Origin of the sequence: Micromonospora sp. AMSO1212t (genome assembly GCF_008868145.1) — a bacterium.
In the GTDB taxonomy this organism is placed as follows: domain Bacteria; phylum Actinomycetota; class Actinomycetes; order Mycobacteriales; family Micromonosporaceae; genus Micromonospora; species Micromonospora tulbaghiae.
This window is the reverse complement of the sequence record NZ_WBKS01000015.1, coordinates 1-57,326: the sequence shown is the minus strand read 5'-3', so window position 1 is coordinate 57,326 and position 57,326 is coordinate 1. Positions and strand designations below refer to the sequence as shown.

Sequence of the window (57,326 nt, the reverse complement as noted above, 5' to 3'; positions counted from 1 at the left end):
TGGGTGCCCCGCTGGAAGGTGTTGATGTACGCGGGCCGGGTGGTGCCGTCGCCGCAGCGGCCGAAGCCGTAGGTGTTGTCCACGTCGAGCAGCCAGTGCATGCCGTAGATGTCACCGGTGCCGTAGGTGGACTGCAGCTCCGAGCGCAGCGGGTCCTGGCCGACCGGGACGCTGGCCTCCAGCGCCGACGGGTACTGGCTGGGCAGGTTGTGCTCGGCGGCGTACTGCGGGGTGCCGGGCGAGCCGGCCGTCGCCTGGTCTGAATGATTCGGAATAATATATTTTTCCATCACCGTCCAGGCGTTGTTGAACGGGGCCCAGTTCTGGGTGACCCGGCCGTACTGCGCCTCCAGCCAGAGCCAGAAGCTGAACGCCTCCGAGGTGGTCTCGTGGCCGTGGTCGGGCGCCTCGACGATGAGCGTCTCGATCGAGTGGTACGGCACGCCCTCGGGGCTGAAGTAGCCCGAGTTCTTGATCTTGCCGTACTGGTCGAGGAACTTCTTGATGTAGGCGTTGTCGCCGCCGGGGGTGTCGTTGTCCGCCTCGGTGGCGACGACGGAGATCGGGGCGTAGCCGGTGGCCGACGCGGTGATCGTGGCGGTGCCGCCGACCGTGTCGGAGTCCTCCGCGGCGGAGACCGTGGCGGTGACGCCGGTGCTCCAGTTGCTCGAGGTGAGCGTCAGCGTGGACGGCGAGACCGTGATGTCGCTGTCACCGGTGACGGCGAGGGTCACCGGCACGTTGGCGGTGGGGGCCGCGCTGAGCGTGTACCGGACCGTGGCGCTGCCGCCCTCGGCGACGGTGACCGCCGACGGGTTGGCGACCAGCCTCGGCCCGCTCGCCGCGGTCACCGTGAACGACTTCTCCGAGACGGCGGTGCCGCCGGCGTTGTCGTACGCCTTGGCCTGCACTGTGTAGCTGCCGGCCGGCAGGTCCAGCAGGTCGTAGCCGTACGGCGCGGTGGTGTCGGTGTTGACCAGCAGGCCGTTGCGGTAGAACTCGACCTTGCTGATGGTGCCGTCGGCGTCGCTGGCGGTCGCGGTCAGCGGGACGTCCGCCGGCGCCTCGAACGGGCCGGACGGCACGCTCAGGGAGACCGTCGGCGGCTGGTTGGTCTGCGCGCCGTTGCAGGCGACCCCGTTGAGGGTGAACGCGGTGGGCTTCGGGTTGCTGCCGCTGAAGCTGCCGTTGAAGCCGATGCTGGTGGACGCGCCGGCGGGCAGGCTGCCGTTCCACGACTCGTTCGTCGCGGTGACCTCGCTGCCGGACTGGCTCCACCGGGCCGACCAGCCCTGAACCACGCGCTGGCTGCTGTTCGGGAAGGCGAACTTCAGCGACCAGTTGTTCAGCGCGTCGCCCAGGTTCTTGATGGTGACGTTGGCGGTGAACCCGTTGTTCCAGTCGGTCGTCGCATAGGTCACGTCGCAGGCGGGTGCGGCCTGCGCGGCGCCCGCGGGCAGGGCCACCCCGCCTATGACGAGGGCGGTGGCGGCGACCATCGCCGTGCGGCGACGTCTGGCCAGAAGTCTCATGTGGGCGGTGTCTCCTCGGACCGGGCCGGGACCGTGGGCCCCGGCGGGGCGCCTCCACGCGCCGACATGGCGTACGCGGGGGGACGGAGGCGTCCGGAAAGGTGGTCGTCCCGGCCGTGCCGGGGATCGGGGCGCCGCACCGGTTCGTCACCGGGTGCCCTCGGCGGCCCGCGCTCGCGTTCACTGGCTCCGCGTGGCGTGACGAGAGTGTGACATGGAAGCGCTCCCACCACAACGGCCAGCGCAGATACGCGCTTCCATGTTTCGATCTCGTTTAGGGGCTTTTCCAAACCCGTGACGAGCGTTACAGTCGCAGCATCGCCGATGGGAGCGCTTCCATCGACGGAGATGCAAGTACTGGATCGCCGGGTACACCCGTGCCCGGCGCGTCGGCCAGAGGCCGACGGCGGACCAGCCCGGACGCCGCCGTCGGCCGCCACCCGCCAGACGGAGGGAGGTGGAACCAGAGCCACTCGCGTGGCCCGGCTCCCGCGCGACGCGCACGACGGACGCCAATTCCACTTCGTGCGTGTGTGCACCATCGGTGGGGACGGGGGTTGCCCTCCCCCGTCCCCACACTAAACCCCCGTTGTCGACGGCAAAAGAGGCCGACGGGACAGGCGTGTCACGCCACCCGGACGGCCTTTCTCGCTATCCACCCCACCCCTCGCCGCTCACGCCGCCGCGAGCGACGTTCCCGAGCGACGCCCCCGCCACCCACTTCCGGCCGCCCGCCGGCCGCGCCGCACCTCGCCGCGACCGCCGGATCGGGGCCGGCCGCTCCCTGGCTATGATGGGAGCGCTCCCGGCCCAGGCGGCCCGTCACTCCGAGGAGAAACCTCATGTCGTTACTCACCCGACGGCGCCTGCTCCGCCGCGCCGCCCTGTCCGCGACCGCGGCCGGCGCGGCCCGGACCGGGCTCGCCGGCGCCACCGCGGCCGGGATCGCCACGTCGACCGTCGCGCTCGGCGGCTGCGACAGCCCGCCCGAGCGCACCACCGACCCGGAGCCGGACCGCGGGCTGCGTTTCCCGGACGGCTTCGCCTGGGGGGCGGCGACCTCGGCGTACCAGATCGAGGGGGCCGCGAAGGAGGACGGGCGGGGTGAGTCCGTCTGGGACACCTTCAGCCACACGCCGGGCCGGATCCGCAACGGTGACACCGGCGACGTCGCGGCCGACCACTACCACCGGTACGCGCAGGATCTGGACCTGATGCGCGAGCTGGGGCTGCGCAGCTACCGGTTCTCCATCTCCTGGCCCCGCATCCAGGCCGACGGCGCCGGCCGCCCGAACCAGCGCGGCCTCGACTTCTACCGCCGCCTGCTGGACGGGCTGCACGAGCGCGGCATCGCGCCGATGGCCACGCTGTTCCACTGGGATCTCCCCCAGGCCCTCCAGGACGCCGGCGGCTGGGAGAACCGGGACACCGCCGAGCGCTTCGCCGAGTACGCCGACGTGGTGTTCCGCGCCCTCGGCGACCGGGTGCCGGTCTGGCTGACCGTCAACGAGCCGAAGACGGTGGTGCAGAACGGCTACATCTGGGGCCACCACGCGCCGGGCTTCCAGGACGAGGAGGCGGCGTACCTGGTCGCCCACCACCTCCAGCTCGCCCACGGCCTCGCCGTGCGGGCGCTGCGCGCCTCCGGCGTCACCGGCCGGATCGGCCCGGCGCTCAACCTGCACCCCTGCTACCCGGCCGACGACTCCGCCGAGTCGGCCACCGCGACCCGCCTCTACGACGGGTACGAGAACCGCCTCTACCTCGACTCGATCTTCAAGGGCGCGTACCCGCAGGATGTGCTGGACGACCTCGGCCCGGACAGCCGGATGGTCCGCGGCGTCCGCGACGGCGATCTGAAGATCATTTCCAGCCCGGTCGACCTCCTCGCCGTGCAGTACTACACGCCGATCTACGTCACCGCCGACGGCGGCACGGTCCGCAAGTGGCCCACCTCCGAGGCGGAGTGGCAGCAGATCTACCCGGAGGGCATGTACGACATCCTGACCCGGGTCACCCGCGACTACGGCCGGGTGCCGATCACCATCACCGAGAACGGCCTGCCCTGCCCGGACGTGCCCGGCGCGGACGGCAACGTCGACGACACCGGGCGGGTCACCTTCCTGCGCGACCACTTCGCCGCCGCCCACCGGGCCATCGGCGACGGGGTGCCGCTGGAGAGCTACCACGTCTGGTCGCTGCTGGACAACTTCGAGTGGGCCGAGGGATACGAGCAGCGCTGGGGCCTGGTCTACGTCGACTACGCCAGCCAGCGGCGGGTGCTCAAGCGCAGCGCCCACTGGTACCGCGACGTGATCCGCCGCAACGGCCTGTAGGCGACGGTGCCCGGCCGGCGCGATGCCGGCCGGGCACCGGCCCGCCTCAGCGCGGCAGCGCCTGCTGGAGTTCGGCGCGCAACGCCGGCGTGAGCATCTCGCCCGCCTGCTTGGCCAGCCGCGCCATCTCGTAGCCGACCACGCCGATGTCGGCGTCCGCCCCGGCCAGCGTGGCCAGGATCGAGCCGTCCCGGATCTGCATCACCAGGAAGTAGCCGCGCCCCATCTCCACCACGGTCTGCTTGACGACGTCACCGTCGAACATCTGGGCCGCGCCCGCGGTGATGCTCATCAGGCCGGAGGTCACCGCGGCGAGCTTGTCCGCGTGGTCCCGGGGCAGATGCGCCGAGATCGCCACCAGGAGCCCGTCGGAGGACACCACCACCGCGTGCGCCACCCCCGGAACCCGCTCGGCGAACGCGGTCACCAGCCAGCTCAGGTCGCGTGCCTCCTGGCTCAACGTCGTCACTGTCGTCGTCCTCCTTCATCGCGCGGCAGGTACATCTCGGTGGTCTCCTCGGCCTCGGCCCGCCGCACCCCGCTGTAGAGGCGCGACAGCATGCCGCCGACCGCCTCCGGGTCCGGCTCGTGCCGCACCACCGGACGGTCGGCCGGGGCAGCCGAGGTGAGCTGGGCCATCGGCACGCGTACCGGCAGGCCCCGCTCGTTCGTCCCTCCGGTCACCGGCGTCGCCGCCGGCGCCGGCGTCACACCCAGCGCCGACGCGGCCGGACCCTGCCGGCTGAACCACCCGCCGCCCGCCGCGCCGGCGTCCGGCGTGAGCACGTCCTCGGCCCGTCCCGGGCGGGGACGCGGCGCGGTCACCGGCGCGGCGGGCGGCGCCGGCGCACCGGCATCCGTCCCGTCACCCAGCGGCCGCCCGGTCAGCGGGGACATCGGCAGCGCCGCGGGCCGGCCCGGCGCCGGCCGCCATCCGGCCACCGGCAGTTCGGCGGTCGCCGCGGCGAGCGCACCGGAGGCGGTGACCGGACCGGTCAGCATCGGCTGCTCCGTCCCGCGCCCGAGCCGGGCCGGCACCGGCTGGCCCGCCTCCGGCGCGGGTGCCTCGGCCAGCAGCTCGACCGGGATCCGCACCCGGGCCACCAGGCCCTCCCGGCCGGAGCTCAACCACACCCGTACGCCGTGCCGGGCGCCGAGGTGGCTCACCACGAACAGGCCCATCCGTTCCGAGGCCGACACGTCGGCGGCCGGCGGCTCGGCGAGCACCGCGTTCGCCTCGGCCAGCGCCGACGGGCTCATGCCCAGCCCCTCGTCGACGATCTGCACGAGCGCGCCCCGGCCGTCCGGCTCGACGAGCACCCGCACCGCGGTGTCCGGGCGGGAGAAGGCGGTGGCGTTCTCCAGCAACTCCGCGAACAGGTGCACCAGGTCGCCCACCGCGTGCCCGACGACGTGCAGGTCGGTCCGGTTCTCGTGGCGCACCCGCTGGTACTGCTCGATCTCCGCGCTCGCGGCGAGCAGCACCGCGCCCAGACCCACCGGGCGGTTCCACCGACGGGTCGACTCGGTGCCGGCCAGCACCAGCAGGCTCTCGTCGTTGCGTCGCATACGGGCGGCCAGGTGGTCGAGCTTGAACAGGTTCTCCAGCTGGTCCGGGTCGCTCTCCTCGCGTTCGAGGTCGTCGAGCAGCTCCAGCTGCCGCTCGACGAGCACCTGGCTGCGCCGGGCGAGGTTGACGAACATGGCGTTGACGTTGCGCCGCATCATCGCCTGCTCGACCGCCACGTCGACGGCGCTGCGGTGCACCGCCACGAACGCCTCTGCCAGCTCGCCGATCTCGTCCTGCGAGTCGATCACCGAGGGCGGCACGTCGATCGCGCCGACCGGGCGGTCCACGGTGCGCAGCCGTTCCAGCGTCAGCGGCAGGTCCACCTGCGCGATCCGCAGCGCCTGACCGCGCAGCTGCCGCATGGCGCGGGCCACCGACCGGCCGACCAGCAGTGAGATCAGCACCGCCACCAGGAGCACCGTGGCGATCGCGCCGGCCACCAGCAGCGTGTCGCGCAGCTGACGGGCGCTGGCGTCGTCGGCCTGGCGTACCGCGTCGGCGACGATCTCGCTCTCCAGCTGGCGGAACAGCTCCTGCCGCTGCTCGCTGGCCGCCCACCACTGGGTCGCGTCGAGCAGGGCCGGCTTCGCGTCGCCGCCGCCGGGCAGCGTCCGCTCCTCCATCCGGGTGGCGGCGACGAAGGCCGGGTCGACAGACGTGCGGTCGTAGCGGCGGATCTGGTCGGCGGTCGCCGCGACCCGGAACGCGCCGAGCGCGGTGAGCTGCTGGGCCCGCAGGTCGCTGAGTGTCACCTGGTCGTCCGGCTCGTACCGGCCGGACCGGGCGGCGGCGTAGAGCTCCGCGCGGATCCGCGAGGACAGCTCCTTGACCCGGGACAGCTGCGCGTACCGCAGCACCGCCTCGGTCAGCTCCTGCCGGCCGCCGCCGGGGGACGGCTCGGCCAGCAGGCTCAGCAGCGCCGCGATCGACCGGTGGTAGTTGCCCAGCACGGTGTCGCTGGAGAGCACCGCCGGCGCCACCGCCGCCCGGATGTTCACCACCTGGTCGTACGCCTCGAGCGCCTCGGAGTAGGAGACCCGCCAGGCGGCGTCGGCGTCGGCCAGCGGCGCGGCCGCGGCGCGCAGCTCGCCCATCGCCCGGTCGGTGGCCTCCTGAAGCGGTTTGAGCGCGGCGACCGCGGCGTCGCGGTCGGCGCCGGTGCCGGCGCGGCGCAGCGCGGCCAGTTCGCCCGCCGTGCGGTCCCGCTCGTGCTGGAGCCGGTCGACGGCGGTGGAGATCTGCCGGCCGATGCCGACCTGCTCGGCGAAGGCGCTCAGCGTGGTGGTCTGCCCGACCAGACCCCGGGTCTGGATGCCGGCCAGGACGAGGAACGCCAGTGAGGGGATCACCAGCACCGTGGCGAGCTTGGTGCCCATCCGCCAGTCCCGCAGCCGGAACCCGGAGCGCCGCCGGTGCGGCTGAGGGGCCGCGCCGCGAACCGGGTCGGGACCTGCGCCCACGGTTGCCTCCTCGTCCCGCCCCACCACGTCGGGGAGCGGAGTCCATCCAATCAGGCCGTCGGTCGGTGTCAACGGCCGCCCGGACGGCATGACCAGGACGGTCAGCACCGCGGGTGGACGGTCACGCGTGCGAGGCGGCCTCGCCCGTCCGGCCGATCCCGGCGATCTCGTCCGCCTCCGCGACCCGGCCGAGCGCGACGAGCGCGGCGCCGGTCGCACCGATCTCCGGGTTGCGTTGCCAGCACACCCGGCGGGGAGCGAGCACGTCGAGGAACGCCCCGCGCCACCACGGCGAGGCGGTCAGCGCCCCACCGCCGAGGACCACCTCCATCGGCTCGCCGATACCGGCCTCCAGCAGCGTCAGGTCGTCGGCGACGAGCCGGCACAGTCCGCCCATCAGCCCGGCCAGGATGTCCACGGCCGTGGTGCCGAAGCTGAGTCCGCGCAGCTCCCCGGAGCCCGCCGGGGCGACACCCGGCGGCCGGTCGCCGCCGAAGCGGGGATTCGCACGCACCGAACCGGCGACGCGGTCCAGCGCCGCCTCCAGCTCCGATCCCTCCGGCAGCCGCAGCTCCCGCGCCGCCCAGGCGAACAGGTTGCCGCCGCTGGAGTACGCCGCGCCGGTCACCACGTGGTTGTGGTCGACCCGGTACCGCCAGAGCTGCTCGGGCAGCGGCGGCGGCTCCGCGCCGGCCGGCACGGCCTGGATCATGCGGACCGCCGCGGAGGTGCCGACGGTCACCGCCGCGCGGGTCGGGTCGACGCAGCCCGAGCCGACGTTGGCGGCCGCGCCGTCGCCCACCGGCGCCGCCCACCGCGCGCCCGCCAGCTGCGGCCAGCGCCGCGCGTACGCCGCGTTCAGCCGGCCGTGCCAGCCGTCCGGGGCCAGCGGCAGCAACTGATCCGGGCGTACGCCGGCCAGCTCGCACGCCTCCGGATCCCAGTCCATGCGCCGCAGGTCGAGCAGCCCGGTGCCGGAGGCCAGCGAGATCGACATCGGCGCCTCGTCGAGCAGCGTGCCGAGCGCGTAGTCGGCGAGCCCGGTGAAGCGTGCGCACCGGTCGACGCGCTCGCGCAGCCAGGGCAGCCGCACCGACCAGTAGCAGCGGTGCCACCAGGTGCCGGTACGCCTGTGGAAGTCCGCCGGGTCGGCCGGGCCGGTCGCTCCGGCCGGCGGCTCCGGCCGGGTGTCCAGCCAGGTCAGCACCGGCCCCGACGGTGTGCCGTCGGGCGCCAACGGCAGCACCGAGTGCCACTGCGCGGAGGTGGCCACGAGGTCCACGTCCCGCAGGTGCCCACCGGCGGCCAGCTCGTCCAGGCACTCCACCAGGCACGCCAGATAGGCCTGGCCGTCGAGCGTCCCGCTGCCGTCGTCCCCGGTGACCAGGTGCACCCGGCGCCGGGCCAGCGCGCCCGGGCGCGGCACGGCGTCCGCGTCGAGCACCAGGCCGCGCACCGAGGAGGTGCCCAGATCCAGAGCGAGAATGTCCATCGCCGGTCAACCTACCCGGCGCGACCGGCGGCCACGCCAAGATCCGTACCCGGTGCCGCGCGATCGGGTTCCACGGTGCCGGTCGATCGCGTACAGTGACCGTCATGCCCGCGCACCTGTCCTGCTGGTGGCCCGCCGACCCGGCGGCCCACCCCCGCGCGTAGCTTCCCCACGCGGCCGCCCGACGAGGCGGCCGCCGGTCTCCCCCGGCATCCCGGGTCGCCTTCACCGGCGGCCACCCGGCCCACCGAGGAGACCCGATGACCCGCCTGTCCGACCCGCTCGCCGCCGTCGCGGCCGGCCGCGACCCCGGCCCGTTCGCGCTCGTCCGCCGCGAGGGCGCCGACCACGTCGACCTGTTCACCGGCCCGGTACGCACCGCCGACGAGCTGGCCGACCTGCCGCTGCCCGAGGGCGCCGGTCCGCACACGCTGGCCCTGGTGCCGTTCCGGCAGGTCACCGAACGCGGTTTCGAGTGCGTCGACGACGGCCTGCCGCTGGAGTTCCTGGCGGTCAAGGCGCATCGGCGGATACCCCTGGCCGAACTGCTCGACGACCTGCCCGACGCCGAGGTGCGCACCCGCGACGCCGGCTTCGACATCGCCGACGACGAGTACGCGGCGATCGTGGAACGGGTGCTGGCCGACGAGATCGGCCGGGGCGAGGGGGCGAACTTCGTCATCCACCGCACCATGCTCGCCACCGTGCAGGGCGACCCGCTGGCCGCGGCCCTGGCCGCGCTGCGCCGGCTGCTGCTGCGCGAGCGGGGCGCGTACTGGACGTTCCTGGTGCACACCGGCACCCGGATCCTGGTCGGCGCCAGCCCGGAGCGGCACGTCAGCGTCGCCGACGGGCTGGTCGAGATGAACCCGATCAGCGGCACGTTCCGGCACCGGGGCGAGACCGTCGACCGCTCCGCGCTGCTGCGCTTCCTGCAGGACCCGAAGGAGGTGGAGGAGCTGTACATGGTGCTGGACGAGGAGCTGAAGATGATGGCCGTGGTCGCCGAGCACGGCGGCCAGGTGGTCGGGCCGTACCTGAAGGAGATGGCGCACCTGGCGCACACCGAGTACCTGCTGGCCGGGCGCTGCTCCCGGGACGTGCGCGACGTGCTGCGGGAGACCATGTTCGCGCCCACGGTCACCGGCAGCCCGATGGAGAACGCCTGCCGGGTGATCGCCCGGCACGAGCGCACCGGCCGGCGCTACTACGCCGGGGTGCTCGCCCTGCTGGGCCGCGACGAGCAGGGCCGGCAGACGCTCGACGCGCCGATCCTGATCCGTACCGCCGAGATCTCCCCCGAGGGCGCGCTACGGGTGCCGGTCGGCGCCACGCTGGTCCGGCACTCCACCACCGCCGGGGAGGTGGCCGAGACGCACGCGAAGGCGGCCGGTGTGCTGGCCGCGCTGGGTCTCGGCCCGGACGCGCCGCGCTCCGCGACCGAGCCGGTCGTCCGGTACGCCGACGACCCCGAGGTACGCGCCGCGCTGGCCGCCCGCAACGCCCCGCTGGCCCGGTTCTGGCTGGAGCAGCGGGAGCCGGGCGCGATCGCGCTGCGCGGGCTGGCCGGGCGCCGGGCGCTGATCGTCGACGGCGAGGACACGTTCACCGGCATGCTGGCCCACCAGCTCGGCGCGCTGGGCCTGGCGGTGACCCGGCGGGACTGGCCGGACCCGGGCCCGCTGGACGGCTACGACCTGGTGGTGGTCGGCCCCGGCCCGGGTGACCCGCGGGACACGGCCGCGCCGAAGATGGCGGCGCTGCGGGCACTGCTGACCGAGTTGCTCGCGTCCGGCCGGCCGACGCTCGCCGTGTGCCTGGGCCACCAGTTGCTCGCCGGGCTGCTGGGCCTGCCGCTGCACCGCCGCGACGCGCCGTACCAGGGGTTGCCGCGGGACGTGCCGGTGTTCGGGACGACCCGCCGGGTCGGGTTCTACGCCAGCTTCACCGCGCTCGCCGGCGCCGACCGGGTGGCCGGTCCGTACGGCCCGGTCGAGGTGTCCCGCGACCCGGCCGACGGCGCGGTGCACGCGCTGCGCGGCGCGGGCTTCGCCGGGGTGCAGTTCCACCCCGAGTCGGTGCTGAGCCAGGACGGCACGAGGGTCCTGGCGGACCTGCTCGGGCACCTGCTGGACCGGCCGGCGCTGAGCGCGCATGGAGCGGCCGATCGCGGGTAGGGCACTGGCGACCGGTGGTCCGGACGGGTTCGAGAGCCCTCGTCCGGCCACCGGTCGCCAGTCGGGTCAGCCGGCCATGCCCCGCTTCAGCGCGGCGCCCATCAGCACGGCCCGCTTGGCGGTCAGCGCGGTGGCGGACAGTGCCACCTGGTCCGGGGCGACCTCCCCGTTGTTGCTGGTGTGCGACGCGCCGTACGGGTTGCCGGCGACGAACTGGCTCGGGTCGGTGTAGCCGGGGGTCACCACGATGCCACCCCAGTGGTAGAAGACCGTGTACAGCGACAGCAGAGTCGCCTCCTGTCCGCCGTGCGACGTGGCGGTCGAGGTGAACCCGCTGTAGACCTTGTCCGCGAGCGCGCCAGCGGCCCAGAGCGGGCCGGTGGTGTCGATGAACTGCTTGAGCTGGGCGGCGATCATGCCGTACCGGGTCGGCGAACCCATGATGATCACGTCGGCCCACGACAGGTCGTCCGGCTGCGCCTCCATCACGTCCTGGGTCTCCAGCCGGTGCGCCTGCCAGCCGGAGTTGGAGCGGATCGCCTCGTCGGGCGCCAGCTCACGTACCTTGCGCAGACGCACCTCGGCGCCGGCCTCCCCCGCCGCCTCGACCGCCGCCTGCGCCATCTGGTAGGTGATGCCGGTCGCGCTGTAATAGATCACCGCGACCTTGACCTGGCCATCCATCAGACGTTCCCTCCTCGTCTCGGGTCAGCTCCGGCGACTACCCGTTACTTGTTCCGTCAAACTCAGGGCGTGGCATGCTCTCCGGGTGGAGATCCGCACCGCCACGCCCGCCGACTGGCCGCTGATCTGGCCGTTCCTGCGCGAGATCGTGGCGGCCGGCGAGACGTACACCTGGCCCCGCGACGTGACGGAGGAGCAGGCCAGCAGGCTCTGGATGCCGCCGGCGCCGGCGCGGACGGTGGTCGCGGTGGCGCCGGACGGCGCGGTGCTCGGCTCGGCCAAGCTGGCGCCCAACCAGAGCGGCCCCGGCGACCACGTGGCGAACGCCTCGTTCATGGTCGCCCCGGCCGCCGCCGGGCGCGGCGTCGGCCGGGCGCTGGCCGCGCACCTGCTCGACGCGGCCCGGGCCGACGGCTACCGGGCCATGCAGTTCAACGCCGTGGTGGCCACCAACACCCGGGCGGTCGAGCTGTGGCGGTCGCTGGGCTTCGAGGTGATCGGCCGGGTGCCGGAGGGCTTCCGGCACCCCACCCGGGGGTACGTCGATCTGCTCGTCATGCACCGGCGCCTCGACTGAGTGAGGCTCAAGATTTGCGCAAGTTCCGCGCGAAAACGCTTTCTCGGCCCAGCTCAACGGGGATCCTGGTCGAATCGGCGCCGGCCATGTCGGCCGCCCCGCGCCGGGAACCTGAACGGGGGATCGCGCTCCGTCGGCAGCGCGGCCGGCGCAGCGCGATCAGGGGCGATGTCGTACCCCGGGCTTAGGCTGACGCCCGTGACCGTACGCCTCAGCCGCGCCGAGGCGCTCGCGCTGCGCATGACCGGGCTGTTGCTGCGCCCGCACCCCACCGCCCGCCCCGAGGGCGTCGCCGACGTGGTCGAGTGGTTCGGCGCCATGCAGGCACAGGACGCCGCGAGCGGGCTGTGGTCGCTCGGCGTACGCCTGCCCGGCGCCACCCAGGACGACGTGCGCGCGGCGCTGGAGCGACGCGAGGCGCTGCGCACCTGGCCGATGCGCGGCACCGTGCACCTGGTCCCGGCGCGCGACGCGCGGTGGATGCTGGAGCTGACCGGCGTGCGGACGCTCGCCGGGATCGCCGGCCGGTGGCGGCAGCTCGGGCTGACCGTCGACGACGGTGAACGGGCCTGCGACGTGCTGGGTGCGGCGCTGACCGGCGGCGGCCGGCTCACCCGCGCCGAGTGCCTGGCCGCGCTGCGCGCCGCCGGGCTGGACACGGACGGCCAGCGCGGCTACCACCTGCTCTGGTACGCCAGCCAGCGCGGCGTCGCCTGCATCGCCCCGCACGTCGGCACGGAGCAGACGTTCGCCCTGCTCGACGAGTGGGCGCCCGACCCGCACCGCCCGGAGCGCGACGAGGCGCTGGCGTTGCTGGCGCACCGCTACGTGCGCGGCCACGGGCCGGTGACCCGGCACGAGCTGGCCCGGTGGACGGGCCTGACCGTCACCGACGCGACGCGGGCGATCACACTGGCCGGTGACCTGCTCGCCCCGGTCGAGGTCGACGGCGAGCCCGCGGTGGTCGACGCCGCGCTGCTCGACGCGCCCCGCGCCCCGGTCGACGACCTGCACACGCTGCCCGGCTTCGACGAATACCTGCTCGGCTTCAAGGACCGGTCGCTGATGCTCGACCCGGCGCACGCCGCCGCGGTGGTCCCCGGCAACAACGGGATGTTCCGGTCGACCGTGGTGCGCGGCGGGCGCGTGGTCGGCACCTGGACGCGGACGCTGGGCGCGAGGGCGGTGACCGTGAAGGTGCAGCAGCTCGTGCCGTTCGACGCCGCGTTGCGTGAGCGGGTGGAGGCGGCCCTGACCGGGTACGCCCGCTTCCTCGGGCTGGAGCTGCGCCACTCCTGGTGACAGCGCGGGCACCCGGGCGCGAGCAGACCGAAGGGCCGGCGGCGCGCACCGCCACCGGCCCTTCGCCCGCATCCCGGGGTCAGTCGGCGAGCGCTCCGGCGGAGCGGCCCTCGTGCAGCGTCAGGTTGCGGCCGCTGCCCGGGTCGAACAGGTGGATCTTCTCCAGGTTGAACCACACCCGGCGCGACTCGCCCTCGCGTACCGGCGACTCCGCCGACAGCCGGGTGACCAGGTTCGACCCGGCACCGGCGAAGTCCGCCGCACCGGTGTCCGCGGCCAGCTCCTCCAGCTCGGCGGCGGTGGCCCGCTCCCCCTCGACGGTGAAGTAGACGTACTTGTCCGAGCCCATCGACTCGACGATGTCGACCGGCGCCTCGAACTCCATGCCCCGGCGGCGGGTCTCGTCGTCGATCAGCGCAGCGTCCTCGAAGTGCTCCGGGCGGATGCCCAGGATCAGCTCCCGGGGCGCGTCGCCGCCTTCCAGCTCGCGGCGGATCCGGTCGCCGACCGGCACGTCACCGAGCGCCGTCCGCAGCCGGCCGTCCTCCACGACGGCGTGCACGAAGTTCATCGAGGGCGAGCCGATGAACCCGGCGACGAAGAGGTTGCGCGGGTGGTCGTACAGCTCCTGCGGCGGCCCGACCTGCTGCACCGCGCCGCCCCGCATGATGACCACCCGGTCGCCGAGCGTCATCGCCTCGGTCTGGTCGTGGGTGACGTAGACGGTGGTGGTGCCGAGCTGCTTCTGCAGCCGGGACACCACTGTGCGCATCTGCACCCGCAGCTTCGCGTCCAGGTTCGACAGCGGCTCGTCCATCAGGAACGCCTTGGGCTGGCGGACGATGGCCCGTCCCATCGCCACCCGCTGCCGCTGGCCGCCGGAGAGGTTGGCCGGTCTGCGGTCCAGCAGCGCGGTCAGCTCCAGCACCTTCGCCGCCTCGTCGACCTTCTGGTTGATGGTCTCCTTGTCCATCTTCGCCAGCCGCAGCGGGAACGCCATGTTCTCCCGGACGGTCATGTTCGGGTAGAGCGCGTACGACTGGAAGACCATCGCGATGTCGCGGTCCCGGGGCGCCTTGTCGTTGACCCGCTCGCCGCCGATGCGCAGCTCACCGGAGCTGATGTCCTCCAGCCCGGCGATCATGTTGAGCGTGGTGGACTTCCCGCAGCCGGACGGGCCGACCAGGATCACGAACTCGCCGTCGGCGATCTCCAGGTCGACGTCCTGTACGGCGGTGGTCCCGTCCGGGAACCGCTTGCTCACCTTGTCCAGCACGATGTCGGCCATTGCTACCACCTATCCCTTGACTGCGCCGGAGGTCAGACCGGAGACGATGCGGCGCTGGAAGAAGAGCACGAACAGGATGATCGGCACGGTGATCACCACGGCGGCGGCGCAGATCGCTCCGGTGGGGTCCTCGAACTGCGACTCACCGGTGAAGAACTGCAGGGCCACCGGGACCGTGCGGGACCGCTCGGTCGAGGTGAGCGTGATCGCGAACAGGAAGTCGTTCCAGCAGAAGATGAAGACCAGGATGGCCGTGGTGAACACGCCGGGCGCGGCCAGCGGCGCGATCACCCGCCGGAACGCCTGTCCCTGGGTGGCGCCGTCCATCTTCGCCGCCTTCTCCAGGTCCCACGGGATCTGCTTGAAGAACGCCGACAGCGTGTAGATCGCCAGCGGCAGCGCGAACGTGATGTACGGCAGGATCAGCCCGGGCCAGGTGTCGAACAACCCGAGCTGCCGTTCGATCTCGAACAGCGGCGACACCAGCGACACCTGCGGGAACATCGCGATCAGCAGTGAGACGCCGACCAGCAGCTTCTTGCCCGGGAAGTCGAGCCGGGAGATCGCGTACGCGGCCATCGTCCCGAGCACCACCGCGATCGCGGTGGCGATCAGCGCGATGCCGATGGAGTTGACCAGGGCGCGGACGAACTGGTCGGTGTCGAAAATGGTCCGGTAGTTGTCCAGCGTCCACTCCCGCGGCCAGAACTTGCCGTCGGTGAGCGTGGCCGGCGTCTTGAACGACAGCGAGGCGATCCAGAGGACGGGGACCAGCGCGAAGACGACGACCACGACGTCCAGCAGGCCCCAGCGCAGCTTCGCCCGCGTGGTGGTTTCCACTGCCATGTCAGCGCCTCTCCCCATCGTCGCTGCCGGGGGCAGCGGTGCCGAACAGCTTCACGAACACGAAGGCGATGATCGCCACGGTGATGAAGATCAGCACCGACATCGTGGAGCCGATGCCGAGGTTCAGGCCCCGGATCAGGTTGTTGTAGGCGAGCATCGACACCGACGACGTCTCGTTGCCGCCGTTGGTGAGCACGAAGATGTTGTCGAAGACCCGGAACGCGTCGAGCGTGCGGAACAGCAGCGCGACCAGGATGGCCGGCTTCATCACCGGCAGCATCACCTTGGTGAACCGCTGCCACGCCGTCGCGCCGTCGGTGGAGGCCGCCTTGAGCAGGTCCTCCGGCACCAGGGCCAGCCCGGCCATCAGCAGCAGCGCCATGAACGGGGTGGTCTTCCAGATCTCGGCCAGCATGATGATCGCCAGCGAGCTGGCCCGCTCGGTGAGCGGGGCGCTGCCGTCGAACAGGTTCGCCAGGTAGCCGGTGCCCGGCGTCCAGGCGTACCGCCAGGAGAACGCCGCGACCACGGTGACGATGCCGTACGGGATCAGCGCGGCGGTGCGGACGATGCCCCGGCCGACGAGCGTCCGGTGCATGATCAGCGCCAGGCCCATGCCGAGCACCAGTTCGACCGCGACGGTCACCACGGTGATCAGCGCGGTGACCCCGAACGCGGTCCACCAGAAGTCGTTCGTCAGCACGGTGACGTAGTTCTCCAGCCCGACGAACTCCCGCTCGTCGGGGAAGCGCAGGTCGAAGCGCTGCAGCGACAGCCAGACCGAGTACAGGATCGGGTACGCGGTGACCAGCACCATGACCAGCGCGGCCGGCGCGCACAGCAGCCAGCCGAGGCGCCGCTCGGCGCGCTTGTTGTCGCTCAGCGGGGCACGGGAGCCGCGCCGGGACCGCTGTTCCGGTACGGCGGCGTGCCGGCCGCCGGGTTGTTCGGCCTCGGCCTCGGCGGCGGCCTGCGCGCCGGCCGGGGTGGCGTTCACGCTCATGGCAGAACTCCCTTGGACTCCAGCGCGTCCGAGATCGCCTTGCGCAGCTCGTCAGCGGTCTGCTCGGGCCGGATCGCCGACGGCGGCGACAGGATCGCCGACATCACCGTGGAGATGCTCTGGTACGCCGGGGTCAGCGGACGCACCGCGGGCTCCTTGAGCTCCTCCAGGATGGTCTCCTTCATCGGGTACGCCTCGGTCATCTCCGGGTCGTCGTAGACGGCCTCGATGGTGGGCGGCACGCCGTCGTTGACGGCGGAGAACTTCTGGTTCTCGGCGTTGCGCAGGCAGCGGGCCACCTCGAACGCCTCCTCCGGGTGCTTCGAGTAGCTGCTGACCGCCAGGTTGACCCCGCCGATGGTGACCTTGCTGGGGGTGCCCGGCTCGACGCCCGGCACCCGGGCCCACTTCACGTTCTTCGCCAGTTCGGGGTTTGCCTCCTGGAGCGCCGGATAGACGAACGGCCAGTTCACCTGGAACGCGCCCTTGCCGGACTGGAACTCCAGCCGCACCGGGTCCTCCAGCGCGTTGCTGAACGACGGCGAGGTCACGCCCGACGTGGCGAACTTCTTGAGCTGGTCGAGCGCGCGCACCGCGCCGGCGTCCATCTCCGCCTTCTTGCCGTCGTCACTGAGGATCTTGCCGCCGGCGCTCTCGGCGAGCGTGTTGTAGAGGACCACGAGGCCCTCGTACTGGGCGCCCATGGTGAGCACCTGGTACGGCTTGCCCTGCTCCTTGAGCTGCTGGGCGGCGGAGATCATCTCGTCCCAGGTCTTCGGCGCCTGCGACACCAGGTCGGACCGGTACCACAGCAGCTGCACGTTGGTGTTCTTGGGCGCGGCGTAGAGCTTGTCCTCGTACCGGGCGGTGTCCAGCGGGCCGGCCAGCGTGCCCTGCTCGACCTCGGCCTTGTCCTGGCCGGTCCACTCCCGGATCCACTTCGCGCTGGCGAACTCCTGGGTCCACGTGACGTCCAGGCCGAGCACGTCCATCCCGCTGTCCTGCGCGGCGAGCCGCCGCACCATCTGCACCCGCTGCTCGTCGGCCTCGCGCGGCAGCACCCGGTAGTCGATCCGGTACCGCCCCTGCGCCTGCGTGTTGCAGGTGTCGACGACCTTCTGCAGGTTCTGCTCCGGCGGGTAGTACAGGTTGATCGTGGGGACGCCGCCGTCGCCGCCGGATCCGCAGGCGGCCAGCGGGGCCACCAGCGCGAGCGCGGCGGCCGCTGCCGCCGCGCGTCCGGCCGGCCGCCGTGCGGCCGTGTCGGGGACTCTCGTCATCACCCTCCCCCTCTCTTCGGCGAAGAACCGGGGAGTGACCCGCGCCCCGGTGCACGGCGAGACGACCGGGGCATCGGCCCGATCGCCCGACGCCCCGGGCGTGTCGTGCGGCTGAACGTGCCCGACCTGCGACGGAGCGAAACATCACGGACATGTGACGGTGACGGCACGAACCGGTCCGGACGACCGACAGCTCGTCCCACGTAGTGAAACGGCGAGGCTACCCAGCGTCAGCGGTCTGCACTAGCGTGGGACTGGCTCCGTAGCCGGCGCGTCGCCGTCGACGCCGATGCGCCTCCGGCCGTCCCCCATCGCCCGCCCGATCGGTTGGTTCTGACGGGAAGTGCCGTGCGCCCGTTCCCCGGTTGGGCAGGATTCCCCCGAGGAGGTGCCGTCGTGCAGGACACCCGCGCTCTCGCCCTGACGTTCGAGGTGAGCGGCCTGCCCCCGGTCAAGACCGAGGCCCTGTCCATCTTCGCTGCCGGGCACCGGCAGGCGACGAGGGTCCGCACCCTGCTCCAGGCCGCCTGCACGGCGGCCCAGCGCACCGGGTGGACCCCGCTGACCGGGCCGGTCGAGGTGGACCTGACCCTGCGCTGTCCGCCCGGGCACCGTACCTCCGACGCCAGCACGCTGCTGGGCGGCGTGTGCGCGGTGCTCCAGGACAAGAAGCGGGTCTCCACCATCGGTCTCGCCCACCTCGGGGTGCTGGTCGACGTCGCGCTCTGGGCCGACGACCGGCAGATCCGCCGGCTGTCGTACGTCGAGGAGCCGGCGGAGGAGTTCTCGTATCTGGTCCGGGTGTCGGCCGTACCGACGCTGGTTTGACCGACGTCCGCGGTGGGGTACCGCGGACGCCGAGGAAGGGAGTGCCGATGTCGGAGCCACATGTCACGCTCGATCCGAGCGGGCTCGACCCTGTGCAGCAGAAGCTGCGCGGCCCGCTGGAGGATCAGCTGACTTCGGCCCTGCAGGCGGCCGCCGACCGGGTCCGCGCCGGCTACGCGGGGGAGCCGGTGGAGGACGTCTGCCGTCGGTTGCTCGACGAGACCCGCTCCGGCCTGCACCCGGACATCGCGGCCGGGTTCCAGCCGGACATGGACGAGTTCTGCCGGGTGGCGGTGGCGATCGTGCGGGGCGAGCTGACCTGAGCCGGCGCCGGCACGGGAATTGAGTACGCGTACCGATGGCGGGCCCGCCCGGGGCGACGAGAATTCTCCCGTGCGAACTCGAATCATGATCGTTCTTGCCGTGCTCGGGCTGGCCGGGCTGATGGCGACCACCGGCTGTTCCCTGCGGCAGAGCGTCTGCGGCGGTGACGAGTACCCGGTGATCGCGGTCGGCCCGCAGGGCGGCAGCGCGTGCGTGCCGGACGGGGAGGAACCGACGCCGCCGTACGTGCGCTACCCGGAGGGCAAGGTGCCGAAGCACGTCGACGACGAGTGGGACGTCTACTGGCGCACCCACGGCATCGACGAGAACAACAACATCATCGACCGCTGACGCGGGCCCGCCTCAGCTCCGGCGCACGTCGACCGAGACGACGTGGGTGCCGTCCGGGCGGTCGCCCTCCCCCAGCCGCACCGGCAGCCGGCCGCCCTCGGGCGGCCGCAGGCCGAGCCCGAATCTGAGGTGTCCCTCGAAGTCGCCGGCCACGGCCCACCCACGCAGCGTCGGGAAGCGGATCGCCGCCGGTGGCAGGTCAGCCGTCCCGCCGCCGCGGGCGTCGTGCGCCTGGGCCGGGTCGAACCGCACCGACAGGTACGCCGTGCCGGGCAGCGCGACCGGCGCGCCCCGCCCCTCGGTCACCACCTGCGGCACGTAGGCGACCTCGTAGGACGGGGTGGGTCCGCGGAAGGCGAACGTGATCCGGCTGAACCCCTCCGCCGGATGGTCCCCGACGTCGACCGCCACCAGGACGGGCAGCGGTTCACCGGGCGGCGGGGTGACCGGCACCCGTACCCGGTGGGCCACCCGGACCGGCCCGCCGGGCACCGCCCAGCCCCAGGTGACGTGCCAGGAGCCGGCGGTCGACGCGGCCTCGGTCGGCACGGGCGGGGTGGGCGTGGCTTCCGGCGCCTCGGTCGCGGCCGACGGCGACGCCGCCGCGACCGTCGGGGTGGGCGCCGGGGACGCGCCGTCGTGGCCGGTCGCCGTGCAGGCCGCCGCGAGCAGCACGACCAGGCCGGCGAGCAGCGGTACGCGCTGATGTGTCATGACTCAGTGTCGCTCCGTGACCGGCCCGCGCACCAGAGGCGTCCCACCCGGAATCCGTCAGGCGGTGAAGGGGGGCCGGACGGGTCAGGACCGGGTCCGCAACTCCCCGGCCCTGACCCCGGCCGTCCGGTTGGGTAGCGGTCTGCGCCGCGGGAACGCGGCAGGCGTGGCACGACGCCTTCCGCCGGGCTCCGCACGGCGAGCCGGTCTGCCCGCACTCAGCTCCACGGTGCTCTTACCACCGGACTCCGGTGCGCCCCCGTCTCACCCCGACGAGGCGTGGGCGCCGGCTCAGGTTAGGCGCGTCCGCGCAGGCCGGACAAGCGATGACCGGCGACTGCGCTTGTGATTGATGTCTATGCGGAATTGCGGCATGTCGGCGTAACGGGGTCAGCCGGTTTCGCGCTGTTCGACTTCGAGACGCGGACTGCGCCCGGCCGGCCGCGGCGGGACGCTCCGGGCCGCCACGGCCCCGGCGACGAGCGCCAGCGCGACCACGTGCAGCGCCCGTACGCCCGCCGGGGCGGGCACGCCGGCTGCCGGCAGCGCGGGCATCACCAGCGCACCGAGCCCGGTGACCGCCAGCGCCACCCGCCAGAACACGTTCGGGTTCGCCTCCGGCGCCGGTTCGCGTACGCCGTCGGTCCGCAGGCCGCGACGGGCCTCGTGCACGGCCAGGACGACAACCAGCAGCCCGCCGCCGAGCCCGGCCACCGCGTCCGCGAACTGGTACCAGTACACGCCGGTCAGGGCGTGGAAGTCGGCGACGCCGAGCAGCCGGGGCAGCCGCTCGCTGTCACTGACCCGGTCCCATGCCACGTGGCTGAAGGCGCCGATGAGCGCCGAGCAGACGGTGACCTGCCAGGGGTGGCGGACCCGGGCCAGCGTCGCGTACCAGGGCCAGCCGAACAAGCGCTGCGCGGGCAGGTGCACCGCGATGCCGGCGACCACGCGGCGCACCACCCAGGCGTACCCCAGGGCGACCGGCAGGCACCACCAGAGCAGGCCGCCGAGCGTGTGCGTCCGCAGGTCCAGCGCCAGCGACGTGCCGGTGAAGAGGTACGCGACGTCCGGTGCCACCGCCCCGGTGCACAGCGCCACCCCGTCGAACCAGCCGGGGCGCCACAGTTTCAGCGGCAGCACCGGCGCCAGGTGCGACGGGAAGGTCAGCGGCACGTCCCGGACGTTACCGGCCCGCTCAGAAGTGCTGGACCAGGTCGGGGAACGCGGCCAGCCGGATCACCCGCTGGTCGGACGGGTCCAGCTCGTCGTGCTCCAGCACCCAGGTGTTCTCGTTCGGGATGAAGACCGCGTTCATCCCGGCGGCCCGCGCGGGCAGGATGTCCGAGCGCGGCGAGTTGCCGATCATCCAGGAGGCGGCCGGGTCGAAGGCGTGCTCGCGGGCCAGCCAGCGGTACGTGTCCGCGTCCTTCTCCGGCACGATGTGCGCAGCGCGAAAGTGATGCAGCAGCCCGCACGCGTCCAGCTTGCGCTGCTGCTCCTCGCGCTCGCCCTTGGTCAGCAGCAGCAGTTCGTGCCGCCCGGCCAGGTCGTCGAGCGTCTCGGCCACGCCCGGCATCAGCTCGACCTGGTGCCCGACCAGCGCGGCGGCGAGCTGCTCGATCTCGGCGCGCTCCCGCGCGGTGGCCGGACGCTCGCGCAGCTTCTCCAGGCACTCGCCGAGGCTGCGCAGGAAGACCTTGCTGCCGTAGCCGTGCGCGACGGCGTTCGCGCGCTCGATGTCGTCGAGCACCGCGCGGATCCGGGCCCGGTCCAGCGTGGGGTGGTCGAGCCAGGTGAGGAAGTCGTCGATGACGCGCTCGAACAGGACGTTGTTCTCCCAGAGCGTGTCGTCGGCGTCGAAGACCAGCACGGCGGCGTCCCGGCGCGACGGCATCGCGTCCCCCTCCCCCTCGCGGACCTCGCACACCGTACTGCCGGGTCGCCGGACGGGCCACGCGGATTATCCGGTCGGCGGCCCGTTACCGGCGGCTACCCGACTGCGGAATCCCTGGTCCGACGGCATGCTTCGGCCATGACGATCTCACCCGATCATCCACCTGGACGACGGCGCCGGCGGCGCGCCGCCGTCGCGGTGGCCGCGACGCTCGCCGTCGCGGGCGCGGCGCTGCCGGGATCCCCGGCACTGGCCGTCAACGCCTCACACACCACAGTGGTCGGCACCAACCCGGTCGACTGGACGCCGCACGCGCTGGACGGCACCGTCCACCGCATCCTCCAGATCGGCAACCGCGTGTACGTGGCCGGCACGTTCACCAAGGTGCGCAACGCCGGCCAGTCGGCTCAGCTGGCGATGCCCCGGCTGGTGGCGCTCGACGCGACCACCGGCCGGATCGACACCACGTTCCGGCCGCAGGTCAACGGCGCGGTCAAGGCGCTGGCCGCCGCGCCGGACGGCCGTTCGCTCTACATCGGCGGCGCGTTCACCACCGTCAACGGCACGGCGGCGTCCCGGCTGGCCCGGATCGACGCGGCCACCGGCGCCCGGGTCGCCGGTTTCACCACGCCGGCGCTGAACAACCAGGTCAACGACATGCGCCTGGTCGGCAACCGGCTGATCGTCGGCGGCGCGTTCCAGACCGTCGGCGGGGTGACCCGGCGTGCCCTGGCGGCGGTGAACGCCACCACCGGGGCGGCCGACGCGTCGGTCAACCTGAACCTGGCCGGTCCGCGCACGACCACCTCCGGCGCCACCGCGCCGGTGAAGGTCGAGGCGCTGGACGTCTCCGCCGACGGCCGGCGGCTGGTGTTCGTGGGCGGCTTCAGCAGCGTCGCGGGCGCGGCGCGGCACCAGATCGCCGTCGCCGACCTGAGCGCGGCGGGCGCCACGCTCTCCGGCTGGGCCACCGAGCGCTACCAGCCGCAGTGCGCGCGGACGATGCCGGTCTACATGCGCGGCGTCGACATCTCGCCGGACGGCACCTGGTTCGCGGTGGTCACCACCGGCGGACCGTTCCCGGGCACGCTCTGCGACACCGCGGCGCGGTTCGAGTTCGGTACGGCCACCGGCGGCAAGCAGCCGACCTGGGCCAACTACACCGGTGGCGACACGCTGCTGTCGGTGGCGGTGACCGGCGCGGCGGTCTACGTCGGGGGCCACCAGCGCTGGCTGGACAACCCGCAGGGCCGCAACTCGGCCGGTCCGGGCGCGGTGTCCCGGCCGGGCATCGGGGCGATCCACCCGACCACGGGCAAGGCGCTGCCCTGGAACCCGACCAAGGACCGGGGCGTCGGCACCCAGGAGCTGTACGCCACCGACCGGGGTCTGTGGGTCGGCAGCGACACCGTGACGGTGGCCGGGGAGTACCACGCCCGGCTGGCGTTCCTGCCGCTGCCCTGAACGAGTGGGGCGCGGCGTCTCCGTCGCGCCCCACCGTCAGCTAGGCATCGGCTTCGCCTACGGTTCCCGACGTTCCCGTAATACCTCCACGAGCGCCTCAGGATCAAGGCATTGACCTTCATCGTTGCATGAGCGTATAAAGGGTTGGTATTTAACGGGGACTAGCGGAGGAGCCGCTCAATGCGATCCACCCTCTCTCGACTCATCGTTGCCCTGGCTTCGATGACGGCCGCAATTCTTGTCTTTCCGGCGTCGGCCCAGGCCGCCCCCGGGTGGCAGTCCTACACCTACACGTCCAAATGGCACTGCTCGCAGGCCAGCTCGGACACCTCGATCGCCGCGGTCAGTGTCTGCGTGGTCGTGAACGGCCAGGCGACCCAGGCCGTCGTCACGGTGACCAACAAGAGGTCGAGCACGATCCAGATCCAGGCACCGACGCTGACCCTGTACTCCGTCGGCCAGCCGCTCTCCACGGTCTCCTGCAACTTCAGTTACCTCACCGCCAACCAGACGACGGCCTGTTTCGGCCCCACTTTCCAACGCACGTGCAGCCAGAATGCACAGACCTGGGCGAAGGTGAACTACAGCCTGCCCGACGCAGCCACATGGAAGGTCGCCAGCGGCTGGTCGCCGACCTGGAATATGTGCACGGTGGCCAGGTCCCGCTGAAAATCGAATGTTGAGCTCATCGGCGGCCCGCTCGAATCGAGCGGGCCGCCCGCCATTTCGCGGATTCTGCGCCGCGCCGATATCGAGCAGCCTCGCCGTCAACGGCGCAAGGTGAGGACCAGGCGCGTCAGCGACGCAAGGTGAGGATCAGGTCGGCGACCAGCGCGGTCCAGCCCGTCTGGTGCCAGGCGCCCAGGCCGGCGCCGTTGTCGCCGTGGAAGTACTCCGGGAAGCAGATCAGGTCGCGCCAGTCCGGGTGGGTCTGGAACAGCTGCGCGGCGCCGTAGATCGGCCGCCGCCCCCAGTCGTCACGGGTGAACAGGGAGATCAGCCGCGCGGACAGGTCGTCGGCGATCTCGTCGAGCGTGCGCTTCACCCCGGACCGGGTCGGGTACTCGACCTGGAGGTCGTCGCCGAAGAACGCGGCGTAGTCGCGCAGCGCGCTGATCAGCAGGAAGTTCGTCGGCATCCAGATCGGGCCGCGCCAGTTGGAGTTGCCGCCGAACAGGCCGCTGGTCGACTCGGCCGGTTCGTAGCCGACGCTGAACTCCTGCCCGCCGAGCGTGACGGTGAACGGCTTGTCCAGGTGGGCCCGGGACAGCGTGCGCAGGCCGTACTCGGAGAGGAACTCGTCGGTGTCGAGCATCCGGGCCAGCAGCCGTACCACCTGGTCCGGTGCGACCATCGACAGCAGGCGCTGCTGGCGGCCGTCCGGCCCGAGCCGGCGGGCGCCGATCACCTCCGCGTACTCGGGGCGGTTGGTGAGGAACCAGCGCAGCCGCGCGCCCAGCTCGGGCAGGCGGCGCATGGTCCGGGCGGTCAGCCGGGTGACCGCTGCGAGCGGCAGCAGCCCGACCACCGAGCGGACCTTCAGCGGCACCTTCGTGCCGTCGGCCAGCCGCAGCACGTCGTAGAAGAACGCGTCCTCGGCGTCCCAGAGCCCCTGGTGGTACGCCGCCGCGGCGATGTACGCGAAGTGCTCGAAGAACTTGGTGGCGGTGTCCACGTACGCGCGGTCGTGCTCGGCCAGCACGATCGCCATGTCGAGCAGGTTGAGCGCGTACATGGCCATCCAGCCGGTGCCGTCGGACTGCTCCAGCGTCCCGGCGACCGGCAGCGCGGCCGAGCGGTCGAACGGGCCGACGTTGTCCAGCCCGAGGAAGCCGCCCTCGAAGACGTTGTTGCCGCCGGTGTCCTTGCGGTTGACCCACCAGGTGAAGTTGAGCAGCAGCTTGTGCATGACCCGGGCCAGGAACTCGTGGTCGCGGGAACCGTCGATCTCGAAAACCTTCAGCGCCGCCCAGGCGTGCACCGGCGGGTTCACGTCCCCGAACGCCCACTCGTACGCCGGGATCTGCCCGTTGGGGTGCAGGTACCACTCGCGCAGCAGCAGCAGGATCTGCTCCTTGGCGAAGCCCGGGTCGACCCGGGCGATGGTGACGCAGTGGAAGGCCAGGTCCCAGGCCGCGTACCAGGGGTATTCCCACGGGTCCGGCATGGAGATCACGTCGAAGCTGTTCATGTGCCACCAGGCGCTGTTGCGCCCGTGCCGGCGGCCCGCCGGCGGCGGCGCCGAACCGGGGTCGCCGGCCAGCCAGCGCTCCACGTCGAAGTGGTAGAACTGCTTGCCCCACATCAGCCCGGCGATGGCCTGGCGCGCGACCAGGGCCTCGTCGGCGGTGGCGGCGGCCGGGATGACGCTGTCGAAGAACCGGTTCGCCTCGGCCCGGCGCGCCCACAGCACGGTGTCGAACCCGTCGCCCAGGTCGGCCGGGGCCGGTGGCGCGGCGGCCGGCGGCGGCGCGGTACGGGTCAGCCGCAGCCGGATCTGCCGCTGCTCACCGGCCGGTACGTCCAGCACGTAGTGCAGCGCGCCCTTGGTGCCGGTGCGGTCCGGGTTGACGGTGGCCGCGCCGGCCACGACGTGGTCGTTGATGCCGTCCTTCGGGTACGCGGACCGCCCGGGCAGCCCCCACAGCCGCTCGGCGTTGGTCTCGTTGTCGCACAGCAGCGGCACCGGGTCGCCGTCGCCCTCCAGCAGGACCTGGCCGAGCACCCAGTGGTCACCGACGAGCCGGGCGCCCGCCCGCTCCCCGGCCGCCTCGCCGACCAGCTTCGGCATCCGGTCGGTGCCGGGCAGGCCCCACGCCCAGGTGTTGCGGAACCAGAGCGTGGGCAGCACGTGCAGGGTGGCGTCCTCGTCGCCCCGGTTCGCCACGGTGACCAGCACGCACATGTCAGTCGGGGACGCCTTGGCGTAGTCGACTGTCACCGCCCAGTACCTGTCGTCGTCGAAGATGCCGGTGTCGACCAGCTCGTACTCGGTGTCGTCCCGGCCGCGCAGCGCGTTCACCGCGACCAGCTCGTCGTACGGGAACGCGGCCTGCGGGTAGTGGTAGCGCCAGCGCATGAAGGAGTGCGTCGGGGTGCTGTCGAGGTACCACCAGTACTCCTTGACGTCCTCGCCGTGGTTGCCGCCGTCGCCGCCGAGGCCGAACATCCGCTCCTTGAGGATCGGGTCGCGCCCGTTCCACAGCGCGAGCGCGAAGCAGAACGTCTGCCGGTCGTCGCAGACGCCCGCCATGCCGTCCTCGTTCCACCGGTACGCTCGGGACCGCGCGTGGTCGTGGGGGAAGTAGTCCCACGCCGTGCCGTGCTCGCTGTAGTCCTCCCGTACCGTCCCCCACGCCCGCTCGGACAGATAGGGGCCCCATGCGCGCCAGTCCTGCTCCCCGGCGTCGGCCTGGGCGAGCCGGTGCCGCTCGGGGTCGGGGGACGCGGAGGTCGACCGGTCGGTGATCACTGGCACATCTTCGACGCCGCCGGGGTACTTCTCCACAGCGGCCATTGTCGCCGTGGCATGTCACACCTCGCTGCCGGTGGAGGAAAGTTGATCGACATCCGTTTCGGGCCGCGGGTCTGCGGCGAGCTGTCCGCCGCCGCCACGCGGGAATGGCTGGTCACGGACGGGCGCGGCGGGTACGCCATGGGCACCGTCGCCGGGCTGCGCACCCGCCGGTACCACGGGCTGCTCGTGGTGGCCGCTGACACGCCCGCGTCCCGCAAGGTGGGACTCGTGAGCCTCGACCCGGCGGTGACGCTGCCCTCGGGGCGGCAGGTCCGCCTCGGCGCGCACGAGTGGTCCTCCGGCGTGGTCGACCCGCGCGGCTTCGAGCTGCTGGAGCACTTCGACCTGGCCGACGGGGTGCCGCGCTGGCGGTGGCGCATCGGCGACGTGGTGATCGAACGGGAGATCGCCATGACGTACGGCCGCTCCTGCGTGGCGGTGGTGCACCGGCTGATCTCCGGCGGCCCGGTGCGGCTGGACCTCTCGGCGGCCTGCACCTGGCGCGACGCGCACGGCGAGCGGCGCGCCGACGGCCCGGCGCCCCGGCTGGAACCGGCGGCCGGCGGCGCGGTGGTCGACGGCGCGTACCGCCTGGCCGGGCCGGACTGGACCCCGGAGGGCCAGTGGTGGCACGGGGTGCGTCACCGCGTGGAGGCCGAGCGCGGCCTGCACCCGGACGAGGACCTCTGGTACGCGGGCCGGTTCACCGGCGCGCTCGACGAGCCCGGCGCGACCCTGTCGGTGCTGGCCTGGGCGGACGACCTGGCCGAGGAGCCGCCACCGGCGACCGCCGTGGTCGAGGCGGCCCGGCGGCGCAGCCGGGCCGTGGTGGCCGCGGCGAAACCCGCCGACGCGGTCGAGGCGACGCTCGCGCTGGCCGCCGACGCCTTCGTGGTACGGACCGCCACCGGCCCGGACGTGGTCGCCGGCTACCCCTGGTTCGGGGCCTGGTCGCGGGACACGATGATCTCCTACGAGGGCCTGTTCCTGTGCACGAACCGGGCCGACGAGGGCCGGGACCTGCTGCGGGCGTACGCGGCCACGCTGAACGAGGGCATGCTGGCGAACACGGCCGACACCGGCCGGGTCGAGTACAACACCGTCGACGCCACGCTGTGGTTCCTGCACGCGGTCCACCGGCACGTCACGGTCACCGGCGACACCGACCTGGGCGACGAGCTGCTGCCCGCGCTGCACGGCGTGGTCGAGGCGCACGTGGCGGGCACCCGGTACGGCATCGGCGTCGACCCGGCCGACGGGCTGCTGGCCCAGGGCGGCCCGCCGGACGTGGCGCTCACCTGGATGGACGCCCGGGTGTACGGGGTGCCGGTGACCCCGCGTACCGGCAAGCCGGTCGAGGTCAACGCGCTGTGGGTCAACGGGCTGGCCGGGCTCGCCGAGCTGACCGAGCTGGCCGGACGCGACGCCACCGCGCTGCACGACCTGCACCGCCGGGCCACCGCCGCGTTCCGGGAGCGGTTCCCCGCCCCGGCCGGCTGGCTCCACGACGTGGTCGACGCGCCGGCGCCCGCGTACCCGCTGGGCGGGGCCACGCACCACGACGACGACCTGCTGCGCCCCAACCAGCTGCTCGCCTGGTCCCTGCCGCACGGCCCGCTGGAGCCGGACGAGGCCGCACTGCGCCGGATCACCGAGGCGCTGTTCACCCCGCTCGGCCCGCGCAGCCTCGCCCCGGACTCCCCCGGCTTCACCGGGCGGCACCGGGGCGGACCCGCCGAGCGGGACTCCGCGTACCACCAGGGCACGGTCTGGCCGTGGCTGACCGGGCCGCTGCTCGACGCGTACCGGCGGGCCGGGCTGCCCACCGACGACCTGCTGGTGGGGCTGGTGGGCCACCTCGCCGAGGACGGCCTGGGCTCGGTGAGCGAGACCGCCGAGGGCGCGGCACCGCACGCGGCCACCGGATGCCCGTTCCAGGCGTGGTCGGTGGCCGAACTGCTGCGCGCGCGGCGGATGCGCCGGTAACGCGTTACAGACCGGCAACCGGCGCGTCGCCGCCGGTTATCGACCCCTGGGCAGGATGGGCGGCGACCCCACCGGACACCGGCGACGCCGCCTGAGGTGGGGACGCCACAACTCAAAGGGGGCCGCGTGTCAGCTGACGCCGAAGTGATCGACATCCAGCCCGCCCGGCGCATGCGGGTGCTGCTGCTCTCCTGGGAGTACCCGCCGGTGCTCGTCGGTGGCCTCGGCCGCCACGTCCACGCGCTCTCCGTGGCACTCGCCGCCGCCGGGCACGAGGTCACGGTCGTCACCCGCCACGCCGAGGGCGCCCCGCTGGAGGAGTACGCCGACGGCGTCCGCATCGTCCGCGCCGCCGAGGACCCCGTCACGTTCCCCCTCGCCACCGGCTCGCTGCTGGCCTGGACCATGGCCTTCAACCACACCCTCACCCGAGCCGCGCTACGCGCCACCGAATCCGGCACCTACGACGTCGTCCACGCCCACGACTGGCTCGTCGCGCACACCGCGATGACGCTGGCCGAGCACCTGGACGTACCGCTGGTCACCACCATCCACGCCACCGAAGCCGGCCGGCACCAGGGCTGGCTGCCCGAGGAGATGAACCGCACCATCCACGGCGTCGAGCACTGGCTGAGCAACGCCTCCGGCCGGGTGATCGCCTGCTCCGGGTACATGCGTGACCAGGTGGCCCGGCTGTTCGGCGTACCGTCCGGGCGCATCGACGTGGTCGCCAACGGCGTCGACGACCGGGCCTGGCGGGCGCGACCGCACGCGGTCGCCTCCGCCCGGGCCCGCTTCGCCGCGGGCGGGCCGCTCGTCGGGTACGCCGGCCGGCTGGTCTACGAGAAGGGCGTGCAGCACCTGGTGCACGCCGTGCCGCACCTGGCGAAGCGGCACCCCCGGCTGCGGGTGGTGATCGCCGGGGACGGGCCGTACAAGGACGAGCTGGTCGACCAGGCGCGGCGGCTGCACCTCGGGGACACGGTCCGGTTCGCCGGCTTCATGGACGCCACCCAGCTGCCCGCGGTGCTCGCCGCCACCGACGCCACGGTGATCCCCAGCCTCTACGAGCCGTTCGGCATGATCGCGCTGGAGGCTGCGGCCGCCGGAGCACCGCTGGCGGTGGCGCGTACCGGCGGGCTGGCCGAGATCGTCGAGCCCGGGGTGACCGGGGTGACGTTCCCGCACGGCGATCCGGACGCGCTGGCCGGCGCCGTCGACCGGCTGCTCGGCGACGAGGTCTTCGCCCGGCGGGTGGCGCGCAAGGCCCGGACCATGGTCAGCCGGCGGTACACCTGGTCCGCGATCGCCGCCCGGACCGCCGGCAGCTACGCCGCCGCCCGCCGCGACCACGACGCGTTCCAGGCCCGCCGGGCCACCACCCTGCTGGCCGGCGGCCGGTCCCCGATCGCCGTCCCGGAGGGCAACCTGCTCGCCGGAGCGGCAAGTTGAGCGCATGACGCACTGACATGCGATAGGTACCGTCCGATCCGTTGGCTATTGTGGACCACTGACCAGCGGTGAGGAGTGCGGTGCGGGAGGTAGTGATCGCGGGGCGGTACCGCCTGCTCGAACTGGTCGGCCGCGGCGGGATGGGCCAGGTCTGGCGGGCACGCGACGAGGAGCTGCAGCGCGAGGTCGCGGTGAAGCAGGTCGTGCCGCCGAACTGGCTCGCCGAGAACGAGCGGGACGAGCTGCGCGCCCGCACGCTGCGCGAGGCGCGTACGTCCGCGCGCCTCAACCACCCCAACGTGGTGCGGGTCTACGACGTGGTCCGGGTCCAGGGCGAACCCTGGCTGATCATGGAGTATGTCCCGTCCCGCTCGCTCCAGGAGATCATCGAGAGCGACGGGCCGCTGCCGCCCGGACGGGCCGCCGAGATCGGCCTGTCGGTGCTCGCCGCGCTGCGCGCCGCGCACGACGCCGGGGTGCTGCACCGGGACGTGAAGCCCGCCAACGTGCTGCTGGCCCGGGACGGGCGGGTGCTGCTCACCGACTTCGGGCTGGCCGTGTTCGAGGGCGGCGACGGCGCGATGACCCGGCCCGGCCTGGTCCTCGGCTCCCCCCAGTACGTGGCCCCGGAGCGGGCCGCCGAGGGCGTGTCGAGCGTCGAGGCGGACATGTGGTCGCTGGGCGCCACGCTGCACGCCGCGGTGGAGGGCCGCTCGCCGTACGCCCGCAGCACCGCGATGGCCACGCTCGCCGCGCTCGCCACCCGGCCGCCCGACCCGGCCCCGCACGCCGGCCCGCTGATGCCGGTGCTGTCCGGGCTGCTGCGGCGCGATCCGCGTACCCGGCTCGGTCACCGCGAGACGGCCCGCCTGCTCGGCGTCGCAGCGGTGTCGGAGGTCGACGCGGAGGCCGCCGGCTCCGCGGGCCGCGCCCCCGCCGGGTCGTCCGAGCGGCCGGCCGCCGGCCGCGACACCGACGTTCCGGCGGGTGACGAGCCCGCGTCACCGGGGAACCCGGCGGCTCCGGGCGGCATCTACCCGGACCTGATGCCGCCGGCCGCCGCCGCCCGCGCGTGGAGCCGGGCGGCCAAGCGCAGCGAATGGGCCCCGCCCGCCGAGGGCGACCGCGCGCCACCGTCCGGGGACGCGGCCGGCGCCGCCGACCCGGCCGGCCCTTCCGGTACGGCCGACCGCGCTGTCCCGGCCACCCGCGCGGACGCGGGGAGCCCGTCGTCCCCGGCCGGCCGTTCGGGGGCAGCCGGGCGCGTGGACGCAGAGGTTCCCTCGTCCCCGCCCGGCCGGCCGGACGCGAACCGCCGTCCGGACGCGAACAGCGGCTCGGGTGCGGTCGAAGGGTCAGGTGCGGGCGGCGGCTCGGGCGCTGTCGGCGGTTCGGGTGTGGTCGGTCGCTCGGCTGCGGTCGGCCGGGCGGCGCCACCGGATCGCGCCCGGGCCGGTGACCCGGAGCGGAACGGCGCCGGTGACCCGGAGCGAGGCCGCACAGGTGAGCCGGAGCAGGGCGCCTCGGACACGACCCCGGAGCGGCCCCGGAGCGCACCGGCCCGCCCGGGTCCGATCAGCCTCGGTCCGACGGTCCTCACCAGCTTCGTCGACCCGGGCAGCCCGGCCGGCCCGAAGTCGGCGCCCCGCGCCGATGCCCTCAGTCCGGTGCACATCGTCGGCCCCGGCGCCGCGCCGGTCACCAAGCCTCCCCCGGTCGCCCACAGCGGGCCGATCGACAGCGGCGCGGTGCATCCCGCCCCGCCCCGGCCCGCCGGGGTCCCCAGGCCCGCCGATCCCCCGCTGACCTCGCGTGACGGGAACCCGCTGCACCGCTGGGGACTGGTGCTGGGCGCCGTGCTGCTGGCCGTGGCGACGGGTGTGGGCACCGCGCTGGCGATCACCGGCGGCCGCGGCGAGACGCCGCTGGCGGGCAGTTCCACCGAGGCCGTCGTCCGCCCCTGGGACCGCCCGCCCGGGCCGGGCGCGCCGCCTCCGCCGTTCCCCTGCGTCCGGCCCGACGTGGCCGGCACGCCGGTCCGCAAGGGGCCGCCCCCGGACGACCCGCCGGTGACCGTTCCGGCCGGCTGGGTCTGGCCCGCCGACACCGGCGGCTTCCGCATCGCCCTGCCCGCCGGCTGGCTGCAACTGCGCTCCGGCGACACCACCTGCTTCCAGGACCCGGCCACTCGGCGCATCCTGGGCGTCGAGCCGTACCCGGGCGGCGATCCGGTGGGCCGGCTGAAGTCGTCCGAGCGGGATCTGACCTCGGCCGGCCGGCTGCCGGAGTACCTGCGGGTCCGGCTGGAGTCCGACGGCCCGGGCGCGGCGTGGGAGTGCCTCTGGACCGCGCCGTACGGGGAACGGATGCACGCGATGCGCGTCCTGCCCGGCGGACGGGCCGGCTGGACGCTCGGCTGGACGACGTCCGACGCCGACTGGCGCGCCGCCTCGAAGCAGTTCGCCGTCATCCGCGCGAGCCTCGGCACGGTCAAGCCCACCCGTACGGCGGGCTGAGGCGGCGCCCGCGGCACCCCTTCCCCAGTGGACCGTCCGGCTGATGCCCCGCTGTCGCACGGGCTGACTACAGTGGCGTAGCTTTTGTGGATCAAGATCTTCGGGAAGGGCGAGCCGAGATGATGGGACCGTCCCACGCGCTCTCGGGCGCGGCGGTGTGGCTGACCGGCTCCTGGGCGATGGCCCAGTTCGCGGACTACCACCAGACACCGCTGGCGCTGGCGGTGGGCACAGCGGTCTGCGCCGGAGGGGCGCTCTTCCCCGACCTCGACCTGTCCGGGAAGGTCACCCGCAACCAGGGCGGCGCCACGGTGGCCCGCACGTTCGGTGTGGTCAGCCTCTTCGTCGCCGAGGTGATGGAGAAGATCTCGCTCGGCGTCTACTACGCCACCAAGCTCAGCAAGGATCCGCGCCGCAACAACGGGCACCGCACGCTGACCCACACCATCCCGTTCACGGTGCTCGTCGGCTGGGGCACCACCGCGCTGTGCGCCCACTACGGCAAGTGGGCGGTGGTCGGCATCCTCTTCTTCATGATCGGCCTGGCGCTGCGCGGGCTCTTCGACAAGTGGGCCGAGCGCGCCGGCTGGGTGGTGGTGACGCTGGTGTCCGCCGCCGCGGCCTGGTTCACGTTCGCCAACCTGCCCGGCGACCGGGGCTATCCGATGATCGGGCTCGCGGTCGGGGTGGGCTGTTTCGTGCACATCCTGGGCGACATGATCACCCGGGCCGGGGTGCCGATCCTCTGGCCCATCCCGATCAAACGCCGGATGTGGACGATGGTCGGCCTGCCCAACAAGATCGCCCTGCGTACCGGCAGCAAGGCCGAGACGGTGGTGCTGCGCACCGCGATGACGATCCTGTCCGTGCTGGCCGCGGTGGGTCTGGTCGCCCCTTCGGTGCTGCAGCGTTTCGACATCCAGGTGTAGGTCAGCCCGCAGCACGACCGCGACGAGGCCGGCGAACGCGAGCGCCGGCCCGGCCCCGCGCCGGCCCGGCCCCGCGTCGGCCCGCGGCCTCACCGAGCGCGACCGCCGGGGCGAACAGCGGCGGCAGCGCGGCCACGCCGAGCAACGCCGCGATCAGCACCAGCAGCGGGCCGGCCAGCGGGCCGCCCGGGTCGGCGCCGGTGACCAGCGCGTACGCCAGCAGCCCGAGGTAGCCGGCGACCGCCTCCGCGACGACGACGAGCCACGCCGCCGCGGCTCCCACGAGATGACGAGCGACAGTGGTGCCCACGTTGTCCCCTCCCCGTTGGCGCCCGCACCCACCTCAGCGTGGTGCCAGCAGGCAGAACTCGGTGCCGTCGGGGTCGGCCAGCACCACGTCGTCGGGCGCGTGCCGGCCCGTACCGACCCGGGTCGCGCCGAGTGCGAGCAGCCGGTCGATCTCCGCGTCCCGGTCACCGGTGGCGATCAGGTCCAGGTGTACGCGGTCCCGGTCGCCGCGGTCCATCAGCGGCGGACCGCTCCAGGTGACCTTCGCGCCTCCGCGCGGCGACTGGATCGCGGTCTCCTCGTCCTGGTCCCAGACCAGCGGCCAGCCCAGCGCCTCGCACCAGAAGAGGCCGGCGGCCCGCGTGCCGTCGCAGTTGACCGCGCCAACCGGGCCGCAGCCGGCGAGGAAGGTGTTGCCCGCCCCGATGACGCAGAGCTCGTTGCCCTCGGGGTCGGCGAGCACCACATGGTCGTCGTCCGGGCCCTGGCCGATGTCGATGTGCCGCCCGCCCAGCGCCAGCGCGCGGTCGACCGTCTCCTGCTGTGCCTGCGGCGACGCGCTGGTCAGGTCGAAGTGCACGCGGTTCTGCACGGTCTTCGGCGCATCGCTGGGCAGGAACCGGATGCGGAAGTCGCTGTGGGCGTCCGGGCCCAGCGCCACGCCCTCGCGCGGGTCGTCGAGGATCTCCCGGCCGAGCACCCCGGACCAGAACCGCGCGAGCCGCCGCGGGTCGCCCGCGTCGAGGCTGACCGCGTACAGGTGAACCGCCATCTGCCCGTCTCCGATCCGCCGCCGTCGTCGGCGGCAAGCCGGAGCCTAGGCCGGACAGGTCCGGCCGCGCAGCCGGATTTCGGGCCGTCAGGCGCCGACGCGCTGCTCGGGAATGGACAGGCCGTAGAGCGCCATCAGCTCCGGGCTGTCGATCCGGCTGCCGTCGGCCACCGAGTCGCATGCGATGTCGACGATCTGGTCCTTGTGCGCCAGCAGGTACGGCCGCGCCCCGACGTCGGCGCTGGCGAGCGTGGCGATGCCGGACCAGTGCCGGCGGCCGAACAGCATCGGGTAGCCGCGCAGCCCGTCATAGGTGGCGCAGACCAGCACGTCCGGGTACGGCAGGGCGGTTACCCGGCGAACCGCGGCCGTGGTGAGGCCGGGCATGTCCACCGGCACCACGACCACCGCTTCGATGTCGTCGTCGGTGAGCGCGGCGAGCCCGGCCCGGATCGAGGAGCCCACACCGGTGCCCCAGGCGCGGTTGACCACGACAGTGGCGCCGCTGAGGTCGGTGGTCTGCCGCACCTGCTCGGCCGCCGCGCCCAGGACGACCACGACCTGTGCGCAGCCCGCCTCGGCCATCGTGTCGATCATCTGGCTGACCAGGGGCTTCTCGCCCTGGTGCAGCAGCGCTTCGGGTCCGCCGATGCGGCGGCCGCCACCGGCGGCGATGATCATTGCAGCGATCCGGTTCAGCGGTGCCCCCTCGATCAGGGGACGGACCGGGCACAGCCGCCCGGTGCGTCCCGTCGTACGCACACCGGATCCAACGAGCGCGGCCGGGGGCGGGTAGCGGGGCAAAACGGAAAATTGCGTGACTATGCCGCGTCCGCGTAGCAGTCGACAGTGGACAGGTCGAGCGGGAATCGGACCGGGGTCTCGCCGAACAGCAGCCGGGTGGCCCGCGCACCGGCGGCGGTGACCGCCTCGGCGACCGCCGCCGCCTGCCCGGCCGGACAGTGCACCACCACCTCGTCGTGCTGGAAGAACACCAGCTCCGCCTCCGCGCCGGCCAACTCGGTGCGGAGCGTGGCCAGCAGCGTGGAGGCCCACTCGGCGGCGGTGGCCTGGATGACGAAGTTGCGGGTGAAGCGCCCGCGTGAGCGCGCCGCCCGGGCCGACGGGCTGTGCGGGTCGGCCTCGCCGTCGGGCAGCGCCTCCTCCCCCTCGGCGAACCCCGCCGACCCCGGCGGGCAGGTGCGGCCCAGCCAGGAGCGGACCAGCCCGCCCGCCTCACCGGTGCGGGCCGCCGCCTCGACGTAGCCGAACGCGGTCGGATAGTTCTTCCGCAACACCGCCAGGGCCGGCACGGCCGCCCCGCCGGTCTGCCCGTACATCGCCCCGAGCAGGGCCACCTTGGCCTTCGCCCGGTCACCGGCGAACGCGTCCCGGGCCAGCGCGGCGTAGAGGTCGCCGGCGCCGCCCGCCGCGGCCAGCCGCTCGTCGCCCGAGACCGCCGCGAGCACGCGCGGTTCGAGTTGGCCCGCGTCGGCCACCACGAACGTCCAGCCCGGGTCCGCCACCACTGCCTGCCGGATCACCTTCGGGATCTGCAACGCCCCACCGCCCCGGGTCGCCCACCGGCCGGAGACCACACCGCCGGGCACGTACTCCGGGTGGAACCGGCCGCCGGACACCCAGGCGTCGCGCCAGGCCCAGCCGTGCGCCGTCCAGATCCGGTACAGCTCCTTGTATTCGAGGACCAGCGGCGCCGCCGGATGCTCCACCCCGCGCAGCACCCAGGCCCGCGTGTTCGGCAGCTCCACGCCCGCCCGGGCGAACGCCCGCAACAGCTCCGCCGGCGAGTCGGCGTGCACCTGGCGTACGCCGAACGCATCAGCGATCCGCGCCTGCAACTCGGCCAGCCGGCGCGGCGGCCCGCCGACCGGTGACGCCTCACCGAGCAGGTCGGCGAGGATCGCGCCGTGCACGTCGGCGCGCCAGGGCAGACCGGCCGCGCCCATCTCGGCGGCCACCAGCGCGCCCGCCGACTCGGCGGCCACCAGCAGCCGGAACCGGCCGGGGTGGGTGGTCGCGGCGATCCGGGCGAGCTGGTCGGCGTACACCCGGGTCAACGCCGTGATGCCCGGACCGGGCGGGCCCGACGGCGGCTCGAAGAGCGCGGCCTGGGCGTGGCCGGGCGGCTCGGGCGGGCGGGGCGCCGGGTCCGGCGGGACCGGCGCGCCGGTCAGCCGGGCCCAGGCGGCGGGCAGCGCGCGGGGCTCACCCCAGCGGCCCGCGTGCCCGAGCAGCAGGGCCTCGGTCAGCTCGACGTCGTGGCAGCGGTCGAGCCGCACCCCGGCGCGCAGCAGCGCCGGGTAGACGCCGGCCCAGGCGGCCCAGAGCCAGCGGGGGTGCCCGGCGGCCTCTCGCGCGGCCACGGCGGCGGCCAGGTCGGCCACCTCCTCGGCCGGGCCGGCCTGGGTGCCGTCGGCGTGCAGCGGTTGCAGCACGCCGCCGCCCCGCTCGTCCGCCACCACTGCCACCAGCACGGACGCGATTCTGCCCGGTGCCACCGACAGCGCGGGGCCCCGGCTCGTCGAGCCGGGGCCCGCGCGTTACTTGCCGACGCCGGCGGTGAGGCCGGACTGCACCTGGCGCTGGAAGACGATGTACACGATCAGCACCGGAAGCATCGCCATGGTGACGCCGGCAAAAAGCCCGGACCAGTCGGACTTGTACCCCTGGTTGACCGACAGCTCGATCAGCCCCTGGGCGATCACCTGGTTCTTCGGCTCGCCGGAGACCGACTGCATGAGCAGCGTCGGCAGGTACCACTGGTTCCACTGCCCGAGCACGTTGAAGATGCCGATGCTGATCAGGCCGGGCTTGGCCATGGGCAGCATCACGCTGAAGAACGTGCGGGTGTGCGAGGCCCCGTCGACCTGCGCCGCCTCGGCGATCGAGTCGGGCAGCGTCCGGAAGAACGAGTGCATGAAGAAGATCGTGAACGACAGCGACCAGGACACGTAGACCAGGATCAGCATGAGGTGCTTGTTCGGGCCGAGCAGCGGGAGGCTGACCCCGGTGTTGTAGACGCCCTTGAACAGCGGCACCGCGGCCAGGTAGATCGGCAGCGTCAGCCCGGACAGGAACATCCAGTAGATCAGCCGGTTGCCGCGGAACTCGTAGCGCGCCAGGGCGTACGCGGCCATCGAGCCCAGCAGCATCGTCAGCGTCACGCTGAACACGAGCACGAGCAGCGTGTTCAGGAAGAAGCTGTCGATCCCGGCGGTCCACGCGCGGGCGAAGTTGTCCCACTGCAACGCGTCGGGGATCAGCGACAGCGGCTCGCGGATCACCTCCGAGTCGGTCTTGAGCGCCGACATCACCACCCACAGCAGCGGGTAGACGACCATGATCGCCCAGACCGCGAGGAACAGGTGCGAGAAGCCGTTGAAGATCCGGCCGCCGAAGCCGTTGCCGGCGTCCTTCGGGCGCCGGTCCGCCGGCGGCCGGGAAGGCGGCGCCGTGTCGGACCGGGCCGGGCCGGAGGTGTGGGTCACAGTGCTCATCGTCCAGACCTCCTCAGAACTCGATCCGCTCACGGCGGGTGATCCTCAGCTGGAGCGCGGCCAGCAGGATGGTGAAGATGGCCAGCGCGACGGCGATCGCGCAGGCGTAACCGAACTGGCCCTTCTGGAACGCGTTGAACTGGATCACCGAGGCGAAGATCTCGCTGGCGTGGTTCGGCCCGCCCTGGCTGGGCGTCATGACGAAGACCAGCGCGTACATGTCCAGCGCGATGAAGCCCAGATAGACCCAGGCGACCGAGATGCTGTCCCGCAGCAGCGGCAGCGTCACCTTGAAGAACGTGTGGAACCGGCCCGCGCCGTCGAGAATCGCGGCCTCGTAGATGTCCTTCGGGATCGACTGCATCGCGGCGGAGAACAGCACCATGTAGAAGCCGGCGCCGCTCCACACCGCGATGAACAGCAGCCACCAGAGCACCGCCGGCACGCCGAGGAACGGCTCCGGGTCGGCGGTGAAGGCGATCGGGTTGTCCGCGTCGACCAGCCCGATCTTGATGAGCAGGCCGTTGATCAGGCCCTGCCCGTCGGTGCGGTAGATCTGCTGCCACATGACGGCGATGACCACCAGCGACAGCACCTGCGGGAAGAAGAAGATGACCTTGTAGATCGCGGAGCCGAACACCCCGCGGATGCCGGCCCTGTCCTCGCGTCCGCCCACGTTGAGCAGGAACGCGAGGAACAGGGCCAGCGCGATCGTGAACAGCGGCACGGTGACCAGGAAGAACACGTTGTGCCAGAACGCCTTCCGGATCAGCTCGTCGGAGAACAGCCGGACGTAGTTGTCCAGCCCGACGAAGCGCTGAGAATCGGAGTACCCACCCCAGTCGGTGAGCGAGTACCCCGCCGCCTGGGCGAACGGCCACACCACGTAGAACAGGTACAGCGCGACGGGCAGGGCCAGGAAACCCGTGACGAAACGCGCGACTCCGTGCCGCATTGGACTCACTTCCTCGCGGTGATCAGGCGGTGCGGGTCTGCTTCTTGATCGACGAGTCCTTGGCGACCTTGTCGGCGGCCGCCTGCATCTTGTCGACGAACTGCTGCGCGGTCAGGCGGCCGGCCATCAGCTCCTCGGAGAGGTTCTGGCTCTCCTTGTCCAGGTCGGCATAGAAGTCCGGGAACTTCACTGAGATCAGGTCCGAGCTGCCGCTCTTCATCAGCGAGTTCGCCGACGCCAGCGCGGTGTCCTGGACGTTGTCGCCGGAGCCCTTGGTGGAGGCCAGCGACTTGGTCAGCTCGGCGAACTTCGCCGAGCCGGCCTTGGAGAGGATGGCCCGCAGGAACTCCTTCGCGGCCTCCTTGTTCGGCGCCTTGCTCGGCACCACGAAGCCCTCGCCGGAGGAGGCGAAGACGTCCTTGGCGGCCTTGTCCCCGCTCTTGCTCCAGTAGTCGGAGATGGTCATCTCGAAGCCCGGCGGGATGGTCGCGGCCATCTCGTTCTTCAGCCAGGTGCCGACCTGGATGAAGGCCGCCTTGCCGTCCAGGAACGCCTGCTGCGACTGGGTGTGGTCGAGCTTGCCCGGCAGCAGCAGCTTGTCCTTGACGAGCTTCTCCCACGGCTCCAGCGCCGCGACGATGCCGTCGGCCTTCCAGGCGCCGTCCTTCAGGTTGTCGATGTCGACGACTGCCTGCTTGCCGACCGCCTTCCAGATGCTGGCGAACAGCGCCCAGCGCGGGTAGTAGCCGTGGACCGCGTCGTGCACGTACGGCGCCATGCCCTTGGCCTTGATCTTCGGCGCGAGCGCGAAGAACTCGTCCCAGGTGGTCGGCGCGGTCCATCCCTCCTTCTTGAACAGGGCGGCGTTGTACCAGTTGCCCCAGACCGTGTACGCGACGTTGACCACGTAGAACTTGCCGTTCTGCGTACCGTCGGCGACGGTGCCCGGCAGCAGGCTGTCGGCGACAGTCCCCTCGCTGTCCCAGGCCGGCGCGGTGAGCAGGTCGTCGAGCGGCTCGATGGCGCCCTCGTTGATGAGCGTGCTGCGGTCCATCATGTCGGCGCCCGAGTTCATCACCAGGTCGCTCGGCTGCGTCGCCATCTTCGGCTGCTCTTCGGTCTTGATCTTCTGGGTCGAAGACATGTTGACCGTGACGTTCGCGTGCTTGGCGTTGAAGATGACCTTGTCTTCCTTGGCCCACTGGTCGCCCAGGCCACCGTTGAAGACCACCACCTTGACCGCGCTGCCGTCCTTGACGCCGAACGGGTTGTCCTTGCTCTTGGCCGCGCCGCCGCCGTCGGACTTGCTCGGCTCGCTGCCGGCGCAGGCGCTCAGCAGACCGGCCGCCGGTACGGCCAGCAGACCGGCCGCCGCGGCACGCCGCAGCAGCGTCCGACGGCTGACGTCGCCGAACTTCTCGGGGGAAACCGACATCTTGTCTCTCCTTGTGGTGTCGGGTCAGGCGGTCCGCCGGAGACGCCCGGCGTACCGCGACTCGAGGGCGAGGTTGTGCTCGTCCCCACCGGGGACGTTGGCGGAGAGGTAGACAGGGGGCACCTCTCCGGCCTGGTGGAACCGTCGTACGACCTCGGCGGTCAGCAGCTGCGCCAGCAGCGCCGCGGTGACCGAGGAGACCGCGCAGACCGCGCCGCCGCCCTCGAGCGGCAGCAGTGCGTCGCCGTACGGCGCGCCGTTGTCCAGCACGACGTCGGCAAGGTCGGCGAGCCGGTGCCCGGAGGGGTGCCGAGGAGCTACCCGGGCGGTGTGCTCGACCGAGGTGACAGCGATCAACGGGTGGCCGCCGCGCTTGACCAGCGTCGCCAGCTCGACCACCGAGCCGTTGATGCCGGACTGCGAGGCGACCACGAACACGTCCCCCGGCTGCGGCGCCGCCAGGGCGTAGAGCTGGTGCGCCACGGCCGGGTCGCGTTCCAGCTTCGGGTCGGCGAGCACGTCGCGGGGCGCGTCGCCGTGCAGCACGAGGTCGTGCAGGGAGAGCCGGTTGGTGGGGACCAGACCGCCGGCCCGGGCGACCAGCTCGGCGGCGAACGCCTCCGAGTGGCCGGCGCCGAAGGCCTGGAGGACGCCGCCCGCGCGCAGCCCGGAGGCGATCAGGTCGGCCGCCCGGTCCACCGCCACGGCCTGGCTGTCCACCAGCCGGTCGAGCACCGGGCGGACCGCGTCGGCGTACCGCTGGGCACTGATCATGAGAGGGCCCCCTTCGCGGCCTTGTGCCCGTCGACGGCCTGGGCGGTACGCCGGAAGGCCGCGTGGGCACGGTCGTGGGTGCGCTGCGCCACCGCGATGTAGAGCAGGTCGAGCACGACGAGCTGCGGGTGCCGGGCGGAGAGCGCGTCCGGCCGGAACGTGGTGGCCTGGCTGGCGGTGACCAGCACGATGTCGGCCAGCTCGGCCAGCGGCGAGCGGGGGAAGCCGGTGAGCGCGACGGTGGTGGCGCCGCGGCTGCCGGCCTCGGCGAGCAGCTCGATCGTCTCCCGGGTCTGCCCGGTGTGCGAGATGCCGAGCGCGACGTCCCCGGCGCCCAGCAGCGCGGCGCTGGCCAGTCCCTCGTGCACGTCGCTCCAGGCCCACGCCGCGACGCCGATGCGGTGCAGGCTGAACTGCATCTCCTCACCGACGAGCGCGCTGCCGCTGGCCCCGAAGATGTTCACGCGGTTCGCTCCGGCGATGGCCACCGCCGCCCGTTCCACCTCGGCCAGGTCGAGCAGCGCGGCGGTGTCGTGCATGGCTCGCGTGTCGGCGGCCATGATCTGGTCGAGCACCCGGGACAGCGGGTCGCCGGGCTGGATCTCCCGTCCGATGTCGACGGTCCAGCCGGCCGAGCGGGCCCGCCCGGTCTCGGCGGCGATGCCGAGCCGCAGGTCGGCGTAGCCCTCGAAGCCCATCGCCCGGCAGAACCGGGTGATGGTCGCCGGTGACGTGCCGCTGCGCTCGGCCAGCTCGACGATTGTCGCCCGCGCCGCCGCCTCCGGGTCGCTGAGCACGTGCTCGGCGACCCGGCGCAGCGCCCCGGTCAGCTCCCCCGTACCGGCCCGGACCCTGGCCAGCACCCCGTCGGCGCCCAGCCGGTCGGCCGGACCGGCATCGACCACCGCGGTCGCCGCGGAAGTCTCCACCTCGTGCTCGGCCATCGGCGGAAGCCTTTCGGAAAAGAGTGTTAACTGTTAGTGGTAAAAGTTCTTACTGAAGGCCCCTCCGTGTCAAGAGCGTGGGCGAAGTTTTCAAACTGTTACCTGGCGCACCGCCGCGATCTTGCGCCCGGCGACGCGGCCGACCAGCATGAGGACCATGTCGGACACCGTCGTGGTCGGCCTCGACGTCGGGGGCACCTCCACCCGCGCGACAGCGCTGAGCCTCGACGGCACGCGTCTGGGCACAGGCCGCGCCGGCGGCGGCAACCCCACCAGCCACGGCGCCGAGCGGGCCGCCGCCGAACTGCTCACCGCCCTGCGTGCGGCGCTCGCCGACATCGACCCGCTCCGGGTACGCGCCGGCGTCATCGGCCTCGCCGGCGCCGGCCGCCTCCTGGCCGACCCGCACGGCCGCGACGCGTTCGACCACGCGTGGGCCGAGGCGGGACTGCGCTGCCCGTACGCCGTGCACGGCGACGCCCTGGTCGCCTATGCCTCCGGCACCGCCGCCCCGGACGGCACCGTGCTGGTCGCCGGCACCGGCGCCATCGCCGCCCAGGTACGCGACCTGCGGCTGGACCGCACCGCCGACGGCCACGGCTGGCTGCTCGGCGACGCGGGCTCCGGATTCTGGCTCGGCCGCGAGGCGGTCCGGCGGCTGCTGACCGACCTGGACCGCGCGCAACCCCCCGGTGAGCTGGGACGCCGGGTGCTGGCGGAGCTGACCGGCACGACCGAGGTGGACGATCAGCCGCGCGCCACCGCCGGCGCCGTGGTGCAGGCGGTGACCCGGCGGCCACCGGTGGAACTGGCCCGCCTCGCGCCGGTCGTGGTGTCGTCGGCCCGCGACGAGGAACCGACGGCGGTCGCGCTGATCGCCGAGGCCGCGGCCCTGCTGGCGGAGAGCGTCTCCCGCATCCGCCCGCCCGGTGCCACCGACCCGGTGGTGCTCGGCGGCGGGCTGCTCACCGGCGACACCCCGCTGGCCGGCCCGGTACGCGCGGAACTGGCCGAACGGTGGCCGGGCGCACCGCTGCACAGCGCCGGGGACGGGGCGGCTGCCGCTGCCTGGCTGGCTGCCCGCGACCTGCCCGAGGTGACCGACCCGGCGGCACTGCACACCCGCCTGGTGTCCTCACCCACCTGACCCACCCGCCGCGCCGCCCTGCGCCGTGCGGTAGCGCTCGGGTGGAACGCCATGGGTGTCACAACGTCGGTTTGACACCCATGACGTTCCACCCGCCGTTTCCGGCAGACGTTCGCGTGCGCAGGGCTCCCGGGCCGATCAGTATCGGTCTTGGGGGTTCGGCTGATTCGGGTGCCAGCCCTGCGGAGCGGGCTGGCCCAGGTGGGCCTGCGGCGCGGGGCCGTACTGCGCGGGCTGACCCGGGTGGCCCTGGGGCGCGCTGCCCTGAGCCGGCTGAGTCGGGTGCCAGCCCTGCGGAGCGGGCTGAGCCGGGTACCCCTGCGGCGCGGCGCCGTACGGGGCGGGCTGACCCGGGGCGGGCGGGTACGCCGGACCGGGCTGACCGTGCCCCGCACCCGGGTACATGCCCTGCTGCTGCCCGCCCGGGTACTGCTGCGCGCCCGCGAACTGCGGCGCGGCGGCCTGCTCGCGGGCCTCCTTGCGTGCCTTCACGGCGCGCACGATCAACAGGATCGGCAGCACGAAGACGTAGAAGAAGATCCGGTAGCTGTCGCCGTCGAAGAGGAAGAGCAGGTAGAAGCCGTACCCGAAGAAGGCCAGGCCGATGACCACGTTGAGGATCCGGGAGCCCTTGCCCTGTTCCTTGACGGCTATGCCCACCGCGATCATCGCGATGCCGCCGAGCAGCAGCAACAGCGTGTAGAGGAGGAAGAACATGAGATTCCTGTCGATAGATGAGCGTGCCGGCCCACCCTAGGTCAGCTCGATCTTCCCCACTGCCCCGTTGCCTGTGGCAACCACCTCACTTGAGCTGCCCGGCGGTCAGTCCGGACTGGACCTGACGCTGGAACGCCACGTACACCACGAGCACCGGCAGCACCGCGATGGTCAGGCCGGCGAACAACTGGGCGTAGTCACCGGCGTAGCCCTGGCTCACCGCGAGCGAACTCAGCCCCTGGGCGAGCATCCGGTCCTGCCCGTCGCCGGGCATCAGCACCTGCGGCAGCAGGAACTGGTTCCAGTGGCTCAGGAAGTTGAAGATCCCGACACTGATCAGTCCCGGTCTCGCCATCGGCAGCATCACCCGGAAGAACAGCCGGAAGTGCCCGCAGCCGTCGATCAGCGCGGCCTCCGCGACCGAGGTCGGCAGCGTCCGGAAGAACGCGGTCAGGAAGAACACCGTGAACGGCAGCGAGTACGCCGTGTAGACCAGGATCAGGCCCGGCCAGGTGCCGAGCAGGCCGACGCTGCGGACCACGAAGAACAGCGGCACCAGGGCCAGGAAGACCGGGAACATCATGCCGCCGACGAACAGGTAGTAGACCACCTGCCGGCCACGGAACTCGTAGCGCGCGAAGACGTACGCGGCGGTGGCGCCGAGCAGCATGGTCAGGCTCAGCGAGCCCGCCACCACGACCAGGCTGTTGAAGAAAAACCGGCCGATGTGGGCGCTGGTCCAGGCGCGCGACCAGTTGTCGAACCGCAGCGCCTCGGGCAGCCCCCACGGCTCGGAGATGATCTCGCCGTTGCTCTTGAGTGAGCTGAGCACCATCCAGGCCAGCGGCAGGACCGTCATGGCCCCCCAGAGCAGCAGGAAGCCGTGCGAGAAGACGTTCGCCACGCCCAGCTCGCGCCGCGGCGGCCGGTCACCCGGGGTGGCCGCGCGGGTCGCCTCGGCGGCCGGGGCGCCGGTGTCCACTGTGGTCACGAGTACTCGATCCGATCACGCCGGGCGGTGCGCAGTGCCAGTACCGCCACCGAGAGGGTCAGGAAGAACATCGCCACACCGATCGCCGAGGCGTACCCGAACTTGTTCTCGCTGCCGAACGACGTGTCGTACATCCGCAGCCCGATCACGTCGGAGGAGAAGTTCGGCCCGCCGTTCGTCATGAGCTGGACCAGGATGAAGCCGTCCAGCGCCGCGATGGCCAGGTAGATCCAGGCGACCTGGATGGTGTCCCAGAGCAGCGGGATGGTGATCTTCCGCAGCATCGTCGTACGGGACGCGCCGTCGAGCAGCACCGCCTCGTAGATGTCGCGCGGAATCGCCTGCATGGCGGCGCCGAAGAGCACCACGTAGAAGCCGACGTTGCTCCACACCATCACCGCCAGCACGCACCAGAACGCGAAGCGCGGGTCGCCGAGCCAGGCCGGGGTGGCCAGCCCGACGGCGCGCAGGGCGCCGTTGAGCAGGCCACTGGTCGGGCTGTAGATCTCCTTCCAGAGCAGCGCGATGATCACCACCGAGAGCACCTGCGGGAAGAAGTAGACGAGCCGGTAGACCGAGGTGCCGCGCACCCCGGTCACCCCGGCCCGGCCCTTGCGTCCGCCCATGGTGAGCATGCTGGCGAAGAACAGGCCCAGCCCGATCGTCACCACCGGCACCACGGCGAGCAGGATCGCGTTGTTCTTCAACGCGTTCCACACGTACCCGTCGTGCAGCAACGTGCGGAAGTTCGCCATGCCGACCGGGTCGGCCTGCGCGGAGTAGCCCATCCAGTCGGTGGTGGAGATCTGAAAGGCCTGGAGGTACGGCGACAGCACGAAGATGCCGTACAGCGCGAGTGGGGGCAGCAGGAACGTGAGGATCAGGGGGAGGCGGCCCTGTCGCATCACGCCGACCGCTTGTACTTCTTGACCGAGCTGTCCTGGGCGATCGAGTCGGCGCCCTTCTGGCACTGGTCGAGGAACTCGGCCGGGGAGATCCGGCCGCTGAAGAACTCGCCGCAGGCCGCGTCGACCAGGTTGCGCTCCAGCTTGCGGTAGTAGTTGTTGTAGACCCAGTTGAAGCCGTTGGACCCGGACGCGTCGAGCGCCTTGACCACGGTGCCGAGCCCGTACGGCAGGTCGATGCCCTCGGTGGCGCCGGCGACCACGGGCAGGCTGGCGACCTTCCGGGTGAAGTCCTGGGCGCCCTTGCGGGAGAGCATGGTCCGGAAGTACTCCAGGCCACCGGCGACGTTGCGCGCCTTCGCCGGCACCATGAACGGCTCGCCCGCGGTGCCGCGGATCGCCTCGTACGGCAGCTTGTCGCCGCTGCCCAGGCTCGGCGTCGGCGCGACGGCCATGTTGAACCCGGGCGGCGTGACGTCCTTCTGCTCGCTCTCCAGCCAGGAGCCGCAGGAGATGAACGCGGCCTTGCCCTGGCACCACGCGGTCTGCGACTGCTTGTGGTCCAGGCCCGGGGAGCCGTCCAGGATGAACTTGTCCTTGACGATCTGGTGCCAGGCGTCGGCGGCGGTCTTCATCGCGTCCGACTTCCAGGCGTTGGGCTCCAGGTTGTCGATCGCCAGCGCGACCGACGGGCCGCCGAGCTTGATCGCGGTGGAGATCAGCGGCCAGCTCATGTAGCGGGGGTGCACACCGGCGTACGTCCAGGGGGCGATGCCCGCGGCCTTGATCCGGCGGCAGAGCGCGATGTGGGCGTCCCAGGTCTTGGCGTCCTCCCAGCCGCGGTCGGCGAACAGCTTGGTGGAGTGCCAGATTCCGTACACCGTGTAGGTGTAGTTGAGCACCAGGAAACGGCCGTCGTAGGAGCCGACCTCGACGGTGCCGGGCAGCAGCGTGTCCTTGACCGTCTTGCCGGGCGTGTCGAGGCTCGGCGCGGCGAGCAGCTCGCCCAGGTCGGCGAGCGCGTTCTGGGAGACCAGGCCGTTGAAGTCGATCTGGCCGGCGCCGGAGTTGTTCACCACGTCCGGCGGGCTGCCGTCGACGAACCGGGGTTGAAGCGTCTTGCTGATCTCCGCGGTGGCCGAGTGCTTGATCTCCGCCTTCGGGTACCGCTCCTTGTACATGGCCTCGTGGGCCTTCGCGTAGTCCTCCCCGAAGCCGCCGTTGAAGATCACTACCTCGAGCGGGGCGTCCTCGGCCACGCCGAGCGGGTTCTGCTCGCTCTTGGTGCCCTTGTACGCGCCCTTGTCGCCCTCGTCGCCGCCACCGGAGGTGGCGCAGCCGGCGAGCAGCCCGGCGGCGGGGGTGGCCAGCAGACCGGCGGCGGCGCTGCGCCGTAGGATCTCACGCCTGTTCATCGCATCTCCTCGGTCCGGGTACGCGCGGTGAGCACCCTGTCGCTTGTCTTCACAAGACGCATTTCCAATGAAGAATTTCTACGACAGTGCGACGGGGACCACAAGACCTCTCGACCGATCCGTTATCCGTACCGGTCGGCGCCGGCTGGCCTAGCCTGACCACATGCGCCGCCTGCGGCAGCTCGCGCAACGCACGCCGCCGGGGCGGGAGCGCTACATCGACCTGCTCCGGGCGCTGGCCATCACCATGGTCGTGCTCGGCCACTGGGGCGTCACCGCCATCGGGTACGACGACGGCCGCCCGGCCGGCCACTCGGCACTGGCGGATCTGCGCTGGGCCTGGCCTCTGACCTGGGTGGCCCAGGTGATGCCGGTGTTCTTCCTGGTCGGCGGCTACGCCAACGCCGCCTCGCTGGCCGCCCGCCGGCGCCGGGGCGGGTCGGCGGCCGGGTGGCTGGTGGACCGCAGCGCCCGGCTGGTCCGCCCGACCACCGTGTTGCTGCTGGTCCTCGCGGCGGGCGCGGCGACCGCGACGCTACGCGGCGCCGACGCGACGCAGGTGCGCGCGGTGGTCTGGTTCGCCACCATCCCGCTGTGGTTCCTGGTCGCCTACGTCGCCGTGGTGGCGCTGACTCCGCCGATGTACGCGCTGCACCGCCGGTTCGGGCTCGCCGTGCCGGTGGCGCTCGTGGTCCTCGTGACACTCGGCGATCTCGGCCGGCTCCTCGGCCCGGCCGCGCTCGCCGACGGCAACTACCTGTTCGGCTGGCTGGCCGTACACCAGCTCGGTTTCGCCTGGTACGACGCCACCCGGGCGGCCAACCGCCGCCCAGGCGACGCGACCGGCGCCGGGGCGACCGCCGGCGACGCGGCCGCTGCCGGAAGCCAGGGCCTGTTGCGCCGCGGGCTGCCGCTGTCCCGGCGGGCGGGCGCGGTCCTGCTCGGCGGTGGGCTGGTCGCGCTGGTGCTGCTCACGGCGGTCGGGCCGTACCCGGTGGCGATGCTCCACGTGCCCGGCGAGCGGCTGGACAACGCGGCGCCGCCGAGCCTGGCGCTGATGGCCGCGGCCGCCGCCCAGCTCGGCCTGATCCTGCTGCTGCGCCGCCCGGCCGGGCGATGGCTGCGCCGGTCCGGCCCGTGGCAGGCGGTACTCGCGGTCAACGCGGTGGTGCTCACCCTCTTCCTCTGGCACCTGACCGCCGCGGTGCTGCTCGTCGGGCTGCTGGACGCGCTCGGCGTGCTGCCCACTCCCCCGGTCGGCTCGGCGGCCTGGTGGGCGTGGCGCGTACCGTGGCTGCTCGCGCTGGCCGCGGTGCTGGCCGTCCTGGTCGCCGTCTTCGGCCCGGTCGAGGCCCGCACCCGCCGACCGCCCGCGACCGGGCCGGCCGGGGTGGGTGGCCGGCGGCTGCGCGCCGGCCTGGCCGTCGCCGGGTACGCGGGCGTGCTCGCCGGCCTGCTGCTGAACAGCCTGGCGCCCAAGACCGCGCCGGAGCCGCTGGGCCTGCCCGCCCCGGCGCTGGTGGCGTACCTGGCCGGGGCGGGCCTGCTGCGGCTGCTCAGGTCCGGACGGGCAGGACGGCACCGGCCGGGTTGACGCTCACCCCCCGATCGAGCTGCCGATGGCGTCGACCATGATCGCCAGGCCCTCCCGGGCCTCGTCCTCGGTGAGCGTCAGCGGCGGGCCCATCCGGATCACGTTGCCGTACAGGCCGCCCTTGCCCACCAGCAGGCCGCCGGCCCGGCACGCCTCGAACACGCGGGTGGTCAGCGCCGCGTCCGGCTCGACGGTTCCCGGGTGGACGAACTCGACGGCGAGCATCAGGCCCTTGCCGCGCACCTCGGCGACCTGGTCCAGCCCGGCGGTGGCCGCGCGCAGGCCGTCGCCCAGGATCGCGCCGACCCGGGCGGCGTTGGCCTGGAGGTCGTGGTCGAGCAGGTAGTCGAGCACCGCGTTGCCGGCGGCTGTGGAGACCGGGTTGCCGCCGAACGTGGAGAAGCTGATCGCCGGCACCGACTCCATCACCTCGGCCCGGCCGACCACCCCGGCCAGCGCGAAGCCGTTGCCGATGCCCTTGGCGAAGGTGAGCAGGTCCGGCGTCACGCCGTGCGCCTGGTAGCCCCAGAAGTGCTCGCCGGTACGGCCCCAACCGGTCTGCACCTCGTCGCTGATCAGCAGGATGCCGTGCTCGTCGAGCACCTTCTTCCAGGCGGCGAAGAGCCCGTCCGGGCCGTGCACGAAGCCGCCGACGCCCTGGACCGGCTCGGCGATCAGGCAGGCCACGTCGCCGGCGGTCTGGGTGGCGAGCACCTCGCGCAGGTCCTCGACCGCCGCGTCGACCCGGTCGGCGGCATCCAGCCGGGCCAGCAGCCCGCGCAGCCGTTCCCCGGAGTGGAGCCAGGCCACCTGTAACGGGTTGAGCGCGCTGGCCGACCAGCCGCGGTTGCCGGTGACGCCCATCGTCGCGTACGACCGGCCGTGGTAGCTGTTGCGGACCGCGAGGATCTGGTGCGAGCGCCGGTGGTTGGTGGCGACCAGCAGCGCGGCCTCGTTCGCCTCGGTGCCGGAGTTGGTGAAGAAGACGCGGGCGTCCGGGATGCCGGAGAGCCGGGCGATCTTCTCGGCCAGCTCGACCTGCTGACGAATCAGATAGAGCGTCGAGGTGTGCACGAGGCCGGTACGTAGCTGCCGCTCGACCGCCTCCCGGATCTCCGGGATGTCGTGACCGACCATCGTGGTCAGCACCCCGCCGAAGAAGTCCAGATAGGTCCGGCCGGCCGCGTCGGTGACCCGGCGGCCGGAACCGGCGACGAGTTCCAGCGGTTCGGCGTAGTAGAGCGGCATCCAGGTCGGGAGCACGGCCCGGTGCCGGGCCAGCAGGTCGTCGGAGGTCATCGGCGCACCCTTCAGCGGAGGTGGATCCCCGCACGCTCCCACCACGACCGGGGCCGGGACAACCGGCACTGCGCGAGTCGGCCCGGCGGTAGCATCCGCCGGGTGCGGACGGAACAGGTGACGCTGCCGGGCGGCGCGGCGGGGACGACGCGGGAGCGGCTCCTCGCCGGGGTCCGGTCCTGGGTGGAGTCCACGCCGGTGCGGCGTCTCGTGACGCACTTCGGCGGCGACTGGCCCGACGGCGACCTGGCGGCGGTGCTGGCCGGGCTGGACGCTTTCTCCGCCCGCCGCTGGGACTTCCGGCAGGGGCGGGAACGCCCGGACGCCCGCGAGCCGGCGTTCGACCCGGCCACCGCCGGGCTGGTGCTGAGCGCCGCCGCCGAGCTGGGCCTGGTCCGCGCCGTCGCGCCGGCCCGATCCGGGTACGCGCACCTGCTGGTGCTCGGCGGGCTGGCGCACGCCTGCCTGCGGCGCACCGCGTACGCGGCGGTGCTGGCCCGGACGGCGGCGGAGGTGACCGGCGAGGTGGCGGTGCTGGGCAGCTTCCGGCCCCTCTCCGCGGCGGAGTCCCGCACGCTCGACGCCGCCGGGCTGTCCGGCTGCGCCACCGAGGTGGACGTCCTCGACGCCGGCGTGCGGCTGGCGTTCGGGGTGACCGAGCCGGACGACGAGCGCGGCGAGCCGGCCGGTCATCCGCACCGGGCCTGGTCCTCGCGCACCTACCGGCCGGCCGGGCTGCCCCCGGTACGGGTGCTCGCCGCGCCGTCGAGCGAACCGGACCGCCGTCGCGCGCACACCGCCGACACGCAGCGGTTCTGGGCCGAGCACGTGCGGCTGCGCGCGGGCGACCCGGTGCTGATGGTGACCGCCCCGATCTACGTGCCGTTCCAGCACTGCGACGCGCTGCGGACGCTCGCCGTGCCGTACGGGTGCGGCATCGAGACGGTAGGGGTGGATCCGGCCGCGCGCGCCGCGGTCGACGTACCGGAGCCGACCCTGACGCCGGGCCGCTACCTCCAGGAGATCCGGTCGGCGCTGCGGTCGATGCGCGCGCTGCACGCGACGCTGGCGTCCGGCTGAACCGGCGCGCGGGCCGGTGCCCGGCGAATCGCCGCGCACCGGCCCGAGTGCCGGGTGTCAGTTGACGTAGACCGCCGGGCTGCCGGTCTTGCTGGTGTCCCTCACCGGCGAGTACGTCGCGGTGAAGTACGCGGTGCCGAAGCAGAGCGACGGGCCGGAGAACTTGGTGAGCGGCTGGTTGGTGAAGCTGATCGAGTTGGTGCCGTTGGACGCCGCACCGGTGAGCGAGTTCGTGCTCGTCCGGTAGACGCAGGTGATCGTTCCGAGCAGCGAGTTGAGCACGACGGTGCTCTGGATCGGCGCCGCCGTCGTCCCGGAGATCTTGACGACGCCGGCGCTGGTCACCGAGGTGGTGTAGGGCAGGTTGTTGACCGTCACGCTCTGCACGCCGGTGGTGCCGAAGACGTTCGTCGTGCAGCTGGAGAACGACTGCGCGGTCAGGCTCTCGGTCGCGGTGCCGGGAGCGGTCGGGTTGGTCAGCACCTTGGCGCTGAAGCTGGACGCGGCGCACTTGATGCCGGTGGTGCCGCTGGTCGAGTTGTAGAACGTGGCGTTGGTGCCGCTGCGCAGGCTGGCCTGGATGACGTCGCCCACCGACACGGCGGTGCCGGCGACGGTCGGGTAGGTCAGCACTGCGCTGGCGAGCGAGGTGGTGGGTGCGGCGGAGGCGGGGGCAGCGCCGACCAGACCGGTCAGCAGCGTCAGGGCGGCGAGACCCGCGCCGATACGTCCGTACCTGGGCATGGTTGTTCCTTCCGGCGGTGGGACAGGACACGGTGCCGGCGGCGTCCGGAGTGGACGGAGCCGGTGGGTGCGGCGGCCGGGATGGGGCCGCCGGTGGTGGTGCGCCGTTGCGGCCTCAGCGGGCCGGGCGGCGTGGCGCAGTGCGGCGTCGCCGCGTCACCTGGATCTCTCCGGCCTTGGGGGGACGGGTCCGCGCGGCGATAATGGCAGCCATCCGGCCCTCCTTCGACGCGTTCGGGTGACCGATCAGGAGAGATCACCAGCGGTGACGAGGCATGAACTGAGCGTGTCGAAAGTTATAAACCCCGGAGGGTCGTAAAGTCAACGCATCAAGAAAGGTCGATGAGTGACAGTCCCGAGCCCGCCGTCGCCGGCACCCGTGCCCCTGCCCGGGGCCCGCCACGGCCGCGACCCGGACCGCGCCATCAAGCGCGGCCCGCGCCGGGTGCCGGCCGAGGAGGTGGCGGCGACCCAGCGCGACCGCCTCTTCGACGGGCTGGTCCGGGAGGTCGCCACCCGGGGGTACGACAACGCCCGGGTCAGCGACATCTGCCACGCCGCCGGGGTCACCCGGCCCGCGTTCTACGCGCTGTTCAGCGGCAAACAGGACGCGTTCCTGGCCGCGTACCGGCACGGCATCGCGGTGGTCTCGCACCTGATGGAGGACGCCTACCGCGACGCCGGTCCGGCCTGGCCGGAGGCCGCCCGGGCGGCGCTGCGCACGCTGCTCGACGTGCTGGCGAGCGTGCCCGCCTTCGCCCGGATGGCGCTCGTCGAGGTGGACGCGGCCGGCCCGGACGCCCGCCGGGAGCGCGACGCGCTGCTGCGCAGCTTCCGCCGGTTCTTCGCCGGCACCGGACCGGATCCGGCCGGCGTGGACCGGGAGGCACTGTTGTCCACTGTGGTCGGCGGCATCCACGCCACCATCCGCGAGCGGGTGGCGCAGGGGCGGGCGGAGGAGCTGCCGCTGCTGCTGCCGGCGCTCACGTACGCGGCCACCGCGCCGTTCCTCGGCCCGTCCGAGGCGGGCCGTGTGGCGCGGGCGGCGGGGACGGACGACGGCCCGGCCGCCACCGCGCCCTGCGCGCCCGGCCAGCCCTGACCGGTCGGAAACCGCAGCGGTTTTTCACTTTGGCCGCTTTTGGCAAATGCCGCTCAACGATCTGCTACAGGCAGTTGACCGCCCCTTTACTCAGCGGTAACTTCGGCCTGCGCCCCTCGGCGCGCACATCCTGCGAATCCGACTCGCATCGTCGCAGGTGAATTGATCTCGAAAGGGGCCGGGCATGCCGGAGCAGATCGAGCAGATCGAGACCGATCAACCGAGAAGCGGCGTGCGCTGGCGCCGGTTCGCCGTCACGTTCGGCGCCGTGGCGGCCGGCGCGGCCGGCATGGTGGTGCTGACCGCGCAGGGTGTGCTCGGCGCGCAGTTCGCCATCTCGGGCATGCCGTTCACGGTCACCGCCGACAAACTGGAGGGCACCGGGTTCGAGCAGTTCGCCACGCTCGACCAGATGATCCCGGACAGCCCCAACCAGGGCGACACCGGCGGGCAGGTGCTCGTGATCGTCTCGGCCATCGACAAGGCCGAGCTGACCAATCTCTGCCAGAGCATCAACCTGGGCGGGACCAACCTGCGGATCACCGCCGGCAATTCCGGCAAGCCGGTGAGCGCCCGCACGCTGGTGGTCGACGGTGACGAGATCGCCGGTAACGCCTCCTTCAAGAACATCGACGTCGGGCAGGACGCCAGCACCGTCGACAAGGTCCCCGGGGTCAAGGGCAACCCGGGCGTGTTCGCCCAGCAGGCCGACACCGTGACCATCACCAACCTGCGGCAGAACAACTACGCAACCACCGCCGCCGTCTTCACGCTGCCCAACCTGCGCATGGGCTTCAGCTCCGAAGGGTGCTGACGTGACAGCGGGACAGCACTCGGCGCCCGCCGCCGGCGTCCGTACACGCTGGCGGCGCTGGCGCCGGGCGCGGCCGTTCACCGCCGGGCTGCTCATCGCGCTCGGCGGCGCGGAGATGCTCGTGACGCTGCGCGCGCCACTCGGGGTGCTGCTGCACGTCGGGCCGCAAGGGCTGGCCGCGTACCTGGTCCCGGCCATCCTGGTCATCTGCGGCGTGCTGCTGATCACCACGCCGCAGCAACGCGTCTTCTACGCGGTGCTCTCCCTCGTGCTCGGGCTGGTCTCCTGGCTCACCTCGAACCTGGGCGGGTTCCTGATCGGCATGCTGCTGGCGCTCGTCGGCGGCGCGCTCGCGTTCGCCTGGACGCCGGTCAAGGCGCGGGCGGCCCGCAGCGCCCCGGAGACGAAGCCGGCGGAGACCGTCCCCGAGCCCCGGGAACCGGTCGACAGCTCCGCGCCGACCGAGTCCCTCGACGCGATCCTGTCGGCCGAGCCGGGGCCGCCGAGGAACGCCCGGGCGGAGCGCGGCTGACCGCTCAGCGGGCGGTGTCGGCCACCGCCTGCGCGAACACCTCGGAGCGGTGCTCGAAGTTGCGGAACCGGCCGTAGCTAGGCGCGGCCGGGGACAGCAGCACCACCCCGCCGGCCGGGGTGAGCTTGCGGGACAGCCCGACGGCGGCGACCAGGTCGTCGGCCAGTTCGGTACGCACCGACGGCAGGCCGGACAGCGCCTCCACGATGCGGGGGCCGCTGTCCGGCACGCCGATCACGGTGATCTCCCGGTCGGCCAGGTGCGCGCGCAGCGGGCTGTAGTCCAGCCCTCGGTCGGCGCCGCCGACGATCACGGTCAGCGGCCGTCCCTCGTACGCGTCGATCGCGTGCATGGCCGCGTACGGGCTGGTGGCAAGCGTGTCGTCGACGAACGTGAGCCCGGACGGGTCGGCGATCTCGGTGAGCCGGTGCGCCAGGCCCTGGAACTCGGCGACCGCCACGGCGAGGCTGTCCTTGCGTGCCACCACGTCGACGCCGAGCGCGTCCAGCACGGCCAGCGCGACGCAGAGGTTGCCCTCGTTGTGCCGCCCGACCAGCGGCAGCACCGCGCGCGGGAACAGCGGCGTGTCCCGCAGGTGGAACCACTGCGCGCCGTCCGGCCCGGTGGCCACGTGCGTGGTGTCCGGCGAGCCGGCCCGTACCGCGGCCCGGTCGCCCAGCTCCGCCGCCAGGCGCGGGTCGGCGCCGTTGACCACCACGGCGTGCGGGCCGTGCGCGATCAGGTTCAGCTTGTCCCGGTAGTACTCCCGCTCGCCGCCGTGCGCGTCCAGGTGCTCGGGGAACAGCGCGGTCACCACCGCCACCCGCGGCGAGTCGGTCAGGTCGGAGCACTGGTAGCTGGACAGCTCCAGGACGTACAGCTCCGCCTCCGGCAGGTCCAGCAGCGGCACCCCGATGTTGCCGCCGAACACGTTCGGCCGGTCCATCGCGGTGAGCAGGTGGCTGATCAGGCTGGACGTGGTGCTCTTGCCCTTGCTGCCGGTCACCCCGACGGTCCGGTCCGCGTGGTCGGCCATCCACAGCGCGCTGCCCTGCGTGACGGGCACGGACCGGCGGCGCAGCTCCACCATCCACGGGTGGGTGTTCGGCACGCCCGGCGAGCGGACCACCACGTCGGCGGCGGCCAGGCGCTCGAAGCCCTCCTCGCCGGTGACGAGCGGCGCCGCCGCGGCGAGCGGACCGTCCCAGGGCAGCGTGAGGAAGTTGGCGCTGTCGTCGACGACGACCAGGCCGGCCGGCCCGTGCGCGGCGATCGCGGTCACCGCGGCCCGGCCCTCGCGGCCGGCGCCCCAGACGGCGACATGACGTCCGCGCAGATCAGACAGGCGCACGGGCTCTCCTCGGACTCGGTCGACGCACGGCGGGCAGGGTCCGGCCCAGCCGGACACGGACGGACGAACCAGGGCCTAGTATGGCGTGTGCCCAACGAGCAGCTGCGGCGGATGGACGCCTTCACCTTCCCGTCCTACTCGATCGACTACGCCACCGGCGAGGTCCTGTTCGACTACGCCCTGACCGGTCCCGACGGCGAGCAGCGGTTCACCGAGGTGATCACGCTTCCGCTGCCGGCCGAGCCGGTCTCCGACGCCACAGCGGCGACCCTGGCCCGGGTGCTGGAGCTGCTGCACGTGGTCGCCGGCGTCAGCTACTACAAGGCCGCCGCGCCGCCCCGGCTGGTGCTGCCCGCGCCGCTGGGCGCCGCCGCCGTCGAGCTGGTCACCGCCGTCTACACCAAGGGCCTCGCCGAGTACGCGTACCGCAACGAGCTGCCGCACGTGCTGGAGCTGCGTCCCGAGGTGCCGTCCGGCACCGTGGACCCGGCCGTGCCGGTGGACAACTCCGACCTCCGTCCGCTGTCGGCGGTGGGCGGCGGCAAGGACTCCATCGTCACGCTGGAGGCGCTGCGACGCGCCGGCCTCGACCCGGTGCCGTTCTCGGTCAACCCGAACCACGTGATCGTGTCGGTGAACGAGGCGTCGGACCTGGTGCCGCTGGCCGCCCGGCGGCGACTGGACCCGGTGCTGTTCGAGCTGAACGCCGCCGGCGCGCGCAACGGGCACATCCCGGTCACCGCGATCAACTCGCTGATCGCCGTGGCCACCGCCGTCCTGCACGGGCTCGGCCCGGTGGTGATGTCGAACGAGCGTTCCGCCTCCGACCCGAACCTGATCTGGAACGGCCACGAGATCAACCACCAGTGGTCCAAGGGCGTCGAGGCGGAAGGGCTGCTGCGGGCGGCGCTGGCCGAGCACGCCGGGCTCGTCGAGCCGTACTTCTCGCTGCTGCGCTCCCTGTCCGAGCTGCACATCGCCCGCCTGTTCGCCGAGATCGACCGGTACGACGCGGTGGTGACCAGCTGCAACGCGGCGTTCAAGCTGCGGGACGCGAGCGAGCGCTGGTGCCGCGACTGCCCGAAGTGCCGGTTCGTGTTCCTGGCCATGGCGCCGTTCATGCCGCGGGAGCGGCTCACCGGCATCTTCGGCGGCGACCTGCTGGCCGACGAGTCCCAGGTCCCCGGCTACCGGGAGCTGCTCGGCATCGACGGGCACAAGCCGTTCGAGTGCGTGGGCGAGGTGGAGGAGTCGGTGGTCGCGCTCAGCCTGCTCGCCCAGCAGGAGCAGTGGCGCGACGCACCTGTGGTACGCGCCCTGGTGGCGGCGCTGCCCGACACGGCCTGGCAGGCGGCCGCGACCTCCGACGTGTTCACCCCCGGCGGCGACAACTTCGTCCCCGCCCCCTACGCCAAGACCCTCAC

The 57,326-nt window shown here is 72.9% G+C and carries 49 protein-coding genes (1 of these 49 running past the window's edge); 20 read left to right on the top strand and 29 right to left on the bottom strand.

Annotated features, from left to right (window positions below):
* Window positions 1–1,523, bottom strand: the 5' portion of a protein-coding gene (locus F8279_RS06945) for a glycoside hydrolase family 48 protein (protein ID WP_192580644.1). The gene continues 1,375 nt to the left of window position 1, outside the view; 1,523 of the gene's 2,898 nt are visible here — the first part of the coding sequence; it begins with the start codon at window positions 1,521–1,523; its stop codon lies beyond the left edge, outside the window.
* An 851-nt stretch (window positions 1,524–2,374) separates the two neighbouring features.
* On the opposite strand from F8279_RS06945, the gene F8279_RS06940 reads away from it, so the two are divergent.
* Window positions 2,375–3,868 (top strand): GH1 family beta-glucosidase, encoded by a 1,494-nt coding sequence (locus F8279_RS06940; protein WP_151499415.1) that lies wholly within the window; start codon window positions 2,375–2,377, stop codon window positions 3,866–3,868.
* Window positions 3,869–3,914: 46 nt separating this feature from the next.
* On the opposite strand, the gene F8279_RS06935 is transcribed toward F8279_RS06940, so the two are convergent.
* The 3 genes from F8279_RS06935 to F8279_RS06925 form a co-directional block, all read right to left on the bottom strand.
* Window positions 3,915–4,328 carry a roadblock/LC7 domain-containing protein gene (locus F8279_RS06935; protein WP_198937722.1) on the bottom strand — a complete coding sequence of 138 codons (414 nt, stop codon included), beginning with the start codon at window positions 4,326–4,328 and terminating at the stop codon, window positions 3,915–3,917.
* 5 nt (window positions 4,329–4,333) lie between these two features.
* Complete coding sequence (locus F8279_RS06930) at window positions 4,334–6,898, bottom strand: nitrate- and nitrite sensing domain-containing protein (protein WP_225853165.1); 2,565 nt, start codon at window positions 6,896–6,898, stop codon at window positions 4,334–4,336.
* Window positions 6,899–7,019: 121 nt separating this feature from the next.
* A complete protein-coding gene (locus tag F8279_RS06925) occupies window positions 7,020–8,390 on the bottom strand; it encodes an FGGY family carbohydrate kinase (protein WP_091427538.1) in 1,371 nt (456 codons plus the stop codon).
* A gap of 260 nt (window positions 8,391–8,650) precedes the next feature.
* On the opposite strand from F8279_RS06925, the gene F8279_RS06920 reads away from it, so the two are divergent.
* Window positions 8,651–10,567, top strand: a complete 1,917-nt coding sequence (locus F8279_RS06920) for a chorismate-binding protein (protein ID WP_151499414.1) — start codon at window positions 8,651–8,653, stop codon at window positions 10,565–10,567.
* 66 nt (window positions 10,568–10,633) lie between these two features.
* Here F8279_RS06920 and wrbA read toward each other — a convergent pair whose 3' ends face one another.
* Complete coding sequence (wrbA, locus tag F8279_RS06915; protein WP_151499413.1) at window positions 10,634–11,251, bottom strand: NAD(P)H:quinone oxidoreductase; 618 nt, start codon at window positions 11,249–11,251, stop codon at window positions 10,634–10,636.
* Between the two features lie 85 nt (window positions 11,252–11,336).
* Between wrbA and F8279_RS06910 the strand changes: the two genes are divergently transcribed.
* Both F8279_RS06910 and F8279_RS06905 read left to right on the top strand, forming a co-directional pair.
* Window positions 11,337–11,828 carry a GNAT family N-acetyltransferase gene (locus tag F8279_RS06910; protein ID WP_151499412.1) on the top strand — a complete coding sequence of 164 codons (492 nt, stop codon included), beginning with the start codon at window positions 11,337–11,339 and terminating at the stop codon, window positions 11,826–11,828.
* A 198-nt stretch (window positions 11,829–12,026) separates the two neighbouring features.
* Entirely contained in the window at window positions 12,027–13,130 is a 1,104-nt protein-coding gene (locus F8279_RS06905; protein ID WP_151499411.1) for a winged helix DNA-binding domain-containing protein, read from the top strand.
* Between the two features lie 79 nt (window positions 13,131–13,209).
* Here F8279_RS06905 and F8279_RS06900 read toward each other — a convergent pair whose 3' ends face one another.
* From F8279_RS06900 to F8279_RS06885, 4 genes are read right to left on the bottom strand one after another with little or no spacing between them, the layout of a single operon-like run.
* Window positions 13,210–14,418 carry an ABC transporter ATP-binding protein gene (locus F8279_RS06900; protein WP_013287307.1) on the bottom strand — a complete coding sequence of 403 codons (1,209 nt, stop codon included), beginning with the start codon at window positions 14,416–14,418 and terminating at the stop codon, window positions 13,210–13,212.
* 9 nt (window positions 14,419–14,427) lie between these two features.
* Window positions 14,428–15,264, bottom strand: a complete 837-nt coding sequence (locus F8279_RS06895) for a carbohydrate ABC transporter permease (protein WP_013287308.1) — start codon at window positions 15,262–15,264, stop codon at window positions 14,428–14,430.
* Window position 15,265: 1 nt separating this feature from the next.
* A complete protein-coding gene (locus F8279_RS06890) occupies window positions 15,266–16,267 on the bottom strand; it encodes a carbohydrate ABC transporter permease (protein WP_091427526.1) in 1,002 nt (333 codons plus the stop codon).
* Entirely contained in the window at window positions 16,264–17,547 is a 1,284-nt protein-coding gene (locus tag F8279_RS06885) for an ABC transporter substrate-binding protein (RefSeq protein ID WP_091427524.1), read from the bottom strand. Before F8279_RS06885 ends, F8279_RS06890 begins: the two co-directional genes overlap by 4 nt.
* A gap of 396 nt (window positions 17,548–17,943) precedes the next feature.
* On the opposite strand from F8279_RS06885, the gene F8279_RS06880 reads away from it, so the two are divergent.
* From F8279_RS06880 to F8279_RS06870, 3 genes are all read left to right on the top strand, one after another.
* Window positions 17,944–18,375 carry a hypothetical protein gene (locus tag F8279_RS06880; RefSeq protein WP_091427520.1) on the top strand — a complete coding sequence of 144 codons (432 nt, stop codon included), beginning with the start codon at window positions 17,944–17,946 and terminating at the stop codon, window positions 18,373–18,375.
* A gap of 47 nt (window positions 18,376–18,422) precedes the next feature.
* Entirely contained in the window at window positions 18,423–18,698 is a 276-nt protein-coding gene (locus F8279_RS06875; protein ID WP_013287312.1) for a hypothetical protein, read from the top strand.
* Window positions 18,699–18,768: 70 nt separating this feature from the next.
* The gene (locus F8279_RS06870) at window positions 18,769–19,050 is read left to right on the top strand and encodes an SCO0607 family lipoprotein (RefSeq protein WP_225853164.1); all 282 of its coding nucleotides are present in this window, start codon (window positions 18,769–18,771) and stop codon (window positions 19,048–19,050) included.
* Between the two features lie 12 nt (window positions 19,051–19,062).
* Here the strand turns inward: F8279_RS06870 and F8279_RS06865 are convergent, their stop codons facing one another.
* The 3 genes from F8279_RS06865 to F8279_RS06855 form a co-directional block, all read right to left on the bottom strand.
* Window positions 19,063–19,764 carry a hypothetical protein gene (locus tag F8279_RS06865; protein WP_091427515.1) on the bottom strand — a complete coding sequence of 234 codons (702 nt, stop codon included), beginning with the start codon at window positions 19,762–19,764 and terminating at the stop codon, window positions 19,063–19,065.
* A gap of 390 nt (window positions 19,765–20,154) precedes the next feature.
* Window positions 20,155–20,940, bottom strand: coding sequence for a DUF4184 family protein (locus F8279_RS06860; protein ID WP_091427512.1), 786 nt, complete (start codon window positions 20,938–20,940; stop codon window positions 20,155–20,157).
* 22 nt (window positions 20,941–20,962) lie between these two features.
* Window positions 20,963–21,661 carry an HAD family hydrolase gene (locus F8279_RS06855; protein WP_091427668.1) on the bottom strand — a complete coding sequence of 233 codons (699 nt, stop codon included), beginning with the start codon at window positions 21,659–21,661 and terminating at the stop codon, window positions 20,963–20,965.
* A gap of 138 nt (window positions 21,662–21,799) precedes the next feature.
* On the opposite strand from F8279_RS06855, the gene F8279_RS06850 reads away from it, so the two are divergent.
* Together F8279_RS06850 and F8279_RS06845 are read left to right on the top strand one after the other, a co-directional pair.
* A complete protein-coding gene (locus tag F8279_RS06850) occupies window positions 21,800–23,125 on the top strand; it encodes a hypothetical protein (RefSeq protein ID WP_225853163.1) in 1,326 nt (441 codons plus the stop codon).
* Between the two features lie 180 nt (window positions 23,126–23,305).
* Window positions 23,306–23,794 (top strand): hypothetical protein, encoded by a 489-nt coding sequence (locus F8279_RS06845; protein WP_139135505.1) that lies wholly within the window; start codon window positions 23,306–23,308, stop codon window positions 23,792–23,794.
* 127 nt (window positions 23,795–23,921) lie between these two features.
* Here the strand turns inward: F8279_RS06845 and F8279_RS06840 are convergent, their stop codons facing one another.
* On the bottom strand, window positions 23,922–26,642 hold the full coding sequence (locus tag F8279_RS06840; protein ID WP_091427506.1) for a glucosidase: 2,721 nt from the start codon (window positions 26,640–26,642) through the stop codon (window positions 23,922–23,924).
* 42 nt (window positions 26,643–26,684) lie between these two features.
* Between F8279_RS06840 and F8279_RS06835 the strand changes: the two genes are divergently transcribed.
* From F8279_RS06835 to F8279_RS06820, 4 genes are all read left to right on the top strand, one after another.
* A complete protein-coding gene (locus F8279_RS06835) occupies window positions 26,685–28,628 on the top strand; it encodes an amylo-alpha-1,6-glucosidase (protein ID WP_091427504.1) in 1,944 nt (647 codons plus the stop codon).
* Between the two features lie 126 nt (window positions 28,629–28,754).
* Window positions 28,755–30,080, top strand: coding sequence for a glycosyltransferase family 4 protein (locus F8279_RS06830; protein WP_175438897.1), 1,326 nt, complete (start codon window positions 28,755–28,757; stop codon window positions 30,078–30,080).
* A gap of 80 nt (window positions 30,081–30,160) precedes the next feature.
* The gene (locus F8279_RS06825; protein ID WP_091427499.1) at window positions 30,161–32,596 is read left to right on the top strand and encodes a serine/threonine-protein kinase; all 2,436 of its coding nucleotides are present in this window, start codon (window positions 30,161–30,163) and stop codon (window positions 32,594–32,596) included.
* A 119-nt stretch (window positions 32,597–32,715) separates the two neighbouring features.
* Window positions 32,716–33,525: a metal-dependent hydrolase gene (locus tag F8279_RS06820; RefSeq protein WP_091427497.1), complete on the top strand. Its 810-nt coding sequence runs from the start codon at window positions 32,716–32,718 to the stop codon at window positions 33,523–33,525.
* Window position 33,526: 1 nt separating this feature from the next.
* Here the strand turns inward: F8279_RS06820 and F8279_RS06815 are convergent, their stop codons facing one another.
* From F8279_RS06815 to F8279_RS06775, 9 genes are all read right to left on the bottom strand, one after another.
* Complete coding sequence (locus tag F8279_RS06815; RefSeq protein WP_225853162.1) at window positions 33,527–33,835, bottom strand: hypothetical protein; 309 nt, start codon at window positions 33,833–33,835, stop codon at window positions 33,527–33,529.
* Window positions 33,836–33,868: 33 nt separating this feature from the next.
* Window positions 33,869–34,585, bottom strand: a complete 717-nt coding sequence (locus F8279_RS06810; RefSeq protein WP_091427494.1) for a VOC family protein — start codon at window positions 34,583–34,585, stop codon at window positions 33,869–33,871.
* A gap of 87 nt (window positions 34,586–34,672) precedes the next feature.
* Complete coding sequence (locus F8279_RS06805; RefSeq protein ID WP_091427489.1) at window positions 34,673–35,266, bottom strand: NTP transferase domain-containing protein; 594 nt, start codon at window positions 35,264–35,266, stop codon at window positions 34,673–34,675.
* Between the two features lie 140 nt (window positions 35,267–35,406).
* Window positions 35,407–37,110 carry a bifunctional 3'-5' exonuclease/DNA polymerase gene (locus F8279_RS06800; protein WP_192580643.1) on the bottom strand — a complete coding sequence of 568 codons (1,704 nt, stop codon included), beginning with the start codon at window positions 37,108–37,110 and terminating at the stop codon, window positions 35,407–35,409.
* Window positions 37,111–37,146: 36 nt separating this feature from the next.
* Window positions 37,147–38,103 (bottom strand): carbohydrate ABC transporter permease, encoded by a 957-nt coding sequence (locus F8279_RS06795; RefSeq protein WP_091427487.1) that lies wholly within the window; start codon window positions 38,101–38,103, stop codon window positions 37,147–37,149.
* Window positions 38,104–38,116: 13 nt separating this feature from the next.
* Complete coding sequence (locus F8279_RS06790) at window positions 38,117–39,058, bottom strand: carbohydrate ABC transporter permease (RefSeq protein WP_091427485.1); 942 nt, start codon at window positions 39,056–39,058, stop codon at window positions 38,117–38,119.
* Between the two features lie 22 nt (window positions 39,059–39,080).
* Window positions 39,081–40,493: an N-acetylglucosamine/diacetylchitobiose ABC transporter substrate-binding protein gene (gene ngcE, locus F8279_RS06785; protein ID WP_091427483.1), complete on the bottom strand. Its 1,413-nt coding sequence runs from the start codon at window positions 40,491–40,493 to the stop codon at window positions 39,081–39,083.
* Between the two features lie 24 nt (window positions 40,494–40,517).
* Window positions 40,518–41,267 carry an SIS domain-containing protein gene (locus F8279_RS06780; RefSeq protein WP_091427482.1) on the bottom strand — a complete coding sequence of 250 codons (750 nt, stop codon included), beginning with the start codon at window positions 41,265–41,267 and terminating at the stop codon, window positions 40,518–40,520.
* Complete coding sequence (locus tag F8279_RS06775; RefSeq protein ID WP_091427480.1) at window positions 41,264–42,211, bottom strand: MurR/RpiR family transcriptional regulator; 948 nt, start codon at window positions 42,209–42,211, stop codon at window positions 41,264–41,266. The genes F8279_RS06780 and F8279_RS06775 overlap by 4 nt, the downstream gene beginning before the upstream one ends.
* Window positions 42,212–42,368: 157 nt before the next feature.
* Here F8279_RS06775 and F8279_RS06770 point away from each other — a divergent pair, with 157 nt between their 5' ends.
* The gene (locus F8279_RS06770; RefSeq protein WP_151499410.1) at window positions 42,369–43,358 is read left to right on the top strand and encodes an N-acetylglucosamine kinase; all 990 of its coding nucleotides are present in this window, start codon (window positions 42,369–42,371) and stop codon (window positions 43,356–43,358) included.
* A gap of 138 nt (window positions 43,359–43,496) precedes the next feature.
* On the opposite strand, the gene F8279_RS06765 is transcribed toward F8279_RS06770, so the two are convergent.
* The 4 genes from F8279_RS06765 to ngcE (F8279_RS06750) form a co-directional block, all read right to left on the bottom strand.
* The gene (locus F8279_RS06765) at window positions 43,497–44,075 is read right to left on the bottom strand and encodes a hypothetical protein (protein ID WP_151499409.1); all 579 of its coding nucleotides are present in this window, start codon (window positions 44,073–44,075) and stop codon (window positions 43,497–43,499) included.
* Between the two features lie 85 nt (window positions 44,076–44,160).
* Window positions 44,161–44,934, bottom strand: coding sequence for a carbohydrate ABC transporter permease (locus tag F8279_RS06760; protein ID WP_225853167.1), 774 nt, complete (start codon window positions 44,932–44,934; stop codon window positions 44,161–44,163).
* 128 nt (window positions 44,935–45,062) lie between these two features.
* Window positions 45,063–45,971: a carbohydrate ABC transporter permease gene (locus F8279_RS06755; RefSeq protein WP_013287344.1), complete on the bottom strand. Its 909-nt coding sequence runs from the start codon at window positions 45,969–45,971 to the stop codon at window positions 45,063–45,065.
* Window positions 45,971–47,386: an N-acetylglucosamine/diacetylchitobiose ABC transporter substrate-binding protein gene (gene ngcE / locus F8279_RS06750; protein ID WP_151499407.1), complete on the bottom strand. Its 1,416-nt coding sequence runs from the start codon at window positions 47,384–47,386 to the stop codon at window positions 45,971–45,973. The genes F8279_RS06755 and ngcE (F8279_RS06750) overlap by 1 nt, the downstream gene beginning before the upstream one ends.
* A 163-nt stretch (window positions 47,387–47,549) precedes the next feature.
* Here ngcE (F8279_RS06750) and F8279_RS06745 point away from each other — a divergent pair, with 163 nt between their 5' ends.
* On the top strand, window positions 47,550–48,980 hold the full coding sequence (locus F8279_RS06745) for an acyltransferase (protein WP_151499406.1): 1,431 nt from the start codon (window positions 47,550–47,552) through the stop codon (window positions 48,978–48,980).
* 3 nt (window positions 48,981–48,983) lie between these two features.
* On the opposite strand, the gene F8279_RS06740 is transcribed toward F8279_RS06745, so the two are convergent.
* Window positions 48,984–50,279, bottom strand: a complete 1,296-nt coding sequence (locus F8279_RS06740; protein WP_151499405.1) for an aspartate aminotransferase family protein — start codon at window positions 50,277–50,279, stop codon at window positions 48,984–48,986.
* Window positions 50,280–50,396: 117 nt separating this feature from the next.
* Here F8279_RS06740 and F8279_RS06735 point away from each other — a divergent pair, with 117 nt between their 5' ends.
* Window positions 50,397–51,359, top strand: a complete 963-nt coding sequence (locus tag F8279_RS06735; protein ID WP_151499426.1) for a hypothetical protein — start codon at window positions 50,397–50,399, stop codon at window positions 51,357–51,359.
* 57 nt (window positions 51,360–51,416) lie between these two features.
* Here the strand turns inward: F8279_RS06735 and F8279_RS06730 are convergent, their stop codons facing one another.
* Window positions 51,417–52,103: a Tat pathway signal sequence domain protein gene (locus tag F8279_RS06730; RefSeq protein WP_091427464.1), complete on the bottom strand. Its 687-nt coding sequence runs from the start codon at window positions 52,101–52,103 to the stop codon at window positions 51,417–51,419.
* Window positions 52,104–52,449: 346 nt separating this feature from the next.
* Between F8279_RS06730 and F8279_RS06725 the strand changes: the two genes are divergently transcribed.
* The 3 genes from F8279_RS06725 to F8279_RS06715 all read left to right on the top strand — a co-directional run bounded on the left by F8279_RS06725 (window position 52,450) and on the right by F8279_RS06715 (window position 54,551).
* Window positions 52,450–53,205: a TetR/AcrR family transcriptional regulator gene (locus F8279_RS06725; RefSeq protein WP_091427462.1), complete on the top strand. Its 756-nt coding sequence runs from the start codon at window positions 52,450–52,452 to the stop codon at window positions 53,203–53,205.
* A 184-nt stretch (window positions 53,206–53,389) separates the two neighbouring features.
* Window positions 53,390–54,019 carry a DUF6230 family protein gene (locus F8279_RS06720; RefSeq protein WP_091427461.1) on the top strand — a complete coding sequence of 210 codons (630 nt, stop codon included), beginning with the start codon at window positions 53,390–53,392 and terminating at the stop codon, window positions 54,017–54,019.
* Between the two features lies 1 nt (window position 54,020).
* Window positions 54,021–54,551, top strand: coding sequence for a DUF6114 domain-containing protein (locus tag F8279_RS06715; protein ID WP_151499404.1), 531 nt, complete (start codon window positions 54,021–54,023; stop codon window positions 54,549–54,551).
* A 4-nt stretch (window positions 54,552–54,555) separates the two neighbouring features.
* On the opposite strand, the gene murD is transcribed toward F8279_RS06715, so the two are convergent.
* The gene (gene murD / locus F8279_RS06710) at window positions 54,556–55,902 is read right to left on the bottom strand and encodes a UDP-N-acetylmuramoyl-L-alanine--D-glutamate ligase (protein ID WP_091427457.1); all 1,347 of its coding nucleotides are present in this window, start codon (window positions 55,900–55,902) and stop codon (window positions 54,556–54,558) included.
* A gap of 87 nt (window positions 55,903–55,989) precedes the next feature.
* Here murD and F8279_RS06705 point away from each other — a divergent pair.
* Window positions 55,990–57,326: hypothetical protein (locus F8279_RS06705; RefSeq protein ID WP_151499403.1), on the top strand; the 1,337-nt coding region annotated here is incomplete at its 3' end.

Bases quoted from the DNA above. Each gene is read 5' to 3' on its own strand.
- F8279_RS06940 (WP_151499415.1), top strand. From the start codon at position 2,375: ATGTCGTTACTCACCCGACGGCGCCTGCTCCGCCGCGCCGCCCTGTCC.
- F8279_RS06925 (WP_091427538.1), bottom strand. From the start codon at position 8,390: ATGGACATTCTCGCTCTGGATCTGGGCACCTCCTCGGTGCGCGGCCTG.
- F8279_RS06920 (WP_151499414.1), top strand. From the start codon at position 8,651: ATGACCCGCCTGTCCGACCCGCTCGCCGCCGTCGCGGCCGGCCGCGAC.
- wrbA (WP_151499413.1), bottom strand. From the start codon at position 11,251: ATGGATGGCCAGGTCAAGGTCGCGGTGATCTATTACAGCGCGACCGGC.
- F8279_RS06900 (WP_013287307.1), bottom strand. From the start codon at position 14,418: ATGGCCGACATCGTGCTGGACAAGGTGAGCAAGCGGTTCCCGGACGGG.
- F8279_RS06895 (WP_013287308.1), bottom strand. From the start codon at position 15,264: ATGGCAGTGGAAACCACCACGCGGGCGAAGCTGCGCTGGGGCCTGCTG.
- F8279_RS06890 (WP_091427526.1), bottom strand. From the start codon at position 16,267: ATGAGCGTGAACGCCACCCCGGCCGGCGCGCAGGCCGCCGCCGAGGCC.
- F8279_RS06885 (WP_091427524.1), bottom strand. From the start codon at position 17,547: ATGACGAGAGTCCCCGACACGGCCGCACGGCGGCCGGCCGGACGCGCG.
- F8279_RS06875 (WP_013287312.1), top strand. From the start codon at position 18,423: ATGTCGGAGCCACATGTCACGCTCGATCCGAGCGGGCTCGACCCTGTG.
- F8279_RS06865 (WP_091427515.1), bottom strand. From the start codon at position 19,764: ATGACACATCAGCGCGTACCGCTGCTCGCCGGCCTGGTCGTGCTGCTC.
- F8279_RS06855 (WP_091427668.1), bottom strand. From the start codon at position 21,661: ATGCCGTCGCGCCGGGACGCCGCCGTGCTGGTCTTCGACGCCGACGAC.
- F8279_RS06850 (WP_225853163.1), top strand. From the start codon at position 21,800: ATGACGATCTCACCCGATCATCCACCTGGACGACGGCGCCGGCGGCGC.
- F8279_RS06845 (WP_139135505.1), top strand. From the start codon at position 23,306: ATGCGATCCACCCTCTCTCGACTCATCGTTGCCCTGGCTTCGATGACG.
- F8279_RS06840 (WP_091427506.1), bottom strand. From the start codon at position 26,642: ATGGCCGCTGTGGAGAAGTACCCCGGCGGCGTCGAAGATGTGCCAGTG.
- F8279_RS06820 (WP_091427497.1), top strand. From the start codon at position 32,716: ATGATGGGACCGTCCCACGCGCTCTCGGGCGCGGCGGTGTGGCTGACC.
- F8279_RS06810 (WP_091427494.1), bottom strand. From the start codon at position 34,585: ATGGCGGTTCACCTGTACGCGGTCAGCCTCGACGCGGGCGACCCGCGG.
- F8279_RS06805 (WP_091427489.1), bottom strand. From the start codon at position 35,266: ATGATCATCGCCGCCGGTGGCGGCCGCCGCATCGGCGGACCCGAAGCG.
- F8279_RS06795 (WP_091427487.1), bottom strand. From the start codon at position 38,103: ATGAGCACTGTGACCCACACCTCCGGCCCGGCCCGGTCCGACACGGCG.
- F8279_RS06790 (WP_091427485.1), bottom strand. From the start codon at position 39,058: ATGCGGCACGGAGTCGCGCGTTTCGTCACGGGTTTCCTGGCCCTGCCC.
- ngcE (WP_091427483.1), bottom strand. From the start codon at position 40,493: ATGTCGGTTTCCCCCGAGAAGTTCGGCGACGTCAGCCGTCGGACGCTG.
- F8279_RS06780 (WP_091427482.1), bottom strand. From the start codon at position 41,267: ATGATCAGTGCCCAGCGGTACGCCGACGCGGTCCGCCCGGTGCTCGAC.
- F8279_RS06775 (WP_091427480.1), bottom strand. From the start codon at position 42,211: ATGGCCGAGCACGAGGTGGAGACTTCCGCGGCGACCGCGGTGGTCGAT.
- F8279_RS06770 (WP_151499410.1), top strand. From the start codon at position 42,369: ATGTCGGACACCGTCGTGGTCGGCCTCGACGTCGGGGGCACCTCCACC.
- F8279_RS06765 (WP_151499409.1), bottom strand. From the start codon at position 44,075: ATGTTCTTCCTCCTCTACACGCTGTTGCTGCTGCTCGGCGGCATCGCG.
- F8279_RS06760 (WP_225853167.1), bottom strand. From the start codon at position 44,934: ATGACGGTCCTGCCGCTGGCCTGGATGGTGCTCAGCTCACTCAAGAGC.
- F8279_RS06755 (WP_013287344.1), bottom strand. From the start codon at position 45,971: ATGCGACAGGGCCGCCTCCCCCTGATCCTCACGTTCCTGCTGCCCCCA.
- ngcE (WP_151499407.1), bottom strand. From the start codon at position 47,386: ATGAACAGGCGTGAGATCCTACGGCGCAGCGCCGCCGCCGGTCTGCTG.
- F8279_RS06745 (WP_151499406.1), top strand. From the start codon at position 47,550: ATGCGCCGCCTGCGGCAGCTCGCGCAACGCACGCCGCCGGGGCGGGAG.
- F8279_RS06740 (WP_151499405.1), bottom strand. From the start codon at position 50,279: ATGACCTCCGACGACCTGCTGGCCCGGCACCGGGCCGTGCTCCCGACC.
- F8279_RS06730 (WP_091427464.1), bottom strand. From the start codon at position 52,103: ATGCCCAGGTACGGACGTATCGGCGCGGGTCTCGCCGCCCTGACGCTG.
- F8279_RS06720 (WP_091427461.1), top strand. From the start codon at position 53,390: ATGCCGGAGCAGATCGAGCAGATCGAGACCGATCAACCGAGAAGCGGC.